The organism is Actinacidiphila sp. DG2A-62, from assembly GCF_035825295.1.
Lineage (GTDB): Bacteria > Actinomycetota > Actinomycetes > Streptomycetales > Streptomycetaceae > Actinacidiphila.
In genome coordinates, this window is sequence record NZ_JAYMGI010000002.1 from 3,843,100 (window position 1) to 3,899,725 (window position 56,626).

Below are 56,626 nucleotides of genomic sequence, written 5' to 3' on the forward strand. Positions count from 1 at the left end.
CGGCCACCGTGGCGTTGTTGCCCGCCTGCCCCGACAAGGCCGTAGAGAAGGTGCCAGTCGCCTGGTCGTAGGCGACGCCGGCCGCGGCGTGCAGGCAGCCCCGCACCTCTGTGCAGTCGGTCTGCGCGGAGATCACGTACGGGTTCGCGGCCGAGCCCGTACCGCTCACCGCGACGTTGTCGCCCGCGGTGATCTGCGCGCCGCTCTGCCCGCTGCCGCAGCCGCACCTGGCCAAGACCCCCACCTCCGGTGGTTTCCTCGGCCCGGCCCACAACCAGCAGCTCACCGCCGAGAATACCGCCGGGTGCTGCCCGTCAGCCGTACAGCTCGATGACAACCAGGCCGTCGCCCCCGTCCTGCCCGTTCACCGCGCCTCCGTAGGACAGCGCGCCGCCCGCGCCCGCGCCGCGCCCGCGCGAGGCCGTCCCCCCGCCCTCGGACGCGCGCGCCACGCCGCCCTGCCCGAGCTGGGAATTCCCACCCGCCCCCGCGAGTCCCTTCCCGCCGGTCAGGCGAAGCGCGCCGCCGGAGTTTCCCCCGCCGCTGATCTGCTGGCCCGTACCAGCCGCGGGGCCGACCACGCCCGAGGTCGTGTCCGGCGTCGTCCCGGAGACCATGGAAGCGGTGCCGCCGTCTCCGCCCGGCGCGGTCACGAACCCCCCGAAGCTGCTGGAGCCGCCGGCGCCGCCGGAGTTGTTCCCGGTGCCCCCCACCCCGCCCGCGCCGACGACGATCGACTCCACCGCGCCGAGTGCCGCCGCCTCGATGATCGACAGCGACCAGCCGCCGCCGGCCCCGCCCGGCCGGGCGATGCACTCGCCGCTGTCGGCGTCCGCCCCGGCGCTGCCGCCGCCCGCGCCCTGCACCTGCACGCGCACCCGCGCGAGCCACGGATAGTCGTCCTTGACGAACTGCTCAACCCCGGGGACGTCGAACACGAGCATCTCGCGTAGCCCCATCGTGCCGGGCGTCAAGCACAGCTCGCCGTCGTCCAAGACCTTGAAATATGCGTCGCACACGCACACGGACGCCATGGCACACCTCACCTTGCGGATGGCGCCCGGCCCACAACCAGCAGCACCCCAGCTTAGGCCGGGGCCGCTGGAGTCGCGGTCAGGTGCACGGGCACCCCGGCCGGGGCCGGTGCTCCGGCCGCGGTCCACACGCGTACGACCGCGGCCGTGGCGCTGACCTCCTCCACGACGGCGAGCAGCGGCACCGCCCCGGCCGGCGTGGCGGTCACGACCGGTGGCTGCGGCCAGCGCCTCGGCAGCACCCACCGTGCGCGCCCCTGGGAATCTGTCTGGATCACCGCGGCGGCCGTGACCGCCGCTGGCGGGGCCGAGGGACTGTCGGGGGGCGCCGGTGGCACCGCAGCAGCTGCGGGGACCGGCCGGCTGCGGCGGCGTGTCGTGGACCGGGTGCGCCGGTCGAGGTCCCGGAGCAGGCCGCCGAGGGGGTTGCCGGCGATGCGGCGGGCGGGGGTTCCGCGCATGCCCATCAGGCTGCCTCCGCCCCGGTCGCGGCGACCTGGACCTGCACGCTCTCCGCGCCTGGCTGACCGCCGCTGTCGCCGTCCTCGGTGACTTTCAAGCCGACGATCTTCAGCCGCTGGGAGATGTCGCGGCAGGTGGTTGTGGTGGTGACGTCCAGGCACCAGCCCGGCACCAGGGCGGGGACGCTGATCGCGGCCTGGGGGTCGATCGTGACCTGCTGGGTGTCGATGAACACCGGCACCGGCAGCGAGGTGGACAGCTTCGAGCGGGCGGCGGCGGTGGCCGCCGCGTTCGTCTTGAGCGAGGTCTGCTCCTCGTAGCGCTCCAGCAGCCCGTAGTACGGGTGGATGCCTCCGGCCTCGCCGAGGACGTCGCCGTCCTCCGCGCCGGCGACGACCCAGCGGGTGGCCAGGGCCGCCCCGTCCTCCTCCACCCGCAGCCCGTCCGGCAGGTCCGCGTCCGTCAGCCGCCCCACGGACACGGCGTGCGTCTCCGGCATTAGCAGGATCTTGGAGCCGACCGCGGTGTAGTCCAGGCCGGTCTCGGCCAGGTCCCGCAGGTGGTCGCCGGTCTGCCCGATCCCCCGGTCGTAGGCGCGCGCGCCGCGCACCCCGCTCGGGGCGATGATCTGCACGCTGTGCCCGGGATCGTCGGGCGCGAAGCCGTCCTCGATGAGCGCGGCGGCGATCTGCGCCAGGTCCGCGTCGTCCCCGAAGACGAGGTCCTGGTGGGGAACGCGGCGGTCGAGCCAGCCGAGGACGTCGACGGCCTGGACCTGGATCTCGCCCAGCCCCCAGCTCACGTCCACGATCGGGCCGCTCCACACCGGCCGGCCGTCGCGCCAGATGGCCAGGCTGTGCCGCCAGGACCGCACGGCGGACAGCGTGCGGCAGCAGTCCCCGTCCGGCTGGATGATCACCTCGGCGGTGCTGACGTCGTCCAGCACCCGGGTCCACTCCACGTGGATGAGGACCTCGGCGCGCGCGACCATGGCCCCGGACCGGTCGATGATCGCGGCGGTGTGGGTGCCGCATCCGGCGACGGCCATGTCAGAACCCCCGCCCCGAGACGCCCACCGAGATGATCGCGTCGGCCGCGGGCGGGTTGGACACGTCGGACTCGATGCACAGGCAGTACCGGTCGCAGTCCAGCGCGGGCCACGACGGCGGCGCCCCGTTCTGGCCGTACACGTCCGCCGAGGACTCGCAGGAACCGCCGCACTCCACCACCGCCCGGCCGATCTGCCCGTCCAGGGTGAGCGCCCCGCCCGCGGGCACGTACCGGACCGTCCACGTCGCCGCCGGGTCGCAGCGGCCCGCGTCGGCGATCTCCTCGCACGTCAGGGCGGCGTCGGTGTCCGCCCGCTCGAACAAGGAGAGGGTCACGTTCCGCAGGTCCGCCGAGCCGGCGCGGACGGTGATCATGGGGGCGTCGACCGCCCACCGCGGCCGGCCGGACACGTCCAGGTCGTAGCAGTCGCGCTCCACCGCCAGCGGCAGGCAGAAGCAGCTGCCGGGGGCGTCGGCCGTGGGAGGGGCGGGCGGGCGGCACAACGGGTCCGCACAGCCTGCCGCCGGGTCGGGGCAGGCCGCGAGCCGGCATCCGCCCCCGCACCCCTCACCGGCAGCGGAGTGCAGGCACCAGGTCACGCACGTGTCCGTGCCGTCCGCCGGCGGCGGCACCTCGAGCAACGGGGCCGTGTCGGTCCACAGCCACGGCACCCCGGCGGTCAGGACGATCTCCACGGTGAGGATGTCCGCGCCGGCCTGGCACGCCCCGGCCGCGCAGCCGTCCCCGGTCCGCGCGGTCACCGTGGGGCCCTGCGCCAGCGCGACGCGGCGCACGGTGCGCCGGTGCCGCGCGTTGAACTCCTCCGCGGTCACCTCCTGACCGGGGCAGCAGTTGTACAGCGTCAGGCAGTCCCCGTCGCAGCCCGACCCGCCGCCGCACCCGGCCAGGGCCTCGCCGAGCCAGTGCAGCCCGTAGTCCACGCCGCAGCACGTCGAACCGAGCAGGATGCCGGTGATCGTGATCGTGCCCGGCTGCACCCGTGCCGGGCCGATGCTCGCGCCGCCGGCGACCGCCGCGGTCGACGACCGGCGCACCGGGTAGTCGTCCAGGCCGTCCACGCTGAGGACCATCAGCCCCGCGAACTCGGCGGACTCCGGGACGTCGGGGTCGTACCACGGCGCCTCGTCGGACGCGGGGTCGGTGTACGGCAGGTCACCGACCAGGTCCGCGGTGAACGTCGGACAGCTGCACGCGCCGCCCGAGGTGAGCGGGGAGCCGACCGACTGCAAGTAGGCGTCCAGGCGGGCGTGGTTGGCGATCTCCACACCGCCCAGGGCCAGGTACCACTCCAGCGCCATGTCTACAGCCACCCTCCTGCCGTGGCGAGCCGCGAGACGACGCGGTGCGCGGTCGCGTGCGCGTCGCCGGCCTCGTGGATCGTGAAGTGGTTGACCACCTGCGGGCCCGCGGTGCGGGGGCTCGTCCCGGTCATCCGGTCCAGCAGCGCGGTCAGCCCGGACTGCTCGGCGAGCTGCGCGGCGCGCTGCGGCCGGGTCAGCGGGATGACGACCTCGGGCCCGGCCTCGCCGATCAGCGCGCGCGTCGGGCCGGTCACGATGCCGCCGTTGGCCAGGCCCGGGATCAGATCCCGCACCCCGGACGGCAACCCGCTCTTGATCTTCGCGGCGATGTCGCCGCCGATGTTCCTCACCGCCTTGGAGATCGCCCCCGGCAGACCGGAGAAGAGGCGGACGATACCGGCGATCAGCCCGGTGACTGCCTTGGTCACGGCCGACCCCGCCGACGAGAACGCGCCGGCGACGACCCGGCCCACGCCCGACAGGGCCGATCCGATCCGCCCGGGCAGCCCGGCCAGGTAGGCGACGACCCGCCCGCCGAATGACGTTGTCGAGGCGTACGCGGACGTGCCGGCCGACCGGAACGCCCCGGCCACCACACCCCCGAGTGCACCCAAAGCGTGGCCGGTGCGCCCCGGCAGGGCGGCGAAGAACGCGACCGTCGCGGCCCCCCACGTCGCAAGCGCGGCCAGCGTGGCCGATCCAGCCGCGGCGAACGCCCCGGCCACGACGGTGCCGAGCGCTGCCAGGGCTCCGCCGACGCGGCCCGGCAGCGCGGCGAAGAACGCCCCCACCGTCAGACCGAAGGCGGCCACCGCGGCGAGCGAGACTGTGAACGCGGTCGTGAACGCGGCTGCCAGGACGGGGCCGAGGCTCACCAGGGCGCCTGCGATGTCGGTCGGCAGCCGGAAGAACAGGAAGATCACGCCGGCGAGGGCGGTCAGCAGGCCGATCACCGCGTACGCCACCGCGCTGGTGAACGCGTCGTACAGCAGCCCGGGCAGCGCCTGGAGCGCGGCGAGGATCAGTCCGGGCAGCGCGACGAACGCGGCGACGACGGCCGCGGTCGCCGCCGACAGCGCACCGCCCAGGACCGATGCGAGCGAGGACAGGGCGGAGCCGAGCTGGCCGGGCAGCGCTACGAAGAACTGGCCGACCGCCTGCAGGCCGGCCTCGACCACCGGGATTGCGGCGGCGATCGCCGAGGAGAACGCTCCGGCGATCACCGAGCCCAGCGCGGACAGCCCCGCGGTGATCAGCCCCGGCAGGGCGTGGATGCCGTTGTAAACCCCCGTCAGCGCCTTGGCCAGGTTCACGATGACCGCGACCACCGCGCGGACGATCGGGACGGTGGTCCTGATGTAGACCCACGACGCGAAGGCCAGGCCGACGCGCAGGATCGGCGCCTCGATCCGCACGAGCAAGGCGTCGAACGGCACGATCGCCTTGAGCAGGTCCGCCAGCGGCGGCAGCAGCGGCACCAGGGCCGCCACCAGGGCGTTGAACGCGTCGACGACCGGCGGCAGCGACGGCAGCAGCGAGGTCAGGACCAGCGCGACCAGCGGCGCCAGCGCGGCGACGGCCTCGTTGAGCGCGCCGCCGACAGAGTCCAGCAGCGGCACCAGGGCCTGGGCCGCGGACCCCAGCGCGTCGCCGAGCGCGGCCGCGACCTGGCTCACCGCCGGCAGAAGCGGCTGGACCGCGGCGAGCAGGCCGTCCAGGAACCGCGTCAGCGGCGGCAGAAGCGGCAGGACGATCTTGAGTGCCGCTGCCAGCACCGTCGACAGCAGCACCCCCAACTGGTCGATCAGCGGGGAGAGCTGACTGCCGAGGCTCGCCAGGACCGGGCCCAGAGCAGCGGCCAGCGTCCCGAACGCCGGGACCACCGCGCTGACCAGGACCCCGGCCAGCTGCACGAACGGCGGCAGCAGAGCCCCCAGCCCGGCCGCGAGCGGCGCAAGCCCGGCCAGCGCGGGCACGAGCGCGCCGGTCACCGCCCCGACCAGCTGAACGATCTGCGGCAGCACCGCGGCGAGCCCGGCCCCCAGCGCCTTCCCAACGGACGCTCCGGCGCCGGCCACCCCGGTGGCGAACGCGCCGAGAGCTCCGGTGAGCTGCGGCAGGATCTGGACGAGCGGCCCGGCCAGCGACGACAGCAGCGGCCCGAGAACACCGGTGGCGATCTTCAGGGCGTCGCCGACGACCGCGTTGGCCGCGACGCTCAGCTGCGTCAGCAGCGGCAGAACCGGCTGGATCGTCTGCCGCAGCGCGGCGAAGACCTGGACCAGCGCCCCGACCTGGCTGCCGCCCCCGGCCGCCAGCGCGCCGAGCACGTCGCCGACCAGGCCGCCGATCTGGACCAGCAGCCCGCCCAGCTGACGAAAAACCCCCAGGGCCCCCTGCACCCAGGCGACGGCCCGCCCGCCGGCCGCGGCCTCCTGCAGGAACGCGCCCAGCCGGATACCGACGCTGCCGATCGCGTCGCCGACCTGCGTCCCGAACGCCGACGTGATCGCCGCGCCGAGCTGGACGAACCCGGCGACGACCGGCTCAATGCCGATCGCCAGCCCGCGCGTCGCCTCGGCCGTGCCAGCGAGGATCTGCCGGACGGATTCGACCGCGGTGGCGGACTTGAGGAAGAACGCCACCGACGCGCCGGCCGCGCCGAACAGGTTCGCGATCAGCGACAGGCCGCTCTTCAGCGGCCCCGCGAGCGCCTTGGCTACCGCGGTGATCTGCCCGGCCAGCGGCTCGAACAGCGCGCCTTGGACGCTGCTGCGCAGGGAGTCGAAAGCGGGCTTGAGAGCGCGCAGCTCCCGGGCGGCGGCCTGGGCGTTCGGCGAGAGCGACTTGAGCGCCTCGTCGAACTTTTTCTCGTCGTCGCCCAGCGCCGCGCCGAACGCGTCACCGACGCCGGTGAGGGCCAGGCGCAGGGCACCGAATGCCGCCGCACCGCCCAGGATCGCGGCGGGCAGCGCCGCGGCGATCCCGACCAGCGGAGTCAGCGACGCGGCGAACGAGGCGACCTGGCTCGCCGCGGACAGCGCGGCGGTCCCGATCGCCGCGAACTTCAAGCCCTTGAGCAGGACCCCGCCGACGCTCCCCGCCAGGGACAGCAGTCCCCGCAGCGACCTGGTGAACAGGTTGCCGTCGGCGGTGACCGGCACCGACAGTGCCGGCAGGTGGTGCGCCCGCAGCCGCGCATCGAACCCGGTGAGGTCCGGGGAGACCGGGACGTTGATGCCGCCCAAGCCCCGTAGGCCGGCCAGCAACTGGGCGTCGAACCGGGCCAGATCCGGCGAGACCGGGACGTTGATGCTGCCCAGGCCGCGCAACCCGGCCAGCAGCTCGGCATCGAACCGAGACAGGTCCGGAGAGACCTGGACCTGAACGCGGACGCTGCGCAGCTGCCGCTCGATCGAGCGGCCGATGCCACGGATCTGACGGTCGATCGCCGACGCGATCCGGTCGCCGAGCGCGCGGGCCTCGGCGGGAATGCCGGAGTCGTCCAGCTCGATCCGGATCCGCGCCGATCCGTCGACGTCGTCGGCCACCGGGCATCTCCACGTGTGACGTGGTGGATGCCCGGCCCAAAACCAGCGGCAGCCCGGCTATGCCGGGCGGTATGCCCAGGTTAGCGGCCGCCCTGCCGCATGGCGGCAAGCTCGGCGTCCTCCGCGGCGACCTGGGCCAGCACCGCAGTGGCAGACGAAGGCGCGCCCGCTACCGGGCCCCTGGCCGGCGGCCGGCGGCCGGGCGGAGGCGCGTACAGCTGGGCGCGAATCCGGGACCGCTCGGTGTCATCCTCGGCCGTCTGGTACATCGACACCTCGGCGGCGTTGAGGAGCCGCCTCAGCGGCCACGCGCGCGGGTCGATCCCCTGGAGCGCGAGGACGCCGTCCCAGGTGTCCCACCCCGCGGCGATGTGGTCGAGGAGGCGGGCGACGACGTAGGAGGGCGCGAGCCGTCGTTACCCCCGTAGATCTCCATGGCCCACTCCAGCAACTGCATCACGATCCGGTTCGGCAACTTGACGTCGGCGAACCGGGCGGCCGACTCCGGCAGCATCAGCGACGCCAGGAAGTCCCGGACGGCACCGATCGCCTCGCGCAGATCCGACGTCTGGAGCAGCGCCAGATCGTTGCCGCCTCCGAGCTGGAGCCCGGAGTACCGGTCTTTCAACTGCTCGTACGAATCAAGGAACGCGTCGCCGTCGACCTCGGGCTGGAACTCCAGCACCAGGTCATCGCCGATCTCGGCGACGTGCGGCTCGGTGTGAAGGGAAAAGCGTTTCGTGGCCATGGCGCAGCTCCACGCGGTACGTGGTGGATGCCCGGCCCAAAACCAGCAGCAAACCGCAGCGTACCGGCACAGACCGTCGCACTTGCCCGGCCCGGACGGTCACCCGCCCCGGGGCCGGCCAGGCCCGCACAGTGGCCTACAGGGCTTCTCGCAGGGCATCGCCCAGGAAGTCGGTCGCCCGGTTCCCCGGGTGCCGCACGTACGCCGCGTACACCGTCCGGCCGCCGACCTCGAACCGCAGCACCCGCCGGCGCGGCCGGATGATGTGCGGCCTCGTGCCGTGGATGACGTACTGCGACGCGGGGTGCTCGCTCACGACGTAGGCGACCAGGCCGCGACCAGTGTCCTCGACGCGGGTGGTGATGTGGTCGGCCATCGTGCCCGGCGCGAGCTGCCGCGCCCGCACCGCGACCCGCTCGGCACGGCGCTGCAGCAGCCGCGCGCCGATCCCGCCCGGCCGCCTGAGCGCGCGCTCGATCACTGTCGGGTCGATGTCCACACGGACGCTCACGGCGACTCCTCGCTCGGACAGGCGTAGCAGCCCGGAATGGCCACGGTGACGCGCTGCTCGACGCCCACACAGCCGCCGTCCGGCCCCAGGATCTTGGACTGCCCCAAGACGAACCTGCGGCCGCGCGGCGCCGTGCCCGGAAGGCAGCACGTCAGCGCGTTGGCGACAGTGGCCATGTCGGTGTAGACGACCTTCGCCGACGCGGCGATCTCCTCGCACGACGGCGGACAGCCCTCGTCGTTCAGCGTCGGCGTGCACCGCAACAGCGTGATGACGAACTCCGCGGCCGTCGTGGGCGGAGGCGTACACCCGCGCAGCCCCAACACGGTCTGGTCGACGGCGGGGAAGTTCGTGGACGGGTAGATCCGGGCCACGTTGACCGTGAGCTGGCCGCACTTCCCCAGCCCCTCGCACGCCCCGTCACAGTCGTCCCACGCCGCCGTACCGGGCACCACACACGACCGCTCGGGACAGCCCGGCTGACCCTCGACCACCGCGGCCGTGGCCTCCAGCTCGGCGCACAGGCACGCGAGGACGACTTCGGCCAGGTCGAAGATCGCCGTGGGGTTCATGGCCATTGCTGCATCCTCGGCCGCCGCAGGTCCGGGCTGTAGACCCGCGACGCCGACGGCTGGTTGTAGGGATTGACGGTGGCGAGCCACATGTCCACGCCCGGCAGCCCGGTCCGGCCGGCGGCGAACACGATCGTCGGGTCGAACGTCTCGACGGTGACGCCCTGGCGGTACGCCAACGTGGAGCCCTGGCGGGCGAGCTTGGTGGTGTTCCCCGGCAGCCGGCACTGCTGGCCGGGCAGGCACGCCTTGACCAGCTCGCACGTCAGCTCCGACACGGCGGCGATGGCGGCCTCGTCCAGATGCAGCCCGATCCGGTACGTCACGCACACGGTGCCCGGCTCGCCGCACGGCAACGTCATGTCCTGGCACTCCGGCCAACAGCCGCCGTCGGTGCGCACGAGCAGGTTCGGGACGTCGACCCGGTATGCCTCGGGCGCCAGGGCCTCGCCGTCGACCAGGACCTCGGTGACGTCGTACACGGGCCCGTCAAGGCGGACCTCGCACAGCTCGGTGCACGAGCACGACGACCGGCACCCGCACGTCGCCGCGTTCCGCCACACCCCGTCAGGCCCGAGGTAGGGGGTCCACCCGCCGGTCGACGGGCCGAACGTCGCCCACGATCGCATGGTGTCCAGGCACGGACGCCCGCAAGGTCTCACCGTGACGGGGCAGGACGGGCCCCAGCGGCGCCCGGACAGCCGCCACAGGGTGATGGATGCGACGCGCCGCCACCGTTCGATCAGGGCGTCGTCTGTGCCTTCCGGCAGGTCACAACAGGCCGGCTCGAACGGCCACGGGTCGCACACGTCCGGGGTCACCGGCCCCGGTCCTTCTCGTACGGTCCGGGCACGGGGAACGCGGCGCGGATGAAACGGCCGACCAGTCCGTGCGCGAAGGTGTCCGGCGACGTGGACAGAAACGGCGCGCTCTGCGGGAATTGCGGCGACCTGGTGAGGATCTTCGGGTCGGAGATCTCCCGCCCGCCGACCTGATGGAGGTTGCCGTACAGCGTCCGCTTGTGCAGCACCTCCAGGTGCGCCCCGACCTCCAGGGTCTCCCGCACGCGGGCCTTCGTCATCGGCATCGGCACATGCAGCTCGTAGCTGAGCGGCTGACGGTGCCCCAACTCGCCCAGTAGCTCCCTCGTTTCGCGCAGCCCCCGCAGGTACGAGCCGTTGGGGCGGTGGGCGTAGTACCGCTCGACGCGGTCCAGCGGCCCGCGGTGCAGCACCGGCATGGACACCAGCGGCCGCATCAGGAAGAAGTCGTCGTTGAAGTACAGGAACTCCTCCGACACCTCCTCGTGCTCCACGGCCGCGCGCAGATTGGCCGTGGAGCCCTTGTACTTCGTCGCCTGCGGCTCGACCGGGATGTGGCCGGCGTGGCGCACCCACGGCGGCATGTGCCCGGCGATCCACACCCGGCCGTGCGGCAGGTTGGCCAGAGAGCGCAGGCTGTAGCGCAACTCCTGGTTGGTGTTGCCCGGCCGGACCGGGTACACGATGTCGGGCGCGGCCATCGGTCAGGACGAGGTGTCGCAGAGCACGGGCACGTAGTCCGTGCTGGGCTCGGGCGGCTGGATCGACGTCACCAGGATGCGGCGGTGGCAGTCCGCGCCGAGCGGCGACAGCATCGGCCCCGCCGTCCCGGCCGCGTCCTGCGCGAGTACGTCGTACGGGCCCTCGCCCCACTTGCCGCCCGCCCGCGTTGCCGCGTCCAGCGTCAAGTTCACCGCGCCGTCCGCCAGCGTCAGGTCACCGATCTGCCCGTTGGTCAGCCACGGCGACAGGATGTAGATCCACGCGCCGTCTCCGGTCGCCTCCTCCGGGCACACGTCCTCGCCCAGCACGTCGGCCCACACCTCCAGCGCGAAACCCGCGCGGCACGGGATGGAGCACGAGTCGAAACCGATCGGGGCGCCGTCGAACCCGAACACGACCGGGCTGCCGGTCATGATCTCGATCATCTCGGGCGACGCCTGGAAGAAGGTGTACGTGACGTCGAAGCCGTTGAAGGTCGGGCAGCCCTTCTTGAAGCCGCAGGTCCGCCCGTTGGCGGCCTTGAACTGGATGTCGGTGCCGTCGTCGACGTTCGCCTTGTACTCCACCGACGCGAAGCAGTCGGTCACGTAGCTGTTTTCGGGCCCGCAGACGGGCCGGCCGCACGCGTCCACCCTGGTGATCCGGACGGTCGCCGCGTTGGAGATCAGGGGTCCCGACATGGGGGCCTCCACCAGATGAGTGTGAGAGGCCCGGCCCAAAACCAGCGGCGACGCTCCCAGCATAGCCAGGAAGCGTCGCCGCGGGCCGTGGACGGTTACGCCAGAACTTCCTGGACGTCGGACAGGTTCCGCACCGGCATCCGCTCGTAGTCCTGCCCGGTCTCGGCGAGCCGGGAGTAGAACTCCTCCTCGGTGATCTCCGTCCAGTCGTCCGGCGGGGGCAGCACGCCACCGGACCGCATCAGGGACGTACCAGAGGGCGAGGCGTAGAACTTCACGGGGCGCTCCTTACGGGGTGTTCGTCTGGGTGTCAATCGTGGCGTCCGACACCCACGAGTGGATGGCCGTGATCTGCCCCGCTGTGACGCTGACCGCCGGGAACATGATCACCGAGGCGCCGGTGCCGGCCGGGATGCCCCAGCCCGACCAGTTCACCGAGCCGTTGCCGCGCTCGCGGTGCGCCGCGCCGACCGCGTTGATGTGCCCCCACAACGGGCGGATCTGGAGCGCGCCGCCGTCGACCTGGACGGCCACACCGAGCTGGAAGGCCGCGGCGGCGTTGTGCTCGATGTCCCACGTCCCGGCGTTCGTGATCTCGTAGCCCCAGGTACGGCAGTCGTTCCCCAAAAAGTTGGGCGGAACGTTGAACTGCTGGTTCGCGCCCGGGTCGATGATCACCCACCCGCCGGTCGGGCCGATCGGCGTGAGGAACCCGCCGGCGAAGTGCTCGACGTAGATATGGTCCATCGCGCTGTAGTGATCGGGCGGCGTCCACAGCTGCCCCGTGCCCGGGTCGCACTTGAGCGTCGAGTGCGTCGCCGCGTCGCACCCCCAGTCGTCGGTCCACGCAGCCTGGCCGGCAGCCGGGTTGACGGTGAACGGGTCCGCCGTCGTGCCCGCTCCGGTCAGGCCGCAGTCCACGGCCACGGGCGGCACGAACAGGCGGTTGTCGGTGCCCATGGTCAGCCGGTTACCGGCCTCGGACGACGGGGCCACCAGGAGGCCGGTGGGGCCTGCTTCCAGTCCGTTCGGCTCCGGCGCCACGATGGCGTCCGCCTTCACGATGTACGGATCGGCGGCCGTGCCGGTGCCGGTGACCGTGGTGTCCACGGTGGTCGTGTCGCCGGCCTGGACGACGGTCGGGGCTGCCGCGCCCGGCGTCGGGGTGAACAGGCCGCCGTCGGAGCCGATGACCGTGGTGTTGCCCGGGTCGGCGGACAGCTCGACGCCGAACGTGCCCGTCGCGGGGTCGTAGGTGGCCGGGCCGGTCGCCGAGAAGCAGCCGCGTACGTCGTCGCACTCCAGCGACAGCCCGCCCGGCCCCGACCCGAGGAGGTTCGTCCCACCACCCGGGGGCGCCGGGTCGAGCTTGACCGCGGCGGTCACGTCGTACGGGTCGGCCGCGGTGCCAGTGCCCGACAGCGTCAGGTCGACCGTCGAGGAGTCCGTCACCTCCAGGGCGGTCGCGGCTCCGCCGGAGGCCGGCGGCGCGAACAGCCCGCCGTCGGTGCCGAAGGCCACGGAGTTGCCCGCGTCGGCGGACAGCCGGGCCGTGATAACCCCGGTTGCCGGGTCGTACCCTGCTCCGTCCCCGGCGGAGAAGCAGCCGCGTACGTCGTCGCACTCCAGCGACAGCCCGCCCGGCCCCGCTCCGAGGAGGTTCGTCCCGCCGCCTGGGGGCGCCGGGTCGAGGATGACGGCCGCGCCGACCTCGTACGGGTCGGCCGCGGTGCCGGTACCGGACACCGTCACGTCGACGGTCGGCGAGTCCTGGGCCTGGACGACGGTCGGGGCCGCCGCGCCGGGGGGCGGCGTGAACAGGCCGCCGTCCGAGCCGATGACCGTGGTGTTGCCCGGGTCGGCGGACAGCTCGACGCCGAACGTGCCGGTGGCCGGGTCGTAGGTGGCCGGGCCGGTCGCGGAGAAGCAGCCGCGTACGTCGTCGCACTCCAGCGACAGCCCGCCCGGCCCCGCTCCGAGGAGGTTCGTCCCGCCGCCTGGGGGCGCCGGGTCGAGGATGACGGCCGCGCTCACCTCGTACGGGTCGGCCGCGGTGCCGGTACCGGACACGGTCACGTCGACCGTGGTGGAGTCCTGCGGCTCCACGATCGTCGCCGCCGCGGCCGGAGCGAACAGCCCGCCGTCGGTACCGAAGGTGACGACGTTCCCGGCGTCGGTCGACGGCCGCGCGTCGATCTCGCCGGTTGCCGGGTCGTAGGCGATGCCGTCCCCGCCGGTCAGGCAGCCGCGCACGTCCGCGCACTCGACGTAAACGCCGTTCGGTCCGGCGTGCGCCAGATTCGAGCCGCCGCCGGGCGGGGCCGGATCGAGGATGACGTCCGAGCTGATCACGTAGGGGTCGGCGGCGGTCCCGGTACCGGCAACGGTGGTGTCCACCGTCGTGGTGTCGGCGGCCTGGACCGGGGTGGGCGTGCCCGCGTCGGCACTGATGACGTACGGCGTCGTGGGCGATCCGTTGCCGTCGACCGTCACCCCCGGTCCGGCGGTGACAGAGCAGTTGCAGCGCGGGGCGCCGCAGCATGAGGCCATGGGGAGGCTCCTCGATCGTGAAGGGAGGAGCGCCCGGCCCACAACCAGCGGCGTCCAGTCGAGTCTAGGCGCGCGGGGCGCGGTTCAGGGGGCCACGGCGTGCGCGTGGACAGTGACCCCTTGGGCGGCCACACCAGGGCCGAGAACGCTGATCCCCAGCACGGTCACGCCCGTGGTCACCAGCACCTCGAACGTCGTCGCCGCCGCGGTGTTGGAGATGATCCGCGCCGTGCGCACGCCGACCGACGCCGCCTCGATCGCATGGGTGACGACCGGGGGCACCCCGAACGCCCCCGCCGGCCAGATGAACGTGACGTGGCCGTTGGAGTCCGTGACGCCCGTGGCCCGTTCGATCCGCTGCGGCAGCGCCTCGTAGTCCCCGGCCGTGCCCATCAGATCTCGCGCGTGCTGCTGACGAGGAAGTCGGCCCCGGCCACGCCCGTGAACACGAACGCGTCCTGCAACGACTCGCCCGCCTTGCCGCCGGTGTCCACACCCCACGACAGCGACGTCCCCGCAGCCACGGCCACGGCCGCGCCGCCGCCGATCGCCACCGTCGGGCTCCCGGCGTAGACGACGAGCGTCACCGATCGGGCACCGGCCGGGATCGTGACCGTGCCCGCGCCGCTCTGCCGCTGGAGCGTGGAGTCGATCAGCGGGGCGGCCGGCGCCGCCCGCTGCTCGCAGCGCCGTACGGTCCCGACCGCGGTGTAGTCGGCGCCGTCGAGGGTCGCGTCCTCGGGGACCAGGGCCCCGGTGTCATCGACGGTGAAACGGCGCAGGAACGCGCCGTTGTCGTCGCACAGGATCTCCGGCTCGGCATCTTGCCTACCGGCGACGCTCCCGCCCGTTCCGGCCACGGCTCGCCTCCTTCGGCTGCTCGCCGCCGGTCTGTGGCACGGCCGCGGTACGGGCCGCCTCGGCGGCGGCCGTCTGCACCTCGGCCCATTCCTCGGCGGTGATCTCCTCGTGCCCGGCGTTCAGGAGCACGGCGGCCCCCTCCTCGGTGAGGTTGCCGTGCTGCTGGACGCCGCCGTCCTGGTCGCGGAAGTAGCGGGTGGTCATGCTGTCCCCTAGTCGCTGATCTTGACGTAACTGACGGTGGCGACAACGCCGACCGCGTCACCGCTCTGGAACGTGGTTCCGGCGACCGCCCCGTATGCCTGGACGGTGTCGCCGCTGTTGAGCGCCACGCGGGCGCGCAGCAGCGTGGACGCGGACTGCGCCGTGAAGAAACTGTCAGCAGTCGAGTAGCTGAAGACGAGCACGGGGCGGTCCAGGACGACCGTGGAGTTCACCCGAAGCTGCGCCGTAAGGCCGGCGTCAAAGGCGTTCCGCGCGATCCCGCCGCCCATGTTCATCACGGCCCGCGCGTCCACGAACACCTCATAAACGCCGGCCTCTGGGACCGTGACGGTGGAGAGCTGCACGGGTACACCCAGGGCCACACTGCCGTAGAAGGCGCTGCCTTCTGACCCCTGCCCGTAGGCCGGGGACAGGCGGGCCCCGATGGCGAAGGTGTCGGCCGGCCCCTCGGTGACGTCGATGTCCACCGACCGCGCCGTCCCGGCCGGGACCGGGGCGCCGCCCGTGACGGGCACGACGTTCGTCGTGTCCGTAGGCGTCGGCACGTACAGGCGGCCGTCCGATCCGAGCGCGAGCGCGTTGCCCGCCTGCGCCGAGGGCGCCACGAGGAGGCCGTCAGGGGCGACCTCCAGGGCGTTCGGGTCGGCCGCGAGGTTGACCGTGGCGAGGAGAGCGTTACCGGCCGTGCCGTCGCCCTCCAGGTCCACGGTGGGGGTGTCCTGGACGGTGACCGCGGCCAGGCCGCCGCCCCCTCCTCCGCTGCTGGAGCCGCCTCCGCAACACCACATCTTCGCACCCATGGGCTACCTCCTCCTTGATCGTGGTCTGTGGCCCGGCAATCTGGCCGGGCCACAGAGGTTCCGTCAGCCGTCGAGCGTGTCCTTGTGCGTGAACGACACGATGTAGTCCGATCCCGGCTGCCCGGTGAAGCTGATCCCGTTCGGGGCGATCACGGCGTCATCCACATCCGCGACACTCCACGTGAGGGACACCCCCGCCGGGACAAGCGCGGGACCGCTGCCGCTGTTGACCTGCACGTCCCCTGCCAGGACGACGAGCGTGACCGACTGGAGGCCGGGGAAGGCGTCGGTCGGCGAATACGGGGTGGTGTTGTCCGTGAACCGCTCCGCGCCCGTGCGGACGTTCGTGTCGGCCGCTTCACCCTCGCATTCCACGACGGCCTGCGTCACAGGTGGCGTGAACGGGGTGCCGTCGGCGGTCTCCAGCCGAGACGACACGAAGTCGCCCGTAGTGGCGTCGTACACGTTGACCCGGTACGCGTAGCCGCGCGGTGACTGGTCGTTGAAGATGTCGCGCACGCACATGCGGGTCCGGGTCACCGAGAACCGGGCGGCGGGCTCGTCCTCGGCGGCGGGGCAGTCGATCGGGTTGGCCGGGGCGTAGGGCGCTTCGAAGTCGCCATCCTCATACGTACCGACGAGGAGCGGCGCGCCGACGCCCTCGGGGTCGACCGACCACAGCTCGACGTATCGGACCTCTCCGATGCCGTCGCCGTCCAGGTCGTCGCACCCGCACCGCTCGACCAGTTGCCGGCCGCTCGCCGTCGTGCCGCCGTCGTCGCAGCAGTCGCCCGTGCACGGGACGATGACCGCGCCTGTGACGACCTGCCCGGTGTTGGCGTCGCGGACCGTCGGCAGGCCGGTCACCGGGTCCACCGTGACGAACCCGGCAGACGTCCCGCCGTCCCCGCCGGCCGCGCCGATCTCGACGGCGAAGGTCACCGTGCCGTTTCCGGACAGGGTGACGACGGTGCCGTCGGCGAAGTCGAGCCGGTCGAACGCGGTCGGGGTGTCCGTGATGATCGTCCCGGCGTATCCGGCCGGGGCGTGCCAGGTGAGGGTGTGCGGTCCGGCGGTCTGGGTGAGCTGCCCGCCCGCGTAGGCCAGGCCGTCCGCTGCACCCTCGACGGTGGCGGTGACCTCCTGGCCGCCGCAGTCGAGCGTGAGGAGCGCTTCGTAACCGGCGGTGACCAGGCCGATCTCACGCCATCCGATGTCCACGTTCACTGAACCTTCGGACGGCGGGACCTTCGCGATGTTCGACAGGCGCATGATGGCAACGCCGTCCACCTGCCCGCCGAGGTCCGTGAGGCACGCAAGGTCGTAGTTGTTGGAGGTCGGGCGGCAGGCGTTGAGCGGCCCGGTCCACAACGTGTTCCCGTCGGAGTCCAGCAGGGTCAGCGTCGCCGACCCGATGCCGTCGCGGTCGATGAGGCTGTTCCCGAACGCGTTCCACAGGTTCACGCCCGTCACATTGCTCGCGGGCGGGGTGATCGTGTAGTCGATGACGACGCCGGTGTCGCCCTGGAAGTCGTTGCAGTTGATGACGCCGAGGCCGGTGTCCGGGCCGCCCGCCGCGCTGGTGTCGCCGTTGTAGGTGGACTCCGGGCGGACCCCCCAGCCCTGCGGGTTCTCCACGACCACGGCGTCCGTGATGTCCGGGGCGGTCAGCTCGGTGAGCGTCACGGTGTCACAGGTGACAGGCGGGACGGTGGGGGCGGTGTAGCAGACCGGGGTGAGGCTCGCCGTCGTGCTGTCCGGGCAGACGGAGACGCTGCCCCCGGCCGGGATGGTCGCCGGGTCTCCGGTGACAGCGTCGACCAGGCGCGGCGCCCCGGTTGCGACTCCCGCCGTGTCGTAGACCTGCTCGGCGCGCACCCGCTGCACCACCGCGCCCGTGCTGTCGAGGATGCACAGGGGCCAGGACTCAACGTCGAACCCTGCGTCGCCGCCCGTGCCTCCGGGGCACGGCACGATCGTGGAGTCCTCCGGGATGCCCGGCTGCGGGTTGCCGTCCCCGTCGAGGTAGGTGATCGAGCCGTCCGAGCAGGTGGTACGGAGCCACTGCTCGAACGCGGACGCGTCGACGTCGTACGTCACCACCAGGTGCATCATCACGCCGGTTGCGCCGCTACCGAACACGGTCTCCTGGCCGTGCAGGTAGATGGTGTTCGTGCCCGCCTGTGCGCCCGGCACAGCGGCCGGGCCGAAGGTGTAAGCCGCGTCGTTGTGGTCCGCGCCGACGGGCTGCCAGGGGCCCTCGTTGAGCCGCCACTCCACCGCCATCTGGTCGGCGTTGAGGACGGTGGACTCGACCTGGATGGTGGCCGGGTCCGCGAACGCCGGCAGCTCGAAGGAGGCCCGCGCGTACCAATCCGGGTTGGCCGCTGTCAGGTCCGGCCCCTCGTTGGGCAGGCCGGTGCTGACGGTCGAACTGTTGGGGTGCTGCGACACCCAGTGCGCCGTGCCGCCCGGCGTGCCCGGGTCGGTCACGGTCCAGCCGGGGAAGACGCCGACCTGGTACATGTCGTACCAGGGGCCGGCGAGGCTCATGGACGACCACTTCCACACCGGGTCCACGTCGCCGGTCGTGCGGTTCTCGGCGTTGCTGATGAACTCCACGACCCCGGAGGGGCGCACGCACAGGGGCGTGCTCGTGCAGTCCACGGGGCGGCACTGGCCCACGGTGCCGGTCGGGTCCGGGACGTAGTCCGCGCCGTCGAGGGTGTAGTCGTTGTAGCCGGTGATGATGCCGGTGGCGTCTCGGTGGTAGTCCCGCACGAACTCCGTGACCGTGCCGTCCACGGCGGTGTGGCACAGGCTCACCGTCTCAGAGGTCGGGCAGCAGGCCGCGGGCTCGGGCTCGGTGGTGGCGGGCTGGCACTGGACGGCCACGCCGCCGACGTCGTACGGCGCTCCGTCCAGGGTGCTGTCGTAGTGGGTGACGACCGTGCCGGTCTCGCAGTCCGTGACGATGTTCCGGAGGAACTGGACGGGTACGGCGTCGGTGCAGCCCTCCAGCTCCAGCGTGGCCGTGAACTGGCAGGCCGTCCAGCTCTTGGCGCCGAGGTGGTAGGTCTCCAACATGAGCGCGACGCGGATGTCTCCGGCGGTGATCTCGGCCGGGGTGACGGGCGCGGTGACGGTGAGAGTGCCCTGCCAGCCGACCGGGGCCCACGCCAGCGCGTTGTGCGCGGCGATCTGCGTCGTCCCCCGGAACAGGCGCAGGGCGCCGTCCCAGTCCTGGCCCGTGTCGGGGCCGTCGTTGCGTACGCGGACGGAGATCGTCAGGTTGGCGGTCGCCTCCTCGCAGCCGGTCAGGTCGGCCGTGAGCCGCCCGGTGGCAGCCAGGTGCTCCTGAGCTGGGCCCGGTCCGGCCGGGTAGATGAGCGTGCCTCCAGACCACAGCGGACCGTAGGGTCCGGGGTGGTTCTGGAACTGGGTCTGCCCGACCGCCGCCACGGTGGAGTCCGTGATCGTCGGGGCGACCGCCGTAACGCCGTCAGTCGGCGCGTCACACAGGAGGACGGTGGTCGTGTTGTGGCACGTCTCTGGGTCCGTGCTGCTGCTCACCCCGGTCTGGCACTGGTCGACGGTCCCGGCCGGGAGGTAGGGGGTGATCCCGTCCAGGAGGGTGTCCGTCACGGTGGGCGTGCCGTCGCAGGAGCGGCAGAGGTGCCGCAGGAACGGGCCGCCGGGCACCACGGAGACGGCGCCCGCCCAGTAGGTGAAGAAGATGCCGCACCGGGCGACACGGCTGTTCGGCGCCGGGGCCGTCGTGAAGGTCGTGACGGCGCTGGAGGTGCGGAAGCGGGCGCTGCCGATCACCTGCGGGTCCGTCGTGTACGAGCACGGGTCGGCGGGGCTGCCGTCAGACGTTCGGGTCAGCACGCCGGTTGCCGGGTCGTAGGCGTACCCGGTCGGCAGTGAGACCGGCTCCAGGCCGGCGGGGAGCTGCGCATGGTTCAGCGCCGGCTGCGTCGCGCTGTAGGCGACGTATACGGAGAACTCCACGAACGAGGGCCGGGAGAACGTCCACTTCGTCGGCGTGGTCGTGGCGAGGGGGAAGGACGGCAGGCCCCACCAGGAGCCGTCCGCGTTGTTCCTCTGCGGCGCATACGTGGCGTTGCTGGGGCTTGTGGACGTCCAGCTCACCCCGTTGGACAGGGTGCCGGAGGCGGCTGTCCCGGTGATCCGTACGGGCGCCGCGGTGGGCACGTCGCACAGGAGCAGCGTTTCGCAGTCGGTGCAGCTGTCTGGCTGGCAGACGCCCACGGTGCCGGTCGGGTCCGGGGTGTAGGCGGTGCCATCCAGGAGGTAGTCCGAGTGCGCGGTGATGGCGCCCGTCTCGTCCCGGCGGTAGTCGCGGACGAACTGGGTGACCGTGCCGTCCGTGGCGGTGTGGCACAGCACCACGGCGTCCTGCTCGGGCTGCGCCGTCCCGGTCGGGCAGGTGGTGACGGTGACCCCGGCCGGCGGGGTGTAGGTGTCGCCGGTGACGGCGTCGACCAGGCGCACGGAGGCGATGGCGCCGGTGTCGTCGTAGGTGTACTCCACGAGGACCAGGCCGACCACGTCACCCGTGGCGTCCTCCAGGGCGCAGAACGTTCCGGAGACCTGGATGGAGCGGGAGTCCCCGCACGCCACGGTGCCCACGGGGACGGTGCCCGCGGTCCACGCGCCGCTGGTGAGGTTGAGCCACCCCTCGCTGGTGATGGTGCCGGTGCAGTCCCGGACCACGGTCACGGCGATGGGCGTCCCGTCCGCGAGGCACAGGCCCACGCTGGTGACGGGGGTGGTGGGGGAGGCACAGCCCGGGTCGGCAGGGCACGGGACCAGGGTGGGGGCGGTGACCTCCGCGCCGGTCTCCACGTCCACGTACCGGACGGCGGGGTCATCGCACCCGGCACAGCGCACCACGGCGGCCGGGCGCACGCTGGTGCCGTCGTCGTAGCAGACCTGGCCGAGGACCAGCGGCGCGGCCGGCGCCCCGTCGTCGGTGGGGCAGTCCACGGGGTTGGCCGGGGTGTAGGGCTGGGTGAAGTCTCCGTCAAGCCAGGAGCCGAGGAGCGCCGGGTCCTCCTGGCCGCCCGGGTCTACGGACCAGAGCTCCACGTACCGGTTGATGAGCGTCCCGTCCCCGTTGACGTCATCACACCCGCAGCGCTCCACGACCTGGAGGCCGCCGGTGGAGCTGGTGGGGCCGCACACGCCTACGGTGGCGGTCGATGTGTCGTAGGTGGTGACGCCGTCCAGGGTGGTGTCCGTGACCGTGGCGGTGCCGGTGCAGGTGCGGCAGATGTGCCGCAGAAACGGCACCGGCACCGGGTCAACGTGGACAGCGCCGAAGAACCAGGTTCCGAACTCCGCGCAGGGGGACGCAGTCGACCGCTCACCGAGGTACAGCAGGGTGAACGATTCCACGGGTCCCGCCAGACGGAACCGCGCCGATACGCCCTCTGTCGGATTCGTCAGACCGGCACAGTCCCCGGCACGCGTGTCATCGACCGACACGATGCTCGTGGCCGGATCGTAGGAGTAGCCCGGAGGCAGGCTGATGGGTTCGGCCCCCGGCGGAAGCTTCGCACGGTTACCGCCCACGGTGTCCTCGTACGCGGTCCACATCAGGAACACGGAGAACTCGACCGCAGCTGACCGGTTGAACGTCCACGTGGTCGGCCCCACCGGCTGGTTCGGGAAGATGGCCGTCCTCCACCAGGCCCCGTCTTCGGTCGCGCGGTCGGACACGTCCGGAGCGTTCTGGCTGCCGGTCACCTGCCAGGCCACACCATTGGCGAGCGTGCCGCCCGAAACATCCAGGCCCTGAATGACCTCATCGCCACCCAGCGGCTGGTCACACAGCAGGACGGTCTCGCAGGAGCACTGCTCCGGCGGCGGGCACGGCTGGAGCGTGCCCTGCACGAGGTAGTCCGCGCCGGTGACCGGGTTCACGGTGCGAGTACCGACCCGTAGCCCGGTGCTGGTGTCGTAGACGGCCTCCACGAGGGCCTGTGCGGCGACTGTGCCGTCCGCCAGCACGTCGCACAGCAGCGACCCCTCAACGTCCATACGCGCCGCGGCGGGTGCGCTGAGCACCACCGGGCTACCGCATCCGCATCCGCTCACAGCGTGATCTCCTTGGTGTACGTGACGGTCACGGTGCCGTCGACGGCGGTGATGACCAGCGGGCCGGTCAGGCGGGCGTGAACGTCGCGGGCGACCGTCCAGGCGGCGGTCTCGCCGTCCGTCAGCGGGCTGGTGCCGTCCGCCGTGGTGACGGTGCCGGTGCCGGTGCCGCCGGACGCCGTGGCGGTGACGGCCTGGAGTGTCGGCACGGTGGCGCCGTCCCAGGACTGGCCGGGGGCGAGGACCAGGCGGCCGGCTTGGACGCCGAAGACGTCGGGGGCGCCGAGGTCTGCGTTGCAGTCGATCGGGGCGACCGGCGCGTACGGGGCGGAGTAGTCCGGCAGGTAGGCGCCGATGCTGGTGACCGCGCCCGAGCAGTCGACCGCCAGCAGCTCGACGTAGTCGGTGTCGGCGGCGCCGTCGCCGTCCGCGTCGTCGCACCGGCACGACTCCAGCACCGACTGGGCCGGGCAGTCCGGTTCCGGCGGGCACAGCCGGACCGTCCCCACTGCCTCGTAGCCGGTGCCATCGAGGTGGTAGTCGGTGTGGCCGACGATCAGCGTGTTCTCATCGCGCCGGTAGTCCCGGACGAACGGGCCGTTGTCGTCGCACAGCACGACGAGATCGGCGTCGGGCTGGGCCTGGCCGGTGGGACAGGTCCGCAGCTCGCCTTGCAGGTGGTAGGTGCTGCCGTCGGCCGGGTTGAGCAGCTGCACGGAGGCGAGGGAGCCGTCCGGGTTGTAGGCGTACTGGACGAGGGCCAGGCCGAGGACGTCACCGGTCGCCGGGTCGGTGTCGCACAGCACGCCGGCGAGTTCGAACGCCCCGGGGTCGGTGCAGGCCCCGGTGCCGGCCGGGGGCGCGCCCGCGCTGTACTGCCCGGTCTGGAGGTTGAGCCAGCCGTCACGGGTGGTGGTGCCGTCGCAGGCGCGGGAGACGATGACGGCGATCGGATCGCCGTCGGCGAGGCACAGTCCGACGAGGGCGAGCGGCGGGCTCGGGTCGCAGTTCGGGCAGGCGCCGACGTTGCCCTGCACCAGGTGCGGTGTCTGCCCGTCGAGGGCGACGTCCTCGTACGAGGCGGTCCCGGCGACGAACGTGTACCGGCGCAGGAAGGGGCCCGAGTCGTCGCATAGGAGCATCGTCTCCAGGTCGGGGCACCCGTACGTGCAGGTCACCGGCGCGACGGGCACGTACGGCGTCGAGGGGTCGTCCCGGTAGGTGAGCACGAGGGTGGCCGTGCCGTCGGCGGCCACGCACCACAGCTCGCTGTAGGTCGTGTCCGCGGTGCCGTCGCCGGTGGTGTCGTCGCAGAGCTGTCGGCAGATCGTCTCGACGCACCCGGAAGTCGGCGCGGTCTCGCAGGGGCCGGCGTCGGCGGGGGCCGGGCCCGCGGTGAACACGCCGGTGGCGGGGTCGACCCAGCCGACGACGGCCGGGTCCTGCGCGGCCGTGCCGCAGGTGACGCACGGGGACCTCACCACGACCAGGACCGCGGTGCCGTCCGCGCGGCACAGCGGCGAGGTGGCGATCGACGGGGAGCAGTTGCACGCCCCGGGGGTGCCACCTCCGCCCGGCTCGCAGGGGATCGGCTCGACCGGCATCCGTCAGTCCTCCGGGTGCTTCTGGCGGCGATGGGCGTCCCGGCCGCGCTCGGTGGTGAACTCCTTGTCACAGCCGGGGCACGGGAACACGCCGTCCGGCAGGTCGGCAGGCTCGTCGGCAGGGTCCGGGGCGGGCAGCGGCGTGGAGTCAGGCCCGTACGCCTCGGCGGGCACCTCGGGCAGCGGCTCGCCGGGCACGGCTTCCCGCACCTCGGAGAAACCGGCCGCGGTGGCGACGCCGAGAAGTTCGCCGGCGTTCTGCTCGTCCTCCAGGGGCGACACGTACCGGTGGCCGTCCACGGTGGCGCCGATCAGCACCGGCTCGGGCACGTCGGTGAACAGGTGGGGCGGGACGGCGAACGTCGAGGTGCCGACGGTGCGGACCTTCGGAGTCTGGGCTGTGGCCCACACGGCGAAGGCGCGGCGCAGCTGCGGGGTGGGCTGGACATGGATCATCGGGCGCACGGCCCCTCCCAAGGTCAGGGGCACAGGGCCACGTTGATGGCGCAGATGGAGCAGGTGGTGCCGACGACGACGGTGCGCTCCGCGAGGACGCGCTGGTCGTTGTAGCGGCGGTCGATGGAGGGTCCGGCGCGGTCGGGGATGACGTCGACGGGGCCGCGGCGGACGACGACCGGGCCGGAGATGTACAGCCACGCCGTGCCCGGGTCGGCGGGGACGCCGCCGGGACCGCTGTTCTCGTAGGAGTAGCCGGCGCCGATGATCGCGCAGTTCCCCGCGAGCGTGGACGGCGTCCCGCCGGTCAGGGAGAGGACGTTGCAGCAGCCGAGCAGGGCGGCAGCGCCCGCGGGGACGTGCAGGACGCCGATCCCGCCGTACGTCTCGGCAAGGCACCCCTCCAGCGCGGCGACTCCGGCCGCGAGGTTCACAGGACCGTCGGGCGGGGTGAGGTCGACAGCGCGGGGCGCGAGGCCGTCTCGCCAGAAAGCGGCCTCGATCGCGCGCTGCTCGCCGAGCTCCAGTGTCGCCCTGACCTGCTGGACGGCCTCGGCGTACGACCAGCCCATGGTGGAGCAGATCGCGCCCGCGTAGATCGTGTGCGGCGCGGCGTGCTCCGTCTGCGGCGAGCAGAACTCCTTGGGCGGGGAAGACCCCAGCGGGCCCGGGGACTCATCGCCCGGGGACTCCTCCGCGCACCAGTCGGTGTCGCGGACGGGGCAGCAGCCCAGGCTCATCCACTCAACGCCGTTGAGCTGGTGGATCTCGTCGTCGGTGACGTCGATGATGTCGGCGCAGCCGCCGAGGATGCCGTGCGGCAGCGGCGTGCCGGGGATGGCCTCGACACGGGCGCGCAGACCGGGTGACGGCACGGGCCGACCTCCTCACGTGGAACGGGGGGCGCCGGGCCGGCCTCGTGGACGGGGCGGGGCCGGTCCCGGCAGTTGTGGGTGGTCAGGCGATCGGGCAGTCGATGCCGAGCTGCTCGCCGGTGCGGCCATCCGGGCACACCGGCACGGTCACGACCCGCGCCTCGGAGTTGCGGGCGATCAGCGCGGTGCACTCCTCGGTGAAGAGGGCGGTGAAGTCGTTGGTCTGGAACTTGGTCGAGTCGTGGATCACGCCGAGGCTGATCTCGCCGCCGCGGCCGGCCTCGAACGTGCCGGCCGGGTAGATCAGGAACGGGATCGAGGCGGGCCAGGTGGTGGCCGGGTTCGTGCCGCCGATCTGAGTGGGAACGGCCGGGTTGAGGCCGCGGGCCCACTGGATGGAGATGCCGAGCTGGGCGAACGCGCTGATGATCTCCTGGACGTTGATGTCCGCGACGCTGACGCCGTTCTGGCGGGCGATGTCGGCCAGCATGAGGTTCTTGCTCCACCAGGGGAAGACGACCTCGATGCTGATGTTCTGGCAGAGGCTCAGCTTCTCGGTGAGGTCGGCGGCCTGGAGCGCAACGGCGGCGAACAGTGCAGAGAACGCACCGAACGTCGGCGCGATGGTGACTGCGGTGGACGCGGCGAGGGCGGCGGTGAACAGCTCCTGCTTGATGCGGATCTCGTGGGCGATCATGGCCTGGGACTGGTAGAACGCCACCAGCTCGGGGAAGTGGCGCTGGGTCAGGATGCCCGCCTCAAGGCAGGCGCCGATGGCCTCGCAGCGCACCTCCACCGGGTCGGGGCACGGAATTTTGAAGCAGGGTTTCGGGTTGCCGGCGATGTCGTCGGCCTCGGTGTGCACCCAGGTGAGGGTGGAGACGTCGAGGGACGGCATGGGGAAGTACCTGAGTCCGCCGCGGGCGAGCTGGATCTCGGGCAGGTCCCACAGCATCTCCGGGCAGGACATCCCGGTCAGCGTGTACACGGTCTCGGAAGGCGCGCACCAGCCGCCGGACGCGACGAGGTTGCCGCCTTCCAAACGGTTCTGCTCGCCGGCGAGGATGACGGCGCGGGTGCCCTCCGTGCCGCTGGAGCTGTCGTTGACGATCAGCTCCTTCTGGAAGGGCAGCCGGTAGGAGGCGGTCAGGCCGACGCCGCCGCCTGCGGTCTTGAGGGCGTTGGCGCGGCGGATGATGCCCTCGGTGACGCCGTCCATGTCGAGGGCCTGGCCCGGGGAGTAGCCGGGGACGTCCACCGAGGCGGTGATCTCAGGGCGCGGGTTGGGGTCCTGGGGGAGGACGGAGGGCTGGCGGCGGCGCACGCCGGACAGGTCGATGGTGCGGCGCGGCTGCGCGGCCGAGGCGGTGGCGTCCGGCTCCGGCGTGGCCGGGGTCTCCGCGGCCAGCTCGGGGTCGGTGTCGTCGCTGGGCTCGGCGGGGGTCTCGGCCGGGGCGTCGCCGCGGACCTGGGCGGCGAGCGCGTCGATCTCGGCTGCTGCGGCTTCGGCGGCTGCGTCGCGGGTGGCCTGTTCGGTGCGGATCGCATCGACGCCGGCAGCCAGCGCGCGGAGGGCGGCCAGGTCGTCGGTGGTGAACGTCGCGCTGTTGCTGAGGGCGTCGAAGGCGCGGACCGCACCTTCGAGCGCGGCTGCCAGTTCCTCGGCCGAGAGCGCGGCGAGGTCGTCGGGGAGGGTGAACTCGGGCTCGTCGGCCACGCGAGTCTCCTGGTGGTGCGTAGGAGACTCGGCCCGAAACCAGACAGTCGGTGGGTTCTACGGGAATGGTAGCTGGCATGGCACGCGCCGGGGCGCGGCGCGTGCCGTACGCCGTGGCGTCACATCAGGAGGTGACGGACGCCTTCGTGCTGGTGGTGGCCGGTGCGGTCTTGCCGCCGGGCAGGACCTCCTCCACGGTGCTGTCCTTGTAGCGTTTTGCCACCGCCTCCGCCGTGGGCTTGCTGGTCGAGGAGTAGACCACCTTCCCTTCCGGGGTGGTGACCTTGTAGGTGGTCTTGTTCTTGTTGCCGCATGCGCAGCCCATGGGGTCCTCCGTTGAGTTAGGCCGCCCGGTCGGCGGCGAGTTCGGCTCGTGCGGGCGCGAGCAGTTGGGAGAGTTGGTCGATTTCGGCGCGCACGCTGGCTTCGCGCTGTGCGGCGCGTGCCGCGAGGGCGTCGGCGAAGGCGTCGAGCACGGCGGGTTGGGTCAGCGCGGTGACGATGCCGGACATCTCGGGGAGGCTGTCCGGACGCGCGGTGTCCTGTGCGGGCGGCGTGTTGTCCGGCTGTCCGGACACGGTGTCCGTGCTGGTCGCGGCGGCGGACGCCGAGGCTGCGAGGGCGAGGTTGGAGCGCTCGGCCACGGCCGAGGCGAGCAGTGGGGAGGAGTGTCCGGGCACGGGGACGGACAGCACTGCGCGCAGCTGCCAGCGTCCGCCGGCGCCCTGCTTCATGTGGTAGCTGGGCTGGCACGCGGCGAACACCTGCCGGTCCCACTCGCTGAGCCAGGGTGCGGCGGCGCCGGAGAACCACATGCCCCTGTCGTTCTGGCCGACGGTGACGATGCCGGCGACGGTGCGGGTGTCGTCGAACTGGCAGGCGGAGGTCTCGCATTCGGCGCCGTCGCGGTGGTGGCCGACGTTCATCGTCATGGCTCCGGCGCGGATGGTGCGGCCGTTGTCCAGGCGGAACTTGGCGCGCAGGAAGTGGCTGGTGTCGATCTGGCCGAGGGACTCGATCGTGAGGTTCCGGCCGGGGAAACCGGCGTGGGGCTCGCCGGTCTGTGCGACCCAGCCGTAGATCCGGCCGGCCGCGTAGTGGACGCCGCCGGAGCCGGGCGGCAGCTCCTCGGGGGTGGGTTCGCGGAACCACTCGGCGGGCATCGGGTCGGTGTCCCGCATCGCGGTCCACGCGGACGCTTCCAGTTCGGCGGCGGCCGCGGTCTGGTCGTCGTCCCATGGGGCGTGCAGGCCGGGGTCGTCCAGGGCGTCGGCGAGGCGGGCGTAGAGGTCGCTGACGCGGTGGCGGAGCTGGTCCTGCTCGTCGGCGGGGACGTCGGCGCCGCCTTGGGAGCCCTGGAGCACGGCGGCGACGGCGAAGACCCCGCGCGGGATGATCTGCAGCCTGTTGTCGATGACGTCGGCGTGGCCGAGCTTGTAGGCGGCGAGCGTGGCCGGGTCGCGGTCCGGGTCACGGTAGAGGAAGGCGCGGCCGAGGCGGTCGGCGTCGACCTTGTCGTCCTCGCCTGTTGCCCACGCCAGGACGCGGGAGGCGGCGGCGGGCCCGTCCCATTCGTGCTCGCGGTCCTTGAGGATCGGCAGGTCGGTGTCACCGGACATCGCCGCGGTCACCTCGTCCTCGGGCAGGGTGCTCGCGCCGATGTACAGGCCGCGGGCCAGGCGCACGATCCGGCCGGCGTCGCAGGCACGGCGCAGGTGGGAGCGGGCCTGCTCGACGGTGATGCCGACCGCGTCGGCGACCTCGCGGGCGCTGACCGCGATCGGGGCGCTGGACACGTGCGCTACAACCTGGTCGTGGACGGTGCCGGACGCAGCGAGTTCGGTTTCGGCCGGGCGGGCTGCGGCGGCGGTGCCTTCGGCGGGCGGGTCGAGGACGATACGGGCGCGGTTGTAGGCCGGCAGCGTGACCAGGGTGGCGCCGCGGACCCGGGCCCGGGTCACGCGCATCAGCAGGTCGCCGGCGGACTCGGAGTGCACGACTTCGCCTTGGTCGGGTTGGTCGGGGTCGCCGGCCGCGGCGGTCAGGGTGATCCCTGCGGCGGTGAGCGCGGTACGGACAGCGGTCGCGGGGATAGTGCCGTCCGGGGCGGTGGTCCATTCCACGGTGTGGCCGGTGCGCAGCAGCGCGGCCCCGGCGGCCGTCCACGTCCGGGTGGGGGCGGTGGCGCGCATCGCCCAGGCACCGTCCGGGAGCTGGGTGATGCTGGCCTGCCCGAGTTCCGCGGACAGGAAGACCACGGTGCTTCCCTCGGAGTCGTCGTCGCCCTCGGGTGAGCGGCGGTCGATGAACTCCACGCTCACGTCATCGAGGTCCACCGAGATGCCGAGCGGGGCACCTTGGTCCAGGAGGTCGGCGGCTTCCATGCCGGACCAGCGGGTGAGGTAGAGGTCGCCGGTCGCGGTGATGCGGCCCCCGTCGCGGGCAAGGGTCTTGATCGCGCCGGCGAGTTCGGCCCCTTCGTGGCCGCCGAGCATCTCGTCGGCGTACTGCAGCGGCCACGGGCCTTCCTCCCAGTACAGGGCGCCGGCCGCGAAGACGCGGCCGTCGCCGGTCTCCTCGTCCTCGTAAGCGAGGGCGGTCTCGCCGGGGGTGGACCAGGTGCGGACGGGCGCGAAGCGCTCGGCGTCGTCCGCGGTGCCGGCGGCCGTGAGCGGGCCGAGGTGGATGTCCGTGGCGTCCCCGCCGAAGGTGACCCTGATCCGGTCGAAGGTGACAGGGCCGAGACGGCCCTCAAGCTCGGGGAGCAGTGCGGGGTCGTCGCTGTAGGCGGCGCAGATGTGCGGTACCCACGGGCTGTGCTGCTCCGGCAGCATGTCGGCGTCGATGCTGGAGGTGAGCAGGGCGTCGGCGGCGGCCTGGTGGAGCTGCGCCAGGTACGGGGCCTGATCGGGGCGGTCGCTCGTGCGCTGGTCGCCCACGGACCACACCCACGACGGTTCGTCGCCGCCTGCGTTCCAGTGGGCGGCACCGAACGCGGTCGCGATGAGGGGGCCGGTCATGTAGTCCTGCGCCCAGGCCGTGAGGCTCGCGATGAGGCTGGCGCGGTCCTCTGCGCTGAAGTCGGCGCCGTCCGGGCCGAGGTAGTACAGCGTCAGGTGCAGCTCCTCGGCCGTCTCGCCGCCGGGCACGGCCAGGCGCTGCGCCTCGGCGTCGGACGGCACGAGCGCGATCATCGCGCCTTGGAGGTGACTGCCGTCAGCGGCAGCGGTGTGTGAGGCCATCGGGGCTGTTCTCCTTGGATCAGAAAATGCGGCCGGTGGGGCTTCCTGGGAATCGTCGGCGTGTGGGCGGGCGCGGGCCGGGTCGATACCAAACGCGGCGAACGCTGCGGCGACCTCGGTGTGGCTGCTCGGACGCGGAGCCCTGTGGCTGTACGGGCGTAGCGCCCGTTGGTTGGCGGCGAGCCACCCGGCGAGCTGGGCCTGACGCTGCACTGCCTCGGCGCCGGTGGGCGGCGCCTCCTGCGGCTGGTTGTTCTCCAGGCGGTCGGCCAAACCGTCGAGGGCGAGGGCGCGGGCGGCTTCGGCGGGGGTGGCCGCGGTGATCAGGTTCTCGGCGAACTGCCGGTGAGCGGCCGCCAGGCGGGACTCGGCGGGCCGCAGCTGGAGGCGCAGCTGGCACCGGCAGTTGACGACCAGCTCCGGCGGAGCGGTCGGGTCGCCCGGGTGCGCCATGGAGACGCCGGCCACCGTGAACGGGTCGTCCAACAGCTGGACTTGTCCGTCAACATCGTCATGGGCCTCGCGGACCTTGGTGTCGCGGCGGGTGCGCCACTGCTTGACGATGGGCCGGTCCGGTCCGGTCAGCGCCCGCGCGGCCGCCAGAGTTGCGGTGTTCCAGGCGCGGCCGGCCTCGGTCGCGGCAATCCGCCGCCCTCGGGCGTCCCCGAGCTGCGCGGCATCCCTGGAGAACACCGCGCGCAGCCGGGCCCGCAGTTGGTCCATGTCCTCTCCGGCATCGACGCCGTCCGCGAGGGCCTGCACAGCCGCCGCCGACAGGCGGTCCCCGACCGCGTTCAGCAGGTGCTCCGTGGTGGTGACGTACTGGCCGATCCCGGCCGGCAGGTCCTCGCCCCGATCGTGGCGGCCGGGCAGGTCGTCCCAGCCGTCCGGCAGGTCGGCGTCGACCTGGTCGGCGGCATGGCCGGCGGCGGTCTGCGCCGTGCCGAGCAGGCGCCGCAGCAGCGCCGGGATGCCGGCGCGCCACATCCCCGCGATCCGCGACACGCTGAAACGCGCGGCGACCAGCTCGGTGGCGTCCGCCAGCGCGGCCGCGAACTGCTGGGCGACGTCGTCCAGCAGCGCGCCGACCGCCGCCTCGAAGGCCTCTTCCTCGGCAGCGAGCGCGGCTTGCGCAGCGTCAGCCATCGCCCACCCCCGCGGCGTTGGGGCACGCTTCCGGCGCGGGGCCGATGTAGAGGGCGGCCGGGCCTGTGGTGCCCAGCGATGCCGCGCCAGCGTCATCGTGGACGGTGACGCTGCTGATGCCCGGGACCCGTTGGAGGGTGACGGTGCGCAGGCCACCGCAGTCGGAACACAGGTCGAGGTGGTGCAAGGGCAGGCCGCCTTGGTCGAGCGAGGGGTCACGATCCGGCATGAGCGGCCTCCTGCGGTACGGACTCGCAGTTCAGGCAGAAGACCCAGCCGCCGGCCCGCTTGATACCGGTGGTGGTGCGCACCGTGACCTGCACGACGGACAGCGAATGGGGGTCGCCGCAGTCGGGGCACTTCTGCCAGTCCACGGCCACGGCGAACGGGCCCTCACCGCCCTCCTCCTCCATGTGCCGTTCCTCGGCGTCGATCTGCCAGGCCGCAACCTCTTCGGCCAAGGACCGCTGCGGGCAGTGGGAGCACCAGCCGTGGACGCGGTGGGCCGGGATGCTGTGCCCCAGCGGAACATCAGTGGCGGTCATGCCGCCTCCAGGACGCCGGTGCCCGCGCATCCGGCGATGACCGGGCGGACGTGCGTCGGGTCGTACGCGACTCCCGCCGCCATCAGTTCGCGCAGGTAGGCGTGCAGGGTGGCGTGCAGGCAGTCCGCGCTGGCCCCGTATCGGGCGGCGATGTCCGGGGCGCGGTCCAGGACGCCGTCCAGGAGGTGGAGGTTGTCGACGTCCTCCCGGGTGATGGGGTACACGGTGTGCCGGATGGCCGCGGTGATGCTGCGTGCCTCCGCACGGCGGTCACGCGGGCACGCCGGGGTTCGGCGCAATTTCTCCCCGGCACTGGACAGCGCGTGCCAGAGCAGCCCGTCGACCGCTGCGACCAGGGCATCGCTCGGGCCCGGCATGCCCGCGGCGGTCACATCGGGGGTGTTCTCGGCGGCCGGCGGAGTGTCAGGCCGGGCCGGCGGGTTGGTGGTCTCATCGACGGGCAGAGGGGTGCGGGGCATGGGGGTGTCCTCCTGCTCCTGGTCGTCATCGGCCGGGGTGCGGCGGGCGTGGGCGGCGGTTTCGGCGTCGGGGGCGTCGTCCTCGGTGAACCCGGTCTCCCGGCGCAGCGCCCGCCCGTTGATGCCGCCGGCCTGGAAGACCTCGATCGCGGTCTGGGCGCGGTTGGTGCGCACGCGCAGCGGGGAGGTGTCGGCCCACACCACCCACTCCTCCGCGTCGGGCAGCCGGTCTGCTTCCAGAAGGGGACGCAGCCACTGGGTGGTGTAGGCGTTGCAGACCACGTCCAGGCGCGGCTCGACGCCGAGCTTGATCGCCTCCTCCTGCAGGGACCAGGTGGTCCAGTGGTTGACGTCGCCTTGGCCCAGCAGGATCTCGGCGGGGATGTCCGCGCCGACCGCGATTCGGCCGATGGCCTCTTGCCGGAGCTTGAGCAGCAGCTCGTCGAAGTCGCTGTCCATCTTGAGGTGCTGGATGGCGGCGATTGCCTCGGCGGGCAGTTCCACGAGGATGGGGACGGTCGCGGCTGCGGACTCGGGGTCGCGGATGGCGGTGGAGGCCACCTCCATCAGCACGTCGATCAAGTCGTCCTCGGCGGCCCCCTCCGGCCCGACCTTGGTGGGGAAGCGGGCGCCCTTGGGGATGAACAGCAGGCCGCGGCCAGTGAGCCGGGAGAGGGCGACGGCGCGGACGGCCGCGGACAGCAGCCGCAGCTCCTCCAGGATGTCCAGGCAGCCGAGCATGGGGGAGTCGGCTTGGAGATGGTCGGCCGGGTCGGGGTCCCAGACGCGGATGGCGACGGGCGCTTGCGGGTCGAGCGGCTGCCCGTCCGGTGGGGCGGCGGGGATCAGGACACTGTCGCCGTCGATCTTGGCCTCAAGGCTCCCCGCGCCGCGGTTGGAGACCTCCAGCACGGACCTGACATGCCAGACCAGGGCTGTGTCGCGGGGCTGAACGATCGTCCAGCCCTCGCCGGCAACGGCCAAGTGCCGGCCGTACTCGCGTAGGTGCTGTCGGCGTCCGTCAGGGCCGCCGGCGATCGCAGCGACGTACTCAGTCGCGGGGTGGCTGCTCGGTGCGGCGGCGATCGTGCCGTCGGAGCGGGCGCGGCCGGCCCGAAGGATGGTGCGGGACATGGCGTTGCCCACCCAGTTCGCGTACGACCGGACTTCGGGGACTGCCCGGTAGCAGTCCCATGCCTGGCGCTGACGGCCGATACTGCTGGTCCTGGCGGTGGTCTTGGCCGTGGCCACCGTGTAGCGCGCGGCGGACCCGACGAGCTCGCTCACCCGGCGCCCCCGCACTCATCCCCGGGGCCGGCGTCGTCGTCGGTGGTGCAGACGGGGTGGCCGCTGCACACGGTGCAGGCGCGGCGACAGCACCGCGCACGGCTCTCCTTGCGGTGATCGAGCCACTGCGTCCAGCCCCAGAACGCGAGCGCGGCGACGACGGTGAGGACCTGGGCGAGGTTGTCGCTCACGAGCCCGTCCGGGTGTCGTCCCACCGGTTGAGGAGCACCGCGCCGCCGGCGACGGCCAGCCACTCGACGCCGTGGACCAGGACGGGGGCGGCGTCCCAGGTGCCGGTGACGAGCAGCCAGACCGCCAGCAGTGCGCCGCTGATCCACCAGCCGGAGCAGTAGACGCACGAGATCAGGGTCACGACGGCCGCGCGGAAGGCGGACTGCGGGCGGTTCTGCTGCCAGGCGTCGATCCGGGCGCGGACCGGGTCGAGGATCGAGTCGTGCACGACGAGTTGCGTGCCCCTGTAGCCCGCGAGGGCGAGGAGGGCGAGCGTGGTGATGCTGATCATGTGCGTTCCCCGATGGCGATCGTCCGGCCGAGTCAGGCGGGGATGATAAGCCATCCGGGACGGTGGGGTCCGTCGCGATCCGCGCAGGTCAGACCCGGTTTTTAGATCAAAAACTCACGGGGTGTCGGCGGGGACGGGCGGCACGTCGGGGGCGTCGATGTCCGGGTAGATCTCCCGGTAGTCCGCGCGGCGTTCCGCGTAGTGGGCGCGCCCGGTGTCGGTGAGGACGTAGGCGCGCCGCTCCACGTTGATCCAGTGCGGCGGCTGGCCCGGGTAGGCCCGGTTCACCTTGCTCCAGGTCTTCCGCACCCGCAGGTACGGCCTGTTGCCGCGCCGCAGTTCGCCCTCGACCAGGTAGCCGTGGGTGCCGTGCCACAGCTCATCGGTGCGCAGGCCCTCCTCGCCGGCCGCCACGACCTTGCAGAACTCGCGCCACAGCCACTCGGACAGCGCCCACTTGGGTTTCACCCAGGGCGGCCCATAGCCGAGGCCGGCGCGGGCGGCGGCGCGCCCGGCCGGGGTGATCCGCACGCACACGATGGTGGAGAGCACACCGGGCACGTGGTCGACCTCGACCAGGCCGCGGGTCGCCAGCGCGGTAAGGGTGGACCCGGCGCCCGGGTCGTGGACGCCCTTCGACCGCAGCCGGCGGGCGAGGGCGGAGCTCGCGCTGTTCAGCGGCAGACGCCGCCAGACCCGGGCGGGCGTGCTGTCCCAGGTGCGGGCCGACTCCGCCTGGTGGGCCTCTTCGCGCGCCTGGTCCTCGTGGTAGATCGCCTCCAGGTAGGTCCGCTGACGTGTGTTCAGCCGGTCCCATGCTGTCTGCGCCTTCGAGGTGGCCAAGGTGGGCGGGTCCTTCTGTGCCGGATGGTCGACGTCAGAACAGGGCCATCGCATCGGCCGCTGCGGCGTCAGGCTCGGGTTCGGGTTCGGGTTCGACGGCGGGGATCTCCATCTGCCCGTACGGCAGGTCCACGATCTCCAGTGACCCGGCGCACGACAGCAGGTGCCCCTGGGCGTCGCGGCGGGCGTCGGGGGCGTCGTGCCGCCAGATCCGGCCCTTGCTGAGGCGGCCGGCGACCATGCCGGCCGCGATCCGGCGCGTGCAGCTCGGGCATTCCACGCGGGGCAGCTTCATCACCCATCCAGTGTGGCCGGGTTGGTCCCGGTACCGCCACCGGTTCAGGGCGCAGGCCGCCGGGCGCACCGTGGCTCTCCGTTCCCGGAGAGCCACAGCCAGCCGCACTGCGGTGCGGGACCTTACGGCACTACCCGAACCCCACGGAACCGGTAGCCGTCCTGATCGGCGGGCTCCCATTCCAAGCGCACGACCTGACTTTGATCCAGCTTCCGAAAGCCGTCCATCTCAATGACTCCGAATCCGACCCAGCGTCCGCCAGGCGTCTCCGGTGAGTCGACGACTCCCCAGCCCGCGTCGTCGTGCCATTCCCTCACCGTCGCTTCAACCATGCGACGATCATGTCCCCGGCGTACCCGTGGCAAGCAGCTTGGCGAGGCGGGCGCGCTCCCGCAGCCGGGCGTTCGCCTCGTCGGTGCCGAGCAGACCGGCGACGAGGCGGGCCCCGACCCGCTGCCGGATACCTTCGGGCACCCCCTCGGCGGTCATGGCCGGCCCGAGGTGGTCGAGGACCTCCCGCAGACGGTGCACCTGAGCCACGTACTCGGCGTCGTACAACGCGGCGTGCTCGGCCTCGGGATGGCGGTGCAGGTACTCGCGGACCAGCGCGTCACCATCGAAATGCTCCATATCGGCAGTCTCGCACGCTCGGTGACCGCCGCTCACTTCCCGTTCCTCCGCTTGTGGGAGCCGGCCGACGGCACTGGGCTCAGCACAACTCGCCGGGCTCGTACTTCACGACTTGCCCGGCGGCCCGGTCCCACGCCCACACGGGAGTCTCCCGCCACAACCGTGGGTAGTCCTCCCTCGTCGGCACGACGTGAGGGTTCTCCGCCTGGTCGGCTTCCACCGGCAGCCCCGTGTCGACGTTTACCCACTCCGTGACCACCTTGCTCGGTCTCCAGGCGGCGTTCCCCACGAGAATCGCGTCGAGGACGCCGATCTCGTACCTGCCGGAGCGACACGGGATCCGCCACTCCCGCTCGTGCAACCACGTCGAGCCCGCTTCCGTGCGCATCGCCCAGTGCCCCAGGTCGTGCCGCCGGAAGGTGTCGAACACCGGCCCAGGAACGTACGCGACGGCTCCGCCGCCCCTGCTGTTGGCGTGCGCCCGGTTGGTGACGATCCCCCACGGCCCGAACATCATCATCGCTATCAGGTACGCGAGCTGTTCGGGGGTGCTCTCGGACAGGCACACGCACGGCATGCCCGCCTCGCCAACGCTGAACGGCGGGAAGGCCCGGACCTGCTCGTCCCGCAGGATGGCGTTGAGCCGGGCCGGGCCGCTCATCTTCTGTATCTCCGCTGGCACCCAGTTGGCGAAGACGCCGTTCCTCGCGGTGAAGTGGTACAGGTGATCGCTCTGCGCGGGACCGACGAACCCGAGCTCCGTCAGCAAGCTCCACCCCTCTGTCTCAACTCTGCTGCCACGGCACCATCGTGGCGTGTCGCCCGGTCCCGCGAGGCCCGTTCGTCCGCCTTGCTACTCCGAGATCCGCCGGCCGTACCGGCTGGCGGACGGCGGCTGCTGCCGCGTGCCCGGGTTCGGGGCTTGCGGCAGCGGGGCGTGGACGATCGCGCCGTTGTTGGCGTCGGGGATCAGGCCGTAGACGAGGATCACGGAGGCGTCGATCCGGCCGGGGCTGTCGGGGTCGGTGTCCTGCCACGTCGCCCATTCGTTCTCCAGATCCGTGAACGCCCCGCGCAGCCTGACCCGGTCCTGCACCATCTGCTGCGCGACGGGGGCCGCGCGCAGCAGCTTGCCCTGCTTGGCGCGCACCGGGTCAATCAGCGGCATCAGGTGCCCCTTGGGGATCACCCCGTCGCGTTGCAACGTCTCCCACGACGTCTCCAGCGCGAGGACTGCCATGTCGCGGCCGAAGTTCCACTCCACGTAGATCACGCTGGCGTTCGTCTCGAACGCCAGGACACACGCGGTGGTGGACCACTCGGCCGACGACATCGCTGCCGACATGTCGTGGGTGATCCACACCCGCTTGTCGTCGCCGAGGAAGCCACCGATGACGCCGGCGACGTCCCGGCCGCCACCGGAGGGGTCGACGGCCACAGCGATCTTCTGTGGCTCGACGCTGCCCCCGGGGTCGCGGATGAGGCGCAGCAGGTCGCGGGAGACCAGCGCGCCTTCGGTCGGCTGCGGGTCGCCCTGCGCCATGGAGTGCCAGTCGCGGACGCTGGAGGTCGCCTTCACGTCCGCCCACCAGGCCAGGAGCGCCCGGCGGTTCTTCGTGCGGATCTTCGGGTGCGGCAGCGGATCGCCATCCTCGCGACTGAGCGGGTCCGGGCCGAACTTGCTCGGGTTGGCGATCGCCGGGAGGTGCACGACCTTCCACCGGCCGCCTTCCTCCAGCCGGCCTTCCTCCTCCAACCTCCGCCCCGAGAAGTCGTCGGGGTGCCAGCGGGTCTGCACGACCGCCACCGCGTTCCGGTCCGGCTGGAGACGCTTGAGCGCAGCGGACGACCACCAGTCCTGAACGTGCTCGCGCGACGCCGCCGATTCGGCATCGGCACGGTCCTTGTGAGGGTCGTCAACCACGAGCACGTTCACGTCGAAGCCGGTCAGGCCCGACCCGATCGACACCGACCGGACACCGCCGCCCGCGGTGGTGTCGTAATCCTGCGCCGCCGACGAGCCGGCCAGCAGCTCAAGGTCGTACTCGCCGCCGTACTCGGTGATGTAGCGGCGGATCGCCTTGCCGCGTCGCATCGCCAGGTCGTCGGAGTACGAGGTGACCGCGACCCGGTCCTCACCGTGCCGGCACAGCCACCAGAACGGGAACCACTCGGCGACCAGGCTGGACTTGCCGACCTGCGACGGCGTCCACACCATCAGTCGGTCGTAGTCGCCGCGCTCCAGACCGACCAGGGCGTCCGCGATGACCCGCAGGTGCGGGCGCATCCGGTACACCCGCTCCAAGCCCCGGGCGAGCGTCACCGGGTCGCGCAGCAGGTCGCGGGCCATCGCCTTCTTCGCAGCCTGGAGCCGCTGGTACACCTCGGCGTCGGGGAGGTGTGCCAGCTCGTCAGGCGACAGCGCCGTGCTCACTCTTCGGTGTCATCCTCGTCGGGCAGGCCGTCGTCATCGTCGTCATCGACGGCGCCGTTCAGCGCCCTGGTGCGACGCTGCACCGCCGCGGCCAGCTCCTCGATCCGCACGCGCCGCTGCTCGGCGGGCATCTCTGCGAACTCGGCGAGCTGGACGGCGAGCGGGTTCCCGCCCTGCCCGGTGACGGCGATCGTCTCCGTGGGGTCGCCGAACAGGACACGCCTGTGCCGCATCGCCACGTCCATCAGGCGGATGAAGTCGCCCGGGGACAGGTCCTCGGCGCGCAGCGTCCCCAGGCGCTGCGCGAGTTTGCCGATCGCCGCGCCCAGGATCTTCGCGTCGGCTTCGGCGGCCTTGCGGCGCTCCTCCAGCCACGTCGCCTCGTACAGCCGGTCCAGGTGCCGGTCCCACGCCTCAACGCGCTCACGCCACCGGTACTCGGCCGCCGTGTTCCTCACGTGCCCGTGCGCGAGTGTCAGGTTCTCCGCAGTCTTTGCCAGGGTGCGGGCGCGCCCGAGGTCCCGGTACGTGACGAACTGTCCGTGTTTGCGGGCTGACTCCTTGGGCTGGCGTTCCCAGGGGTCCAGTTCGGGGCTGAGCGTGATCGGGGGGTTCGTGGTCACGGCTGACCGTCCGGGGCGTAGTTGGTGCCGGACAGGTACTCACCCGCCAGACGTTCCAGGAGACGCCAGCCCTGCCCCTGCTCGATGTCGCCGCGTCCCTCTGCCGCGCTGATGGCCTTGTTGATGATGACGGCGGCGGGGGCGGGGAGGGTGCGGGCGCCGAGGACGGTCTCCAGGCCGACGTGTCCGGTGTGCAGGGGGGTGCCGTCTGGGGACTGGTAGCCGGCCTGGAGGTCGCCGAGGTGGTTCTCGACGATGGTGAGGATGGCGTGCAGGGCGGTGGCGACGTTGCCGACCTTGTGGGCGGCGTGGGTGGAGGCGAGGGTGTCGAGGGTCTGTTCGTAGTCGGCGCGGGCGGCGAGCCAGGAGGCGTTCTGGCCGATGCGGGCCTGCTCGAAGGCGGCACGGGCGGCTTCGAGCTCCGGGGGCAGGAAGATCAGCGAGACGGTGGCGAAGTCCAGGTTCGCTTCCGACAGGCCCTCGGGGCTCACCTCGGCGAGGAGGTTCAGCGTCTCGTCGTCCAGGCCGGAGTAGGCCCGCCAGTCGACGTCCTCGATCTGGTCGTAGAGCTGCTTGAGGGTGGCGGCGTCGTCCTGGCCGGCGATGCTGTTGTGGGAGAGCTGGCGGGCGATCAGCTCGTCCCGCTGCTGCTTGTCGTCGATCAGCATGCAGTCGATTTCGTCGAGGCCGGCTTCGACGGCGGCGCCGGTGCGGTGGTTGCCGGACAGGATCAGCTCGCGGCCCTCGGGGTACTCGCCGGCGCCGTAGATCAGCGGGACGCTGGTGAGGCAGCCGTCGGCCTTCACGTTGGCGACGAGCCGGTCCCACTCCTCCTTGCGCATGTACCGGGCGTTCATGGGGAGCGGGGTGAGGAGCCGCGGGTCCCGCTTTACGAGGCGGGGCCGGATCGTCTGGGCGGGCCGGGGGGTGTCGGTCATCGGTCGTCGTCCTTCTTGATGTCGCTGCCGTGCTTGCGCTTCCACAGGGCCAGGGCCTCGGCGAGGTCGTACGCGCCGAGGGGGCCGCCGTACTGGAGCTGGTAGCGGTGGATGCCGTCGCCCGGGTCCTTCGGGGTGGCCTCGGTGCGCTTCTGGAGGCGCACGCCGGGGATGCCCCGCCCGTACTTCGCGCTGTTGGGCCGGTCCGTGAACGCGGTCGTCGCCCAGCCGGTGATCCGCTTGGACAGGGACCGCTGGACGAGGAGCTGCGCCTCCTTCGTGGAGGCGGCCATTACGATCAGCTTGGCCAGGCGCCGGTACCGGGTCCACGACACCGGGAAGTCCGACATCAGGTAGGCCGTGTTCGGGTCGAACTTGGGTGGGAGGTACGCGAACGCGCCGATCAGCTTCCCGTCGACGGCGACACCGCACGCGATCAGCGGGCTGCCTGGCTTGATCGACTTCGACATGAACTGTGATCGGACGGCAGCGAACTGGCCGCCCGTCAGGACGTGCAAGCTCATGCGGTCGCCCAGCGGCTCGTCCTGGCCGATCTTCGGCATACGGATGGGCTCGACGGGCTGCCTCGGGCGGACGATGCGGCGCGGCCCGGACGCGGCGTACACGTAGATCGGCAGGCCGCGGTTCGCGGTCTGTACGACGCCGGCGAGCCGGTGACGCAGCTCCGGCCGCTCGATGTGCAGGCCCAGCACCCAGTTGGGCCGGTCCTGCACCTGCTCGATGATCCGTTCCTTGCCGTCCTCGTCCAGTTCGCCGAAGACCGGCTCGGGCCAGTCGAAGGCCGCGTCGATCGGAGCGAACTGGCTGGTGTAGTCGCCGCTGTTGTGCATGGCGAAGCCCTCGCCGATGTACGTGCCCGTGGTCGTCATGATCGACTGGATCGGGCGGGGGCCGACCCGCTCGACGGCGACGACCTTCACGCGCGGGTTTCCGCGTGACCGGACGCTCAGCCGCTCGACCTCCAGCCGCTGGAGGCGGGTGATCAGCCGCTCGGGCCGCAGGGTGCCGAGCGCCCGCAGCATCTCGGGCCAGCCGCCCGCGACGTCGATGCCGTGCACGCCGCTGGGGCGCGGGCTCACCGAGGTGTCGAAGCCCAGTTCCTTGAGCCATGCGGCGAACTGGTCGGCGGCCGGGCCGGGCAGCTGAGCGATGCCCGTCTTGGACGCCGACTTGCCCAGGTACACCGAGCCCTCGCCGTCGAACATTCCGGCCAGCCACCCGGCCTCGTACGTCCGGGCCGGCTTCCACGTGTCCGTCAGGCGGATTACGTACGGGGCCTCTTCGAGCAGCCGGTCAGCGCGCACCCAACGTCGTGGCGTCGGGCTCGGCCGGTTGAACCGGTCGGCGAGCCACGGGTGATCCTCGGTGCACACGATCTCCGTGCCGTCCTCCAGGACGACGCGCACGCACTCCTTCACGGCGGGCTCAGAGCGCACGATCTCCGACCAGCGCAGCCGTCGGTGCACCCGGCCGTCGGGCACCTCCTCGTCGAAAGCGAGGAGCCGGTCACCGGCGCGCAGCTCGCCGCACGGCACCCACCGCAGGTCGGCGGTAAGTAGTCGGTGCTCGGGCGACAGGCAGTAGAACGGCGGGAACATCACGACGGGCGCCTCGGGCGGGACGGCGTCGGTCAGGTAGTCGCGGACGTCGCCGGCGTAGAACGACCCGAGTTTGGTCTCCAGGTTGCGCAGCTTGGTCGACGTCTTCTCGTGCATGCGCGGCCACTGGTCCTTGGTGGCCTGGATCATCCGCCGGAAGTACGCGCCGTCCTTGCCGACCCATTGGAGGAAGCGGGTGCCGAGCATGAGGGTGGCGAGGAGATCGGCGCGGTCCTCCAGGTAGGGGTGCAGCCAGCCGAGTTCGTCTTCGTACTCGGGGCGCAGCGTGTACCGCAGCTCGTCGCCGGCGAGGAACCAGCCGAGCGCGCACGAGTACGCCTGGATGTCGTTGCCGTGGACGCGCCGGTCGTTGCCGAACCGGGTGTTGAGCACCCGCTCGATCGTCATGTTGCCCGAGCAGCCGACGTAGATGTCTTCGCCAGGCCACTGCCCGGCGTGCTCGTAGATGATCGAGCGGAGGGGCGCGGGGATCGAGCCGTGGAACATGGCCTGCTCCTTGGGGGTCCTGCCGAGATGGGCGGCGATGGTAGCCGACCCGCAGGCCCCTCCCGTGGGCATCGGTGCAGGCCAGGGAGCTACGACGAAGCCCCCGAGCGGCCGGGGCCGTTCGGGGGCTTCGAGGTGGAGCGCCGGCCTGGATTTGCACCAGGACCTCCCACCCGGAAGGTGGGCGTGCTGCTGTTGCACTACCAGCGCGAGGTCGGCTGCGCCGCTGCTCAGGACAGCCGAACACGAGACGTGATGATACACGTGCGCTCGGTGGTCGTGGGTGGTCATGGGGTCTCTCCTGGGGTGTCGGGTGGGTTGGGATTCGAGCGGCTGTCGGGCGGCGGCGGGGCCTGTGGCCGCCTCGTTTCCGCCGCTTGAGGGGCAGTGAGCTGGGGCCCATGAACCGCTTGGAACGGCAGGTGGGGCCGCGACCGGGTGTCGGTCGCGGCCCCACGGGGAGCGCGGAGGCTACTCGGCGGCGGGCGCCTGGTCCTCGTCGTCGTCTTCGGGCTGCTGGTCCTCGGCGGCGGGGGCGCCGGGCGACTTCGGGCACAGCCACCAGGCGGTCAGTTCCTCGCGGACGTGGGCCAGGGCGTCGGTCTCGTTCTCGAAGTACGTCGAGTCGGGGTCGCAGCCGCAGCGGATGTGCAGGACGCCGACCTCCAGTGTCCGCAGCTCGATGCCCTCACCGGCTTCGATGACGTACGGCTCGCCGCCGCCCGGGGCGGTCACGTGATAGAGGGCCGGGAACCCGGTCTCGGTGCCCTCGATCCGGATCAGTCGGGCGATGGCCTGCGGGGTGAGGACGAGGGTCACGCCGTCGGTTGTCTCGACCTTGTACGGCGGGATGATCTCCAGGCCGCACGCGACCCGGTTCTCGGCGATCTCGGTGGCGCGGTCTCGGCGGACCCGGGCGATCTCCAGGAACGCCATGCCGACCGCTTCGCGGCGGGTTCCGCCTGCGGCCCACACCTTCCGGTTGCCGTTGACGTCGCGGACTTCCCAGGCGTCGGGGCCGGGCTCGCCGGTGCGGTAGACGGCCATCTCCCAGTCGGTGACGTTGGTGTGCGTGGGGGTGTCCTCCGGGAAGTCGCCGGGGACGGTGAACAGGTAGCCGATCCGGCCGAACGGCAGGTGCGCGGCGAACCGCTCGGGGCCGTACGCGTCGTACTGGGCCTGATCAGTGGTGGCGCTCATGGTGGGGCTGCCCTTCCGTTGCAACTCGGGTGGTGGTGGAGGGGAGGCGCCGGGCGGGGTGTGCGGCCCCCGCCCGGCGCCCGCCGGTCAGAACGGGGCGTTGGCATCGCAGGCGGGGCACAGGCCGCCGGGGGTCGGGGTGCACGGCTGGTGCGGTTCGGCGTCCCCGTCGGTGACGCAGTGGGCGCAGCCCTGCGGGTGGTGCCAGTGGCCGGTGAGCACGGCCAGGGCCTCGTCCAGGGAGGCGGCGCCGATCACGCGGACGCCCACGGTGGCCGCGTCGTCCACGGCCCGGGTCGGGACGATGACCGTGGGGGTGCCGCCGGAGGCCGCGGTGCGGACCACGTTGGTCAGGTCGTACGGGACTCGCAGCGAGCCGTCGAGGCCGAGTTCACCGACCAGGGCGGCACCGACCAGGCAGTCCGCGGGGAACTGGCCGGCCGCCGCGAGGACCGAGCAGGCGATGGCCAGGTCAAGGCCGCTCGTGCCGACGCTGCTGCCGTCCTTGGTGAGCGGGGTGAGGCGGACGAGGACGTTCGCCTCGGGCCAGGCCAAGCCGCTGTTGATGATCCCGGCGCGTACGCGGTCCCTGGTCTCGTTCGGGGAGCGCACGGGCAGGCCGTCCACGTTGAAGACGGGCAGGCCGGGCGTGGTGCTCGCCTGGATGCGGTAGCCGCTGTCGCGGGTCGCCGACAGGGTGTGCACGCGGCCGAACGGCTCGGGCTCGCCGGTGGGCGGCTGGGGGGCGGGCTCGGCCTTGTAGTTGTCGAGCTGGCTGTCGTCGGCCAGGCCGTACGAGCCGATCCCGGACTGCTCGCGGAGGTCGTTCACGAGCTTGTCGACGGCCGCGCGGGCGCTGGTGGCGTGCTCGGTGTGGACGGACCCGAACGCGTCGAAGGCGTCGATCTCGATCTCTTGGAGCGCGATGGCGCGCTTCGTGGCGTCCGTCGGGGCGGGGGCGACGTCCCACAGGCAGTAGTTCGTGCCGCGGTCCTGGCCGATGATGATGAACTCGCGGGTCTCGGTGGTGGTGTTGGTGCTCACGCGTGCCTCCTGTGATCTGAAAGGGGGGTACGGTGGGCCTCACGTGCCTGGTCGGGTTGTGAGGCCCTTCGGTGCCGGGCCGTTGGGCGGCCGGTGGATTCCCAGTGCTTTCGCGCCCCACCGGCCGCCGCCAGCTAGCAGACCTTCGAGTACGTGCAGCTCTGCGCGGTGTAGCCGCGGCGCTTGCAGTGGCCGCACCAGTGGATGCCGATCTCGCCCGTCCTCTTCTGCTCGACCACGTCCATGCCGGTCAGCAGCTCGGCGCGGATCTCGGCGCGCACCTGGAAGCCAGACAGCAGGTCCTCGTGGATCGACTCGGGCTGGCCGGGGGCCTTGGTGACCCGCAGCACGTAGTACGGGGCGTCGTCCTCGATCACCAGGTGGGGCAGGGCGGTGTTCACGTCGCGCTCGGTGGTGGCGAGGTCGGTCCGTCGGATCGTTGCGCGCATGGCTGGCTCCCTTGCTGGGTGGTGGGGGGTGGTGAGTGGATCTACTTCCATCATTCCCCAAGTTCACTTTGGTTAACCCATTTTGGAAAAAGGGTTTGGGGAATGTTCGCCCAGCTCAGGCGGCCAGAGTCATCGAGAGGGGACCACGTCCCTCGGCGAACCGGGGCAGCTCCTCACCGGTGATCGCCTCGTACAGCGCGCAGTACAGGTTCTCCGCGACGCCCGGGGTGACGGCATTCCCAAGCTGCCGCACCTGGTGCCGCTTCGAGCCCATGATCTTGTACCCCGCCCGGAAGGCCATCGCCCGCGCGATCTCGTGCGGCTGGAGCATCCGGAACAGCACGTCGTCAATGTTGAAGTCGACCGCCGCCTTCACCAGCGCGTACCGGTCTCGCGTCGGCAGGGCGCCGATCGGCTCGGTCAGTTCCCGGGCCCGGCCGTTGCCGTAGTACGGCACGAGCAGGTGGTCCGGCGCGGTCACCAACCCGTGGTGGTTGCCGCCGGCCGAGACGGTGTGGAGCGGGGCGCTGATGTGCCGGGCCTTCTCCTTGTCGCCGCCGCCCCGCATCGGGATCACGAACGGCGGGAGGTAGGCCAGCGCGGTCTCCAGCCGGGCGGTCTGGGTGCGCAGCGGGTCGTCCACGCTCATCGGCTTCTTGCCGTCGCGGCCCTCGCAGGGCACGAGGATCGGGGGGACCACGATGCCGTCGGTCTCGACGGTCGTGCGGGTCGACATCGGCCGGTCCAGGGTGACGGCCTTGTCCCGCCAGGTGCCGCCGGTCGGGACGAGCAGCGGGCCGGGCGCGGCCTGCGGGGCGGCGTCACCGAGCCCGCCGAACAGCGCGTCCTGGCTGTCGGCGCGGCCCTCGATCACGTGGATCGTGTCGGTGCAGTCGTAGCCGTACTCGTCGGCCATGCGGAGCGTCTGGGCGGACAGCTCCCGGGTGACGTCCAGGGTGAAGTGGGGGCTCAGCCAGCCGTTCCACCGGTTGTGGGGGTCGAGCTGGCAGTCGAACGGGCCGAACGTGTCGTCGATGCAGACGCGGGTCTCGATCATCTCGTGGTCCTTGCTGTGTGAGGCGGTCGGTTGGGTGCCCGGCGGGCGGGGATTCCCGCCCCTGCCCGCCGGGCTGAGGATCAGGCGTCGAAGAGGGTGGGCGGCGCCTGCTTGCGGTGCGCGCCCAACTCGGGGACTTCATCGCCGGTCTGCTCGGTCCACCACTTGGCGAAGTGGAGCCGGTGGCACCAGTCGTCGGGCGGGGTCAGGCGGTCCAGCCGGTCGAAGCACAGGAGGACCAGTGGGCTGTCGAGCTCGTTGGCGCCCGCGATGCCCGCCAGCTCCTGCTCGATGCGCTGAAAGCCGTGGCCGTTGAGCAGCCGGCGGTACCCCCACTCGTAGGCGTCCTGCACGTTGATCTTGAGGAGGTCACGGGTGGGGGTGATGAGCCGCGCGTGGCCGCCGAGCTGGTAGCTGAGGGGGAAGCGCGGGTGGCCGGCCGTGGTCCGAACCGGTGTGCCCATGTGCGGGGCGAACTCCTGGTACGTGCAGGTCGCGAGGCGCAGATCGCTCATCCTGGTTTGTCCTTTCGTGTGATGTGGGGGAGGGAAGGTAGCTGTGGTGGTGGCATGACCCCCGGTCGTAGTGGTTAGTGGGTGGACACTATGACTAACGTGTGGGCCCACCTGGAGTACCGGGTACGACCGGGGAAATCGCAGAAAGTTGCAGGTCATCGGCCTACGCGGCCATGTCGAAGAGGTCGAGCTGCTTCGGCTGGCGCCGCAGCCAGTCGTGCGTGCGCAGCGGGCCGCCTGCGTACCCGGGGACGTAGACCAGGCAGGTCCGGATGTCCGTCCCGACGGACGCGAAGCTGCCGTCCGGCAGGGGCTCGATCTCGCCGCCGACCTCTTCGACCACCGCGCGGAACTCGGTCGAGGCCCGGTCGCTCCACCACAGCAGCCCGGCGGACATGACGGACACGAGGATGCCGTCGTCCTTCATGAACCCGATCGCGTGCTTGATGTGCGCCAGGCCGTCGGCGAAGGGCGGGTTCATCACGATCCGGTCGAAGCCCTCCTCGTAGTCGAGCGGGTCGAGGTCGAGGAAGTCACGGGCGATGACGCGCCGGGAGTCACCCTGCTTGCGCAGCAGCTCCGCCCGGTTCGGGTCGAGTTCGACGCTGTCGACCAGGCCGCCGCGGCGGGCGAGTTCGGCGGTCAGGGCGCCCGCTCCGGCCGAGGGCTCCAGGACGGTCATCCCGGCGTAGATCCCGGCCGCGTCGCAGACCTGCATCACGAGCTGGTGGGGCGTCGGGAACCAGCCCTGCTCGAAGCGGGTGGGGTACTCGCCGGCCGCGAGGAACTGCCGGAAGTCCTCCTCGATCCGGTGCGGGAAGACGTGCGCGCGGACCGCCTTGCGGCCGTCCCACCGGCCGCCCATCTCCTTGAGGACCGTGTTCACCTGCGCGTACGTCGCGCGGTCCAGCTCGAACGGGATGCGCACCAGGTCGCCGCTGATGACGGTGCGGGAGTCGGTCAGGGTGCGGAGGACGTCGGTCGGGAAGCGCATGGGGCAGTCCTTTCGGAGAGGGGTGGACCACCCGCCGCATAGTGCCTGGACACTATGCGGCGGGCAGTTGAAGAGGAGGGAGGGTCAGGCGGCGTCGGTCTCGGCGACGGCGGCCGGGTTGATCTCGATCCCGCTGGCTCGCACCGAGGCGATCGCCTGCGCCTTGGTCAGGTTGCCGATGACCTGCCCGGCGAGCTTGCGCAGGTGCCCGATCCGCTTGCTGTGGGCCTCGACGCCTCCGGCGGCTCCGGCCAGGAGGAGAGCCAGCTCCTCGGGGTCGGCGGTCGCCAGCTCGGCCAGGATCTCGCCGGCGACCGACAAGCGCTCGATCTTCTTCGTCAGCTTCGACCGCTCGGAGATGATCCGCTCACGCTCCTCCTGGGGAACGTCGTGGTCTCCAAGGATCGACTCCTGGACGTCGCCCTTCTTGGCCGGGTTCTCCTCGCTGAGGACGAAGAACGAGCCCTGCGACTCGCGGCGCTCCTCCTCGGCGCGGCATGCCTTGACGAACGCTTCGGCCTCCCGGTCGCCGGCGAACCCGCCCTGGGTGTACCGGCTGAGGAACCGCATCTGGTTCGCGTCGCTGAGCTGCGCCGCGTACCAGGCCAGGTTGACGCCGAGGATGCCCTTGGACATGGCGTCCTGCGCCGGGGCGCACAGCTTGAGGAGGTCGATGCGCCATCCGACGTACGCCGGGGACTTGCCGCACATCCGGCCGATCTCCTCGATCTCGTACCCGGCCGTCTCCAGATCCTTGAAGGACTTCGCCTCTTCCATGGGCGTCATGTCCGCGCGGCCGACGTTCTCGGCGACCTGCTTGGCGAGGAGTTCGCGGGACCCGGCGACCGCGCCGTGCAGGACGAGGGCGGTCATCTTGGTGAGGCCGGCCATCTTCGCCGCGCGCCACCGGCGCTCGCCCATGATGATCTGGTACCGCCTGGTGCCGGGGTTGTACCAGACGCTGATGGGCTGGAGCTGGCCGAGTTCGCGCATGGAGCCGGCCAGCTCCTCCAGTTTTGCCTGGTCGAACAGCTTGCGCGGCTGGTCCAAGTCGCGGTCGATCCGGTCGATCGGGATCGTCTTCTGGGTGGCCGCCTTCTCGGCGGCCGCGGCGGCCGTCTCGGCGACGACCTCGCGGCGCTTGCTGACCTTGGTGGGCTCGACCACCCTCTTCGCGGGCGCCTTGCGGGGCGCCTTCTTCGCGGGGGCCTTCTCGATGACCTCGGGGGCGGGGGTGGTGGTGCTGTCGGTCATGGTCTCTGGCCTCTCACTGTGCGGTGTGGAGCTTAGTGGGTGGACACTATGACTAACTTCAGAAGACCCCTGGGGTACCGGGTTGGACGAAGAAAATCGCAGGTCAGACGCGGTTTTTTCGGCCCCCTCTGGCGGAGCCTCTGTCCTCTTCGGGGTCACCTCGGCGGGCGCCTGGTCCTCATCCGCCTCGGCGGCCAGGGCCTCCGCCATCTCGGCCGCGCTCCTGCGGCCGGTCACCATGTCCCACTGGATGAGGTAGACGTCCGGGCCGGGCACGGACACGCTCCTCGGGTTGGACCGCAGCACCTCGTGCCAGCGGCCCTCGGCCTGGACGTAGTCGCCCTTCTTGAAGTCGGACCGTCCCCAGACCTTCGGCGCCTTGGGTTCCGGCGCCGGCTCGACCACCGCCGGTGTCTCGTCGATGGCGGGTTCCGGCGCCTGCGGCTCCTGGTCGACCGCCGCGGCGGGCTCCTGCGGCTTCGGCTCGACGGACCGCACGAAGCCACCGCGGTCCCGGGAGACCGTCCAGTCGTCCTTGCCGCACACGTAGCCGCGCTCGCCCAGCACCCGCGCGATCTCGGCCTGGAGCGACTTCGACCACACCGCCCGGTGGAACCTCTCGCCTTCCGGCGCGGTGATCGTCACCGGCTCGAAGTCCTTGTGCGGGCGGCTGTTGCCATTGAGCCACGTCACGGTCGCCTCGGCGCCGCCTAGCGGGCACGTGACGAGGACCCGCTTCGCCACCTTCGGATCGCTGCTGGCCTTCCTCGACTTCCCCTTCTGCTGGAACTTCGCCGCCGCCCGGGCCTCGCGCACCGCGCTGGCCGGCTGCTCCATCGAGGCGGCGTCGGCGGACTTCGTACCGGGCACCTTCCCGTCCGCGAGGAACGCGTTCATCGCCGCCTCCGGGCAGCGGGCGCGCACCTGCGTGTAGTCCGCGGTGTGCGTGCCGACCCGGCCGCCGTCGAACGTGGCGTCCTCCAGGCTCATCACCTGCTTCGGCGCGAGCCGAAGGTTCCACGCGATGCTCAACGTCTTGGGGTTGACCCGGGCCACCTGGTACCAGGAGCCCGAGTAGCGCACGTAGTCGCCGGGAGCAAAGTCGTCCGGCCCCCAGATCTTCACGCCCTCGGCCTTGGCCTTCTCTACGATCTGCTCCCAGTGCGCGATCTCCTCGGTCAGGTCGAGGATCAGCCGGGCGTGCCGGTCGACCGAGGACCAGCCCTTCTCGACGGCCTCCGCGTGGTGGCGCTCCTGCGCCCGCAGGTCGGCGCGCAGCCGCTCCAGCCGCCGCAGCGTGCGGTGTGGGTCGTTGCGGTGCTTCGCGTAGTTCTCGGACGCCCGGGTGCGGTCCGCCCAGTACGCGGCGCGGTCCCGCTCCTCGAACGACTTCCGCATGTTCGTGTCGATCCGCTCGGCGTCGCGGCGCGCGCGGCGCTCGCTGTGGTGGCCGACGAGGATCGGCTGCCCGAACTCGAACCGCTTCGAGATCTGGTCGGCCTTCTCGCGCCGGGCGTCGGCCGAGGCAACGGCGCGGCCCGCGCGCTCGCTGAACCGCTCGACCCGGTCCTCGGCGCGTTCCTCGCGGGCGGCCTCGGCCTCCGCGAAAGACCGCCGCACCTCCTCCTTGATCTCGACGGTCACCTCGTGGCCGGCCGCGCGCAGGGCCTCGGCCGCGCCGTTGATCCGCCACATCTGGGCTTCCTTGTCCTGCGACCGCCGGATGTAGAGCCCGTCGACGTTGCGCGAGAACCAGAAGCCGTGATCGCGGACGATCTCGAAGACGCCGTCTCCCTTGCTGGAGCCGGTGAGGATCGTGCCCTCCGCTCGCGTGTGGGTGATCTCGATGGTCGCCATGGGGCGCACCTCCTGGGTGGAAGAAGGGGGGTGGGGCCGGGTGGCCCCGCCCGGGGGGGGATCAGTGGACGCGGGTGGCGTTCAGGGCGGCCTCCACGATCGGGAAGGTCTGGCCCCACGTGGCCGCCACGGACAGGAACTCGGTGCCGCCGTAGCCGAGGCGGCCGGTGATCTCGGCCTGCACGGGCTCGTCGCTCTTGCGCAGCTCGACGTAGTACGTGTAGCCGCCGTGGCTCACCTCGGTGATCCACTCGGAGCCGTTGACCAGCTTCCAGTAGGTCGAGCTGGCCGCTGCGGTGAAGACGGCGGAGATCGTGGCGGCTTCCATGGCTGACTCCCTATTCTGGGGGTTAGTGGGTGGACACTATGACTAACTTCCGAACACCCCTGGGGTACCGGGTTGATCGCAGGAAATCGGAGAAAGTTGCAGGTCAGATGGCCTTGCCGAGCTGGGCGCGGGCCTCCAGCCGGGCGTCCGCCCAGGCGTGCAGCAGGGCCGTGCCCGCCTCGCCGGCCGCCTCGCCCGGCGCCTTGCCGCCCTCGATGGCGGCCACGTACCGGCGGCCGATGAACTCCACGGCGCTCGCCCGGGTGAAGGTCTCGACCAGGCCCTCCAGGTCGAGGTGCGGGAAGGACTCGTGGAGCGACAGGGCCGCGAAGGCGGCGATCCTGCCGACCGCGTCGCCGAGGTCGCTGGCCTCGCAGGCGGTGGGGATCTGGGTGGCGCTCATGGCTGGGACCTTCCTGGAGGAGGGGGCGGGGCCGGTGGGCCCCGCCTGGTGAACGAGGGTCAGGCGGCGAGGATCGCCTCGCCGACCGCGGTGAGGCTGACCGGCTGGCCGTGGAACAGCGGGCGGCTGGTGTCCTGCTTCGCCCAGCCCTGCGCGATCACGAACTCGACCATGTCCTTGCGGGGCCGCTCGCCGCGCTCGACCTCGACCCGGGTGGCCGCGACCCTGAACTCCTGGAGCCTCACGCCGTTGTCCCGGATGGCCTCCAGGGTCCGCTTCTGGGCCGGGGTCACCTTCGGCACCTCCACCGGGGCGGGCGCCGGCTCCGGGGTGGGCTCCGGCTCCTCGGCCGGGGGCTCGTCCTCGGTGATCTCCATGCCGTCCGTGGCGGACAGGAAGCGGCGCAGCCCGTCCTGCTCGGCGAGGCGCTGCGCGTTGGAGACCAGGCTCGTGCTCATCCCGAATCCCCACTGGAGCAGCGTCTCGATGGCTTCTTCGCGCTGCTTGGCCAGGCCCTCGATCGGTCCGTGGACCTCGATGCGCTTCATGAGCTGGCGCCAGGGCTTCGCGATGCCCGCGCTGACCAGGGCGGCGTCCATGAGGCCGTCGAGGCTCGCACCGTCGACCGTGAGCGCGTTGGTCAGCCGGGTGCGGGCCTTGGCGTCCTGGTCGAAGACGTCCTCGGCGCGGCTGGTGAGGACGCGGTAGGCGGTGGTGACGTTCATGGCGGGCTCCTTGGGGGTGGTGTTAGTGGGTGGACACTATGACTAACGCTGTATCCCCCGTGGGGTACCGGGGTGACGCAAAGAAATCAGGGAAGTTTTCGCAGGTCAGAGCCCTGTGGGGTCAACGTGCGGGCCGTGCGAGCCCCGCGCCTTAGTGGGGAGGCACTAAGCTGCGCGGCATGGAACGCCCCGAACTCCCCGCCGTCTTCGCCGCCCTCGCCGAGCTGGCCGGTGAGCCCACCGTCGAGCGCGCGCAGGTCCTCGGCCGCGCACTCAAGGCCGTCCCCGACCTGTCCGCGTGGATCCGCTCCGAGAGGCAGCGCACGGTGCGCGCCCTGCTCGACATGCCGCAGCACAGCGCCAAGACCCTGTCCGGCCCGCTGGAGGTCACCCCCCAGCGCGTCCACGACATCGCCGCCGGGCACCGCGCGACCGAGAACAGGCGAGCAGCCGCCGCGAAGGCGGCGGCCAAGGACTGACCTGCCCGCGCGGGTCAGCACGCTGCACCGAAGAGGTCGAGCTGCTCGGCGTCGTCGGGCGCGGTGGTCAGCTCGGGCATCGGCGCCGGGAGCGGCCGGGGTGTGTTCGGCAGCTCCGGGCGCGACGTCGGGCGCTCGGCTTCGGCGCGCAGCTCGGCGACCAGGTCGGCCGCGATGCCGTGCTCGGCGATCTCCTCGTCGGTGGGCACCCAGCCGGCCGGGCGACTGCGGCCGAGGCGGTGCGTGATGCCCTGCACCCGCGCCCACACGTCCCACAGCCGCTCGTCGCGCGCCTCCCAGGCGTGTAGCTCCTCCATCGCGGTGTACGTCGCTTCCCGCTCGGCCAGGCGCAGCCGGTACTGCTCCTCGGCGGACGCGCTCTGGTTGGTGTGCAGCTCGCCGCCTAGGAGCGGGCGCAGGGGCTGTACGTCGGCGGGGCCCTTCGGGACCGGCACCGGGCGGTAGACCCGCCACAGGTGCAGCGCCTCGCGGCCGTCAGCGGTGACGCTGACTCGCTTCGAGTCGGGCCCGAACGGCTCGGAGATGACGAGGAGTCCGGCGTCGACCAGCGGCTTGAGCCGGGCGGGCTCGACGCGCCGACCGGCGTAGCCGGGCTGGGGGAAGAAGCGCAGCGCGCCCGAGCGGTACTGGAGCTGGACGGCCGCCGCGACGGCCATCAGCTCGGCCTGGTGGGTCGACCAGCCGAGCGCTTCGGCCCGCTTGCGGCCCCATGCCCGCTCGCGGGCTCCCTCGAGGACGCGCTCCGCCACGGAGCCGGCCGCGGGTGCCTCGGGCGCGGCCGGGGCGGGCTCGGGCTCGACGGGCGCGGGCGGCGTGGCCGGGGTCGGCGAGGTCTCGCGGACCCGGGCGCCGTAGTTGGCGACGGTAATCATCGGGCGGTCGCCGCTCGGGTAGCGCACCGAGACGCGGAACGGGTACGGGCCTTCGCCGGCCAGGCGCTCGATCTCATCGGCCTGGGCGGCGATCGTCTCGTCCGTGTGGCGGGTGAGGGCGAGGACGAAGGTGCCGATCCGCTCGCCGTTGCGGTACTCGCCGGTGACGCGGAAGTCATCGCCCTGGACCAGGCCGAGGCTGCGCAGGATGCGGGCGATGGCCACGGTCGGGGTCTTGGGTGGGGTGGTGGGGCTCACGGCGTCTCCCGGAGGGGTATTAGTGGGTGGGCACTATGATTAACGCTGAGGGCAGGCTGAGGTACCGGTGTCCGGACAGGAAATCCGCAGGTGAGAGCACTGTCCGATGGTTGTCCGGGCAGTGTCCGGACAACCGCCCGGACACGTCCGGGGACGTGTCCGGACAGCCCGCTCAGGTGAGGTCGGCGAGCAGCACGGTCGCGTTGTCCGCGTACGGGTCCTCGGGGTCCTCGGCCTTCGACCGCTGGATCGACGTCTCGACCGCGAGGTCCACGAACTCGGTGGCGACCTGGCCGATCGGGTCGTGCTCCAGCTCGACGTACAGGTCATTCCCGTCCTCCAGGTGCGGTTCGTACGCACCGTCGGAGAGCAGGGCGAGGCGGCACGGCCCGTCGAGCGGGACGCTCCAGGTCTCGATCGCCGGGTGGTTGTACTTCGCCATCGCCTGGTCGTCGGTGAGCACCCCGCCGAGGTACGAGGTGATCATGTTGCGGTTGCCGCCTTCCGGGTACAGCGCGGTCGGGGGGTAGACCCGGCGTGCGTTGTGGTCCTCGGTCAACCGGTGGGCGATGCCGCGCCGCAGGAGGTAGGCGCGGACGTCTCCGCACCAGGCAAGTTGCAGCGGCTCGCCGGGCACGTAGAGCGCGACGAGCGCGGCGGCCGAGGGCATCCAGCGCGCCATCTCCGGGTCGTGGCGGTCGAGGTCGGCCGCGTAGTCGGCGTAGATGTGGCGCAGGCCGGCCTCCGCGTCCGCGCGGCGGGAGGCGGCGCGGGCCAGGCGGCGGGCCGCGGTGCGCGTCCACTCGCGGACCCGGCTCCCGTCGCCGATCCCGTCGAGCACGACGAAGGCGCGGGCGCCGCTGGGCGCGGTGTGGATGGCCGTGGCGTCGCACTGGAAGGAGCGGAGGCCGATCGCCTGGGCGGTGGCGTAGGTGCGCATGGGGGGGTCCGTTCTGTCGGTAGGTCAGGCGGCGATGAGGAAGGCGTCGGCCTGGACGGTGGCGATGAGCCGCCAGATCTCGCCGGGGGTGATGTCGAAGGGGACGGGCAGCTCGGCGACGAGCTGGTCACCGTCGAAGACCGCGAGCCGGCCGGGGAGGTGCTGGCCGGTGCGCGCGCCCCGCAGCGGCCGGTAGACCGTGGGGTGCGCGTCGATCCGGCCATGGAGCTCCACCGCGGCGGCCAGCTCGGCATGCTCGGCGTGCACGTCGATCAGCGCGATCAGCGCAGCCCGCACCACGTCCTCGTCGCGGCTGTCGAGGTGTCCGGCCTCGGTGACGGCCAGGAGGCGGGCGCGCAGCGCGCGTTCGCGGCGGGCGTGCGCCGGGTCGGCGGGCATCAGGTCGGCCATGCCCGGGTTGTAGCCGGTCAGCGGGGCGGACGCGTAGCCGATGACGTCGGTCGGGAAGCCCTCGGGGGCGGTCGTACGGGCGCGCCACAGGATCGTCTGGGCGCGCTCGGCGATGTCGTGGCTGCCGCCGAGGCCGAGGAGAACCGCGGCGGCCTGGCCGAGCTGGTGGGCGGTCAGGCGCAGTTCCCTGCCCTGCGGGTGGCCCTGGGCACGGCCCCGGATGACGCCGGCGAGGAGGCGGGCGCGGGTGGCGGCCTTCACGTACTGGTTCATGGCGCGGGTCCTCTCTGCGGGTGGGGGTCAGCTGGCGATTTCGAGGGCGTGCACGGCGATCCGGTGCTTGCACATGTAGATCGCTTTGAGGCCGGCCGGGCAGTTGCAGGCGGCGCGGGCGGTCCGGTAGTTGCTGCCGCCGTCGCTGGAGACGACGAGGAACACGCGGTTCTTGCCGGTGCGGCGCAGGGGGACGACCGCGCCCTGCTCCAGCAGCTCGACCGCCTTCTCGACCAGGTGCGGCTTGTACTGGCCCAGCTCGGGGGCCTTGGTGGCGCGGCGGATCTTCCTCCTGCACTTCGGGCCGTAGCCGTCGGGTGAGGGGCAGCGCAGGATGCGGTGGCACTTGAGGCATCGGGTGGGGTGGGGGGTGGCGTCCTGTGCGCTCATCGCGGGCCTCGCCTTACTGGGTGGTTTGTGGTGACAACTTCATTCTTTCCCAAGTCAACTTTGGGAAACCAATTTGGGTAAAGATGGGAGGCAAAGGGTCGGCAAAGATCGCAGGTCCCGGGCATGTCCGGCGGCCGGGCCGGACAGCACGACGCCCCGCCCTCCACCTGGGAGGACGGGGCGTCAGCCGTGTCCGGACTACTGTCCGGACGTGTCCGGCTCGCCGTCCGGCCGCTCGCACGAGCCGTGGGTGTCGCAGTTGCAGCGCCCGCACCCGACGCACATCTGGTCGGCTTCCAGGCCGCACCGCCCGCACCCGCCGGTCTCGTCCAGTTCCTCGTCGTCCAGCGCGAGCGTCAGCTCGACCAGCGAGTCCCGGGTGAACCGGAGCCGGCGCACGCACCCGCCGTCGCAGTACGCGCTCTCGCCGAGACCGACGTACAGGCTCTCGTGGCCCTCGCATGCGTAGTCCGAGGGGTTCTCGGCGGGCGCGACCTTCACCGTCAGGTCGTAGACCTCGATCACACCGACGCCTTCGACGTCGGCGCGGGAGCGGACGGCGCCGACCTCGGCGATCATGTCGCTGTCGTTGTCGACCTGCTTGCCCTGGGCGCGGGCCACCCCGTAGATGAGGGTGCGCAGCTCGCCGCCGTCCTTCGCGGTGAACGTCTTCTCCTCGAAGGCGGGGTGCTCGATGGTGACCTCGTACATGGCGTTCTCCTCGGTGCTCGCGGGGCGGTGGTCGAGCGGGGCGGGCCGGGCGGCCCGCCCCGTGGAGCTGGGGGTCAGCGGGCCGGGGTCTGGGCGGCGTCCGGCTGCGGGCGGTGCGCGAAGACGCACAGGGACGAGGGGCGCAGCGGCTCGACGGCCCAACCCGCGTCCTTGAAGCGGTCCGCGAGGGCGTCGAGCGCCGGGCCGTGCCAGCCGTCGTCCCGGCGCCGGGCCAGGCCGCGCTCCAGCCAGTACGCGGCGACCAGGCCGTGGCCGCGGGGCTCGACCGCGAACCCGCGCACCGGCAGGTCGGTGTCGGAGGGGTCGGTCATGTCGTGCTCGTCGGTCAGCGTCGCGCACGCCAGGCCGTCGAGAACACCGAGGGCAGCGCCGACGTCGGGGGTGCCGCAGTGCCTCGGGGCGCAGCCGCGCGCGACGTTCGCCAGGTGGGCGGGCCGACGATCGGCGGCCTCCACCGCGGCGGCGTACCCCGGGCAGTGCTTGCGCAGGAACTCGATTGCGGCCGTGAGCCGCGCCAGGGCCGCCCGCCACTGCGGGTCCTCCGGGTCGGGGTCGCTGGCCACCCGCGTGGAGGCTTCGTTCGCGGCCTGGAGCATGTCGTTCACCTGCCGCACGGTGGGCTCGG

The 56,626-nt window shown here is 72.1% G+C and carries 55 protein-coding genes and 1 tRNA gene (2 of these 56 running past the window's edge); 1 reads left to right on the top strand and 55 read right to left on the bottom strand.

The features are described 5' to 3' along the window. The 49 genes from VSR01_RS17030 to VSR01_RS17270 all read right to left on the bottom strand — a co-directional run. Positions 1–235: the beginning of a hypothetical protein gene (locus VSR01_RS17030; protein ID WP_326450065.1), read on the bottom strand. The gene continues 590 nt to the left of window position 1, outside the view; the window shows 235 of its 825 coding nt (coding positions 1–235); its start codon is at positions 233–235; its stop codon lies off the left edge, out of view. Between the two features lie 79 nt (positions 236–314). After that, entirely contained in the window at positions 315–1,034 is a 720-nt protein-coding gene (locus tag VSR01_RS17035) for a glycine-rich domain-containing protein (RefSeq protein ID WP_326450066.1), read from the bottom strand. 53 nt (positions 1,035–1,087) lie between these two features. Beyond that, positions 1,088–1,243 carry a hypothetical protein gene (locus tag VSR01_RS17040; RefSeq protein WP_326450067.1) on the bottom strand — a complete coding sequence of 52 codons (156 nt, stop codon included), beginning with the start codon at positions 1,241–1,243 and terminating at the stop codon, positions 1,088–1,090. Positions 1,244–1,500: 257 nt separating this feature from the next. Then, entirely contained in the window at positions 1,501–2,544 is a 1,044-nt protein-coding gene (locus VSR01_RS17045) for a hypothetical protein (protein ID WP_326449900.1), read from the bottom strand. 1 nt (position 2,545) lies between these two features. Then, positions 2,546–3,877, bottom strand: coding sequence for a hypothetical protein (locus VSR01_RS17050; RefSeq protein WP_326449901.1), 1,332 nt, complete (start codon positions 3,875–3,877; stop codon positions 2,546–2,548). Continuing rightward, entirely contained in the window at positions 3,868–7,419 is a 3,552-nt protein-coding gene (locus VSR01_RS17055; RefSeq protein ID WP_326450068.1) for a hypothetical protein, read from the bottom strand. Before VSR01_RS17055 ends, VSR01_RS17050 begins: the two co-directional genes overlap by 10 nt. 298 nt (positions 7,420–7,717) lie before the next feature. Next, the gene (locus VSR01_RS17060; RefSeq protein WP_326450069.1) at positions 7,718–8,167 is read right to left on the bottom strand and encodes a hypothetical protein; all 450 of its coding nucleotides are present in this window, start codon (positions 8,165–8,167) and stop codon (positions 7,718–7,720) included. A 136-nt stretch (positions 8,168–8,303) separates the two neighbouring features. After that, positions 8,304–8,678, bottom strand: a complete 375-nt coding sequence (locus tag VSR01_RS17065) for a hypothetical protein (protein ID WP_326450070.1) — start codon at positions 8,676–8,678, stop codon at positions 8,304–8,306. Beyond that, positions 8,675–9,256: a hypothetical protein gene (locus VSR01_RS17070; RefSeq protein WP_326450071.1), complete on the bottom strand. Its 582-nt coding sequence runs from the start codon at positions 9,254–9,256 to the stop codon at positions 8,675–8,677. Before VSR01_RS17070 ends, VSR01_RS17065 begins: the two co-directional genes overlap by 4 nt. After that, entirely contained in the window at positions 9,247–9,732 is a 486-nt protein-coding gene (locus VSR01_RS17075) for a hypothetical protein (RefSeq protein ID WP_326450072.1), read from the bottom strand. The genes VSR01_RS17070 and VSR01_RS17075 overlap by 10 nt, the downstream gene beginning before the upstream one ends. 335 nt (positions 9,733–10,067) lie before the next feature. Beyond that, on the bottom strand, positions 10,068–10,772 hold the full coding sequence (locus VSR01_RS17080; protein WP_326450073.1) for a hypothetical protein: 705 nt from the start codon (positions 10,770–10,772) through the stop codon (positions 10,068–10,070). A gap of 3 nt (positions 10,773–10,775) precedes the next feature. Further along, positions 10,776–11,474: a hypothetical protein gene (locus VSR01_RS17085; protein ID WP_326450074.1), complete on the bottom strand. Its 699-nt coding sequence runs from the start codon at positions 11,472–11,474 to the stop codon at positions 10,776–10,778. Positions 11,475–11,569: 95 nt separating this feature from the next. Then, on the bottom strand, positions 11,570–11,752 hold the full coding sequence (locus VSR01_RS17090) for a hypothetical protein (RefSeq protein WP_326450075.1): 183 nt from the start codon (positions 11,750–11,752) through the stop codon (positions 11,570–11,572). A 10-nt stretch (positions 11,753–11,762) separates the two neighbouring features. After that, positions 11,763–14,024, bottom strand: a complete 2,262-nt coding sequence (locus VSR01_RS17095) for a hypothetical protein (RefSeq protein WP_326450076.1) — start codon at positions 14,022–14,024, stop codon at positions 11,763–11,765. An 84-nt stretch (positions 14,025–14,108) separates the two neighbouring features. After that, entirely contained in the window at positions 14,109–14,417 is a 309-nt protein-coding gene (locus VSR01_RS17100; RefSeq protein ID WP_326450077.1) for a hypothetical protein, read from the bottom strand. Further along, positions 14,417–14,884, bottom strand: coding sequence for a hypothetical protein (locus VSR01_RS17105; RefSeq protein WP_326450078.1), 468 nt, complete (start codon positions 14,882–14,884; stop codon positions 14,417–14,419). The genes VSR01_RS17100 and VSR01_RS17105 overlap by 1 nt, the downstream gene beginning before the upstream one ends. Further along, positions 14,853–15,089 carry a hypothetical protein gene (locus VSR01_RS17110; RefSeq protein ID WP_326450079.1) on the bottom strand — a complete coding sequence of 79 codons (237 nt, stop codon included), beginning with the start codon at positions 15,087–15,089 and terminating at the stop codon, positions 14,853–14,855. The genes VSR01_RS17105 and VSR01_RS17110 overlap by 32 nt, the downstream gene beginning before the upstream one ends. Positions 15,090–15,097: 8 nt before the next feature. Next, a complete protein-coding gene (locus VSR01_RS17115; protein ID WP_326450080.1) occupies positions 15,098–15,910 on the bottom strand; it encodes a hypothetical protein in 813 nt (270 codons plus the stop codon). A gap of 63 nt (positions 15,911–15,973) precedes the next feature. Next, positions 15,974–22,036 carry a hypothetical protein gene (locus tag VSR01_RS17120; protein ID WP_326450081.1) on the bottom strand — a complete coding sequence of 2,021 codons (6,063 nt, stop codon included), beginning with the start codon at positions 22,034–22,036 and terminating at the stop codon, positions 15,974–15,976. Further along, positions 22,033–23,640, bottom strand: a complete 1,608-nt coding sequence (locus tag VSR01_RS17125) for a hypothetical protein (RefSeq protein WP_326450082.1) — start codon at positions 23,638–23,640, stop codon at positions 22,033–22,035. Before VSR01_RS17125 ends, VSR01_RS17120 begins: the two co-directional genes overlap by 4 nt. Positions 23,641–23,643: 3 nt before the next feature. After that, positions 23,644–24,096: a hypothetical protein gene (locus VSR01_RS17130; RefSeq protein WP_326453690.1), complete on the bottom strand. Its 453-nt coding sequence runs from the start codon at positions 24,094–24,096 to the stop codon at positions 23,644–23,646. Positions 24,097–24,119: 23 nt separating this feature from the next. After that, complete coding sequence (locus VSR01_RS17135; protein WP_326450083.1) at positions 24,120–24,971, bottom strand: cupin; 852 nt, start codon at positions 24,969–24,971, stop codon at positions 24,120–24,122. Between the two features lie 82 nt (positions 24,972–25,053). Next, positions 25,054–26,688 (bottom strand): major capsid protein, encoded by a 1,635-nt coding sequence (locus VSR01_RS17140; protein ID WP_326450084.1) that lies wholly within the window; start codon positions 26,686–26,688, stop codon positions 25,054–25,056. Between the two features lie 124 nt (positions 26,689–26,812). Then, complete coding sequence (locus VSR01_RS17145; RefSeq protein ID WP_326450085.1) at positions 26,813–27,013, bottom strand: hypothetical protein; 201 nt, start codon at positions 27,011–27,013, stop codon at positions 26,813–26,815. 16 nt (positions 27,014–27,029) lie between these two features. Then, positions 27,030–31,076: a phage minor head protein gene (locus tag VSR01_RS17150; RefSeq protein ID WP_326450086.1), complete on the bottom strand. Its 4,047-nt coding sequence runs from the start codon at positions 31,074–31,076 to the stop codon at positions 27,030–27,032. Further along, on the bottom strand, positions 31,069–31,305 hold the full coding sequence (locus VSR01_RS17155; RefSeq protein WP_326450087.1) for a hypothetical protein: 237 nt from the start codon (positions 31,303–31,305) through the stop codon (positions 31,069–31,071). The genes VSR01_RS17150 and VSR01_RS17155 overlap by 8 nt, the downstream gene beginning before the upstream one ends. Then, positions 31,292–31,621, bottom strand: coding sequence for a hypothetical protein (locus tag VSR01_RS17160; RefSeq protein WP_326450088.1), 330 nt, complete (start codon positions 31,619–31,621; stop codon positions 31,292–31,294). Before VSR01_RS17160 ends, VSR01_RS17155 begins: the two co-directional genes overlap by 14 nt. Further along, on the bottom strand, positions 31,618–33,387 hold the full coding sequence (locus VSR01_RS17165) for a hypothetical protein (protein WP_326450089.1): 1,770 nt from the start codon (positions 33,385–33,387) through the stop codon (positions 31,618–31,620). Before VSR01_RS17165 ends, VSR01_RS17160 begins: the two co-directional genes overlap by 4 nt. Then, positions 33,384–33,578 carry a hypothetical protein gene (locus VSR01_RS17170; RefSeq protein WP_326450090.1) on the bottom strand — a complete coding sequence of 65 codons (195 nt, stop codon included), beginning with the start codon at positions 33,576–33,578 and terminating at the stop codon, positions 33,384–33,386. The genes VSR01_RS17165 and VSR01_RS17170 overlap by 4 nt, the downstream gene beginning before the upstream one ends. After that, positions 33,575–33,910 (bottom strand): DUF1360 domain-containing protein, encoded by a 336-nt coding sequence (locus tag VSR01_RS17175; protein ID WP_326450091.1) that lies wholly within the window; start codon positions 33,908–33,910, stop codon positions 33,575–33,577. The genes VSR01_RS17170 and VSR01_RS17175 overlap by 4 nt, the downstream gene beginning before the upstream one ends. Before the next feature lie 114 nt (positions 33,911–34,024). Then, a complete protein-coding gene (locus VSR01_RS17180; RefSeq protein ID WP_326450092.1) occupies positions 34,025–34,753 on the bottom strand; it encodes a hypothetical protein in 729 nt (242 codons plus the stop codon). Positions 34,754–34,787: 34 nt separating this feature from the next. Then, positions 34,788–35,048, bottom strand: a complete 261-nt coding sequence (locus VSR01_RS17185) for a hypothetical protein (RefSeq protein ID WP_326450093.1) — start codon at positions 35,046–35,048, stop codon at positions 34,788–34,790. Positions 35,049–35,387: 339 nt separating this feature from the next. Beyond that, entirely contained in the window at positions 35,388–35,678 is a 291-nt protein-coding gene (locus tag VSR01_RS17190; protein ID WP_326450094.1) for a hypothetical protein, read from the bottom strand. A 79-nt stretch (positions 35,679–35,757) separates the two neighbouring features. Next, the gene (locus VSR01_RS17195) at positions 35,758–36,447 is read right to left on the bottom strand and encodes a hypothetical protein (RefSeq protein ID WP_326450095.1); all 690 of its coding nucleotides are present in this window, start codon (positions 36,445–36,447) and stop codon (positions 35,758–35,760) included. A gap of 84 nt (positions 36,448–36,531) precedes the next feature. Further along, positions 36,532–38,112 (bottom strand): hypothetical protein, encoded by a 1,581-nt coding sequence (locus tag VSR01_RS17200; protein WP_326450096.1) that lies wholly within the window; start codon positions 38,110–38,112, stop codon positions 36,532–36,534. Next, positions 38,109–38,735 carry a hypothetical protein gene (locus VSR01_RS17205; protein WP_326450097.1) on the bottom strand — a complete coding sequence of 209 codons (627 nt, stop codon included), beginning with the start codon at positions 38,733–38,735 and terminating at the stop codon, positions 38,109–38,111. The genes VSR01_RS17200 and VSR01_RS17205 overlap by 4 nt, the downstream gene beginning before the upstream one ends. Beyond that, positions 38,732–39,673 (bottom strand): ParB N-terminal domain-containing protein, encoded by a 942-nt coding sequence (locus VSR01_RS17210; protein WP_326450098.1) that lies wholly within the window; start codon positions 39,671–39,673, stop codon positions 38,732–38,734. Before VSR01_RS17210 ends, VSR01_RS17205 begins: the two co-directional genes overlap by 4 nt. Beyond that, positions 39,670–41,799, bottom strand: coding sequence for a Hint domain-containing protein (locus tag VSR01_RS17215; RefSeq protein ID WP_326450099.1), 2,130 nt, complete (start codon positions 41,797–41,799; stop codon positions 39,670–39,672). The genes VSR01_RS17210 and VSR01_RS17215 overlap by 4 nt, the downstream gene beginning before the upstream one ends. A gap of 136 nt (positions 41,800–41,935) precedes the next feature. After that, a tRNA-Gly gene (locus VSR01_RS17220) sits at positions 41,936–42,009 on the bottom strand. Positions 42,010–42,270: 261 nt separating this feature from the next. Beyond that, entirely contained in the window at positions 42,271–42,999 is a 729-nt protein-coding gene (locus tag VSR01_RS17225) for a hypothetical protein (RefSeq protein ID WP_326450100.1), read from the bottom strand. 87 nt (positions 43,000–43,086) lie between these two features. Then, entirely contained in the window at positions 43,087–44,043 is a 957-nt protein-coding gene (locus VSR01_RS17230) for a magnesium chelatase domain-containing protein (RefSeq protein ID WP_326450101.1), read from the bottom strand. Between the two features lie 134 nt (positions 44,044–44,177). Further along, positions 44,178–44,492, bottom strand: coding sequence for a hypothetical protein (locus VSR01_RS17235; protein ID WP_326450102.1), 315 nt, complete (start codon positions 44,490–44,492; stop codon positions 44,178–44,180). Positions 44,493–44,607: 115 nt separating this feature from the next. Continuing rightward, positions 44,608–45,549 (bottom strand): DNA cytosine methyltransferase, encoded by a 942-nt coding sequence (locus VSR01_RS17240; RefSeq protein WP_326450103.1) that lies wholly within the window; start codon positions 45,547–45,549, stop codon positions 44,608–44,610. An 80-nt stretch (positions 45,550–45,629) separates the two neighbouring features. Next, positions 45,630–46,064, bottom strand: a complete 435-nt coding sequence (locus VSR01_RS17245) for a hypothetical protein (RefSeq protein WP_326450104.1) — start codon at positions 46,062–46,064, stop codon at positions 45,630–45,632. A gap of 163 nt (positions 46,065–46,227) precedes the next feature. Beyond that, the gene (locus VSR01_RS17250) at positions 46,228–47,058 is read right to left on the bottom strand and encodes an rRNA adenine N-6-methyltransferase family protein (RefSeq protein WP_326450105.1); all 831 of its coding nucleotides are present in this window, start codon (positions 47,056–47,058) and stop codon (positions 46,228–46,230) included. Positions 47,059–47,142: 84 nt separating this feature from the next. Continuing rightward, a complete protein-coding gene (locus tag VSR01_RS17255; protein ID WP_326450106.1) occupies positions 47,143–50,169 on the bottom strand; it encodes a ParB/RepB/Spo0J family partition protein in 3,027 nt (1,008 codons plus the stop codon). 61 nt (positions 50,170–50,230) lie between these two features. Continuing rightward, the gene (locus tag VSR01_RS17260; protein ID WP_326450107.1) at positions 50,231–50,497 is read right to left on the bottom strand and encodes a hypothetical protein; all 267 of its coding nucleotides are present in this window, start codon (positions 50,495–50,497) and stop codon (positions 50,231–50,233) included. A gap of 103 nt (positions 50,498–50,600) precedes the next feature. Beyond that, complete coding sequence (locus VSR01_RS17265) at positions 50,601–50,900, bottom strand: hypothetical protein (protein ID WP_326450108.1); 300 nt, start codon at positions 50,898–50,900, stop codon at positions 50,601–50,603. Positions 50,901–50,959: 59 nt separating this feature from the next. After that, positions 50,960–51,625: a hypothetical protein gene (locus VSR01_RS17270; protein ID WP_326450109.1), complete on the bottom strand. Its 666-nt coding sequence runs from the start codon at positions 51,623–51,625 to the stop codon at positions 50,960–50,962. 179 nt (positions 51,626–51,804) lie between these two features. Between VSR01_RS17270 and VSR01_RS17275 the strand changes: the two genes are divergently transcribed. Further along, a complete protein-coding gene (locus tag VSR01_RS17275) occupies positions 51,805–52,104 on the top strand; it encodes a sigma-70 family RNA polymerase sigma factor (RefSeq protein ID WP_326450110.1) in 300 nt (99 codons plus the stop codon). A gap of 14 nt (positions 52,105–52,118) precedes the next feature. Here the strand turns inward: VSR01_RS17275 and VSR01_RS17280 are convergent, their stop codons facing one another. The 6 genes from VSR01_RS17280 to VSR01_RS17305 form a co-directional block, all read right to left on the bottom strand. After that, on the bottom strand, positions 52,119–53,255 hold the full coding sequence (locus VSR01_RS17280; RefSeq protein ID WP_326450111.1) for a hypothetical protein: 1,137 nt from the start codon (positions 53,253–53,255) through the stop codon (positions 52,119–52,121). A 172-nt stretch (positions 53,256–53,427) separates the two neighbouring features. Then, complete coding sequence (locus tag VSR01_RS17285) at positions 53,428–54,195, bottom strand: protein phosphatase 2C domain-containing protein (RefSeq protein ID WP_326450112.1); 768 nt, start codon at positions 54,193–54,195, stop codon at positions 53,428–53,430. Between the two features lie 24 nt (positions 54,196–54,219). Beyond that, positions 54,220–54,879 (bottom strand): hypothetical protein, encoded by a 660-nt coding sequence (locus VSR01_RS17290; protein ID WP_326450113.1) that lies wholly within the window; start codon positions 54,877–54,879, stop codon positions 54,220–54,222. A 27-nt stretch (positions 54,880–54,906) separates the two neighbouring features. Then, entirely contained in the window at positions 54,907–55,269 is a 363-nt protein-coding gene (locus VSR01_RS17295; RefSeq protein WP_326450114.1) for a hypothetical protein, read from the bottom strand. A gap of 198 nt (positions 55,270–55,467) precedes the next feature. Further along, a complete protein-coding gene (locus VSR01_RS17300; RefSeq protein WP_326450115.1) occupies positions 55,468–55,980 on the bottom strand; it encodes a hypothetical protein in 513 nt (170 codons plus the stop codon). Between the two features lie 74 nt (positions 55,981–56,054). Beyond that, positions 56,055–56,626 carry the final stretch of a hypothetical protein gene (locus VSR01_RS17305; protein ID WP_326450116.1) on the bottom strand. Its footprint extends 811 nt past the window's final position, so only the last 572 of its 1,383 coding nucleotides appear in the window; its start codon lies beyond the right edge, outside the window — the gene reads right to left on this strand; it ends in the stop codon at positions 56,055–56,057.

Excerpts from the sequence above, each read along its gene's own strand:
- VSR01_RS17110 (WP_326450079.1), bottom strand. The coding sequence starts at position 15,089 with ATGACCACCCGCTACTTCCGCGACCAGGACGGCGGCGTCCAGCAGCAC.
- VSR01_RS17265 (WP_326450108.1), bottom strand. The coding sequence starts at position 50,900 with ATGAGCGCCACCCAGATCCCCACCGCCTGCGAGGCCAGCGACCTCGGC.
- VSR01_RS17215 (WP_326450099.1), bottom strand. The coding sequence starts at position 41,799 with ATGTTCCACGGCTCGATCCCCGCGCCCCTCCGCTCGATCATCTACGAG.
- VSR01_RS17160 (WP_326450088.1), bottom strand. The coding sequence starts at position 31,621 with ATGACCGCCACTGATGTTCCGCTGGGGCACAGCATCCCGGCCCACCGC.
- VSR01_RS17190 (WP_326450094.1), bottom strand. The coding sequence starts at position 35,678 with ATGGAGCATTTCGATGGTGACGCGCTGGTCCGCGAGTACCTGCACCGC.
- VSR01_RS17095 (WP_326450076.1), bottom strand. The coding sequence starts at position 14,024 with ATGGCCTCATGCTGCGGCGCCCCGCGCTGCAACTGCTCTGTCACCGCC.
- VSR01_RS17260 (WP_326450107.1), bottom strand. The coding sequence starts at position 50,497 with ATGGAAGCCGCCACGATCTCCGCCGTCTTCACCGCAGCGGCCAGCTCG.
- VSR01_RS17255 (WP_326450106.1), bottom strand. The coding sequence starts at position 50,169 with ATGGCGACCATCGAGATCACCCACACGCGAGCGGAGGGCACGATCCTC.
- VSR01_RS17060 (WP_326450069.1), bottom strand. The coding sequence starts at position 8,167 with ATGGCCACGAAACGCTTTTCCCTTCACACCGAGCCGCACGTCGCCGAG.
- VSR01_RS17085 (WP_326450074.1), bottom strand. The coding sequence starts at position 11,474 with ATGTCGGGACCCCTGATCTCCAACGCGGCGACCGTCCGGATCACCAGG.
- VSR01_RS17290 (WP_326450113.1), bottom strand. The coding sequence starts at position 54,879 with ATGAACCAGTACGTGAAGGCCGCCACCCGCGCCCGCCTCCTCGCCGGC.
- VSR01_RS17080 (WP_326450073.1), bottom strand. The coding sequence starts at position 10,772 with ATGGCCGCGCCCGACATCGTGTACCCGGTCCGGCCGGGCAACACCAAC.
- VSR01_RS17185 (WP_326450093.1), bottom strand. The coding sequence starts at position 35,048 with ATGAAGCTGCCCCGCGTGGAATGCCCGAGCTGCACGCGCCGGATCGCG.
- VSR01_RS17100 (WP_326450077.1), bottom strand. The coding sequence starts at position 14,417 with ATGGGCACGGCCGGGGACTACGAGGCGCTGCCGCAGCGGATCGAACGG.
- VSR01_RS17175 (WP_326450091.1), bottom strand. The coding sequence starts at position 33,910 with ATGATCAGCATCACCACGCTCGCCCTCCTCGCCCTCGCGGGCTACAGG.
- VSR01_RS17035 (WP_326450066.1), bottom strand. The coding sequence starts at position 1,034 with ATGGCGTCCGTGTGCGTGTGCGACGCATATTTCAAGGTCTTGGACGAC.
- VSR01_RS17045 (WP_326449900.1), bottom strand. The coding sequence starts at position 2,544 with ATGGCCGTCGCCGGATGCGGCACCCACACCGCCGCGATCATCGACCGG.
- VSR01_RS17295 (WP_326450114.1), bottom strand. The coding sequence starts at position 55,269 with ATGAGCGCACAGGACGCCACCCCCCACCCCACCCGATGCCTCAAGTGC.
- VSR01_RS17115 (WP_326450080.1), bottom strand. The coding sequence starts at position 15,910 with ATGGGTGCGAAGATGTGGTGTTGCGGAGGCGGCTCCAGCAGCGGAGGA.
- VSR01_RS17150 (WP_326450086.1), bottom strand. The coding sequence starts at position 31,076 with ATGGCTGACGCTGCGCAAGCCGCGCTCGCTGCCGAGGAAGAGGCCTTC.
- VSR01_RS17240 (WP_326450103.1), bottom strand. The coding sequence starts at position 45,549 with ATGATCGAGACCCGCGTCTGCATCGACGACACGTTCGGCCCGTTCGAC.
- VSR01_RS17145 (WP_326450085.1), bottom strand. The coding sequence starts at position 27,013 with ATGGGCTGCGCATGCGGCAACAAGAACAAGACCACCTACAAGGTCACC.
- VSR01_RS17225 (WP_326450100.1), bottom strand. The coding sequence starts at position 42,999 with ATGAGCGCCACCACTGATCAGGCCCAGTACGACGCGTACGGCCCCGAG.
- VSR01_RS17130 (WP_326453690.1), bottom strand. The coding sequence starts at position 24,096 with ATGATCCATGTCCAGCCCACCCCGCAGCTGCGCCGCGCCTTCGCCGTG.
- VSR01_RS17070 (WP_326450071.1), bottom strand. The coding sequence starts at position 9,256 with ATGGCCATGAACCCCACGGCGATCTTCGACCTGGCCGAAGTCGTCCTC.
- VSR01_RS17250 (WP_326450105.1), bottom strand. The coding sequence starts at position 47,058 with ATGCGCTTCCCGACCGACGTCCTCCGCACCCTGACCGACTCCCGCACC.
- VSR01_RS17210 (WP_326450098.1), bottom strand. The coding sequence starts at position 39,673 with ATGACCGACACCCCCCGGCCCGCCCAGACGATCCGGCCCCGCCTCGTA.
- VSR01_RS17245 (WP_326450104.1), bottom strand. The coding sequence starts at position 46,064 with ATGAGCGATCTGCGCCTCGCGACCTGCACGTACCAGGAGTTCGCCCCG.
- VSR01_RS17300 (WP_326450115.1), bottom strand. The coding sequence starts at position 55,980 with ATGTACGAGGTCACCATCGAGCACCCCGCCTTCGAGGAGAAGACGTTC.
- VSR01_RS17155 (WP_326450087.1), bottom strand. The coding sequence starts at position 31,305 with ATGCCGGATCGTGACCCCTCGCTCGACCAAGGCGGCCTGCCCTTGCAC.
- VSR01_RS17235 (WP_326450102.1), bottom strand. The coding sequence starts at position 44,492 with ATGCGCGCAACGATCCGACGGACCGACCTCGCCACCACCGAGCGCGAC.
- VSR01_RS17285 (WP_326450112.1), bottom strand. The coding sequence starts at position 54,195 with ATGCGCACCTACGCCACCGCCCAGGCGATCGGCCTCCGCTCCTTCCAG.
- VSR01_RS17270 (WP_326450109.1), bottom strand. The coding sequence starts at position 51,625 with ATGAACGTCACCACCGCCTACCGCGTCCTCACCAGCCGCGCCGAGGAC.
- VSR01_RS17125 (WP_326450082.1), bottom strand. The coding sequence starts at position 23,640 with ATGCCGGTCGAGCCGATCCCCTGCGAGCCGGGCGGAGGTGGCACCCCC.
- VSR01_RS17275 (WP_326450110.1), top strand. The coding sequence starts at position 51,805 with ATGGAACGCCCCGAACTCCCCGCCGTCTTCGCCGCCCTCGCCGAGCTG.